The organism is Duganella paludis (assembly GCF_054461335.1).
In genome coordinates this window covers 1,475,586-1,532,234 of the sequence record NZ_CM136922.1, presented here as the reverse complement: position 1 = coordinate 1,532,234, position 56,649 = coordinate 1,475,586, and the positions used below count along the sequence as shown (strand labels likewise).

Sequence of the window (56,649 nt, the reverse complement as noted above, 5' to 3'; positions counted from 1 at the left end):
GGCCGACGATCTGGTTGCTGCCGAGCGCGGCGATGTCTTCGATCTCGATCGCCACCACCTGGTCGGTGGTGAGCGCGGCCAAGGTGGCCGTGGCCAGGCTGCGCACCTGCTGCGTGGTCAGCGCCACCACCTGGTTGGTGGTCAGGGCGCCGATCTGGGCACTGTTGAGGCCGGCGATCTGGTTGGTTTTCAGGGTGGCGATGCTGGCGATGCTGGCGATCTGGTCGGTCGTCAGGGCGCCGATCTGCCGGCTGTTCAGCGGCGCCAGCGTGACCAGCGCGGCCATCTGGTCGGTGGTCAGCGCGCGGATCTGCTGGGTGCCGAGGGCGGCGATGATCTGCGTGCTCAGGCCGGCGATCTGGCTCAGCATCAGGTTGCTGACCTGGTCGGTGGTGAGGCCGGCGATCTGTTTGGTGCTGAGGGCCTGCAGGTCGGCCAGCTCCATGGCGCGCAGCTGGTCGGTGTTGAGCGCGCCCAGCTGGTTGGTGGTGAGGGCGCGCGCCTGCTGGGTGGTCAGGGCGACGATCTCGTTGGTGGTGAGCACCGAGGCTTGGTCGGTGGTCAGCGAGGCGATCTGGGCCGTGGTCAGGGCCGCCAGCACGGTCAGCGGCAGCGAGATGATCTGGTCGGTGGTCAGGGCCGCGATGGACGCCGTCGAGAAGCTGGCCAGCGACGACAGGGCGCCCAGCTGGTCGCTGCTCAGCACGGATTTCTGGTCCGGCGTCAAGGCGGCGATTTCCTGGGTGGTCAGCGCCATGATCTGGTCGGTGCGCAGCGCCACCACCTGATCGGTGGTCAGCGCGGCGATCTGGCGCGTGCTCATGGCCACCAGGCCGCCGGCCGTGATGGCGCCGATCTGGTCGGTGGTCAGGGCCTGGATCGCGTTGGTGCCCAGCGCGCGCAGCTGCGCCACCAGCAAGCCGGCGATCTGGTCGGTGGTCAGCGCGGCGACCTGGTCGCCCAGCAGCGCGGCGATCTGGCGCGTGGTCAGCGAGCGCAGGTCGGCCAGGTTCAGGTGCGCGAGCTGGTCGGTGTTGAGCGCCTGCAACTGGCGCGTGCTCAGCGCGCTGAGGGTCAGCAGGGCGTCGAGCTGGGTGTCGTTCATGGCGCCGAGCTGGGACAGCGACAGCGCGGCGATTTCCTGCGTGGTCAGGGCGCGCAGCTGGCCGGTGCTCAGGGCTCCCAGCTGGTCGCTGGTGAGCACGGCGATCTGGCGCGTCGACAGCGAGGCCAGGTCGCCATTGCTGAGCGCGGCGATGCGGTCGGTGGCCAGGGCCACCAGCGCGCTGGTGCTCAGCGCGCGCAGCTGGACGGTGCCCAGCGCCACCATCTGGTCGCTGGTGATGGCGCCGGCCTGCTCGGCCGTCAGCACAGCCAGCTGGGCGGTGCTGAGGGCGGCGAAATCGGCGGTGCTCAGCCCGGCGACCTGGTCGGTCGTCAGGGCGGTGATCTGGCGCGTGGCCAGCGGCGCCAGTTGCAGCGCCTCCAGCTGGTCGCTGTTGAGCACGGCCAGTTGCTCGGCCGTCAGCGCACGCACGGCGGCCGTGCCCAAGGCCGCCAACTGGTCGGTGCGCAGCGCCACGATCTGGTCGGTGCTGAGGCGGGCGATCTGCGCGGTGCGCATGGCGCGGATGTCGCGCGTTTCAATCGCGGCGATGGCGTCGGTGCTGAGCACGGCGATGGCGCCGGTGCTGAGCGCGGCGATCTGCTCGCTGCTGAGGGCGATGATCTGGTCGGTGTTGAGCGATTGCAGCTGGTCGCTGGTGAAGGCGGCCAGCTGGCGCGTGGTCAGCGTGACCAGGTCGGCCGAGTTGATGGTGCCGATCTGGAGGCTGGTCAGGGCGCGGATCTGGCGCGTGGTCAGCACGGCCAGCGAGCGCAGGGCGTCGATCTGGTCGCTGTTGAGCACGGCGATCTGGTCGGTGGTCAGCGCGGTTTCCTGCGCGCTGCTGAGCGCGTACAGCTGCTCGGTCAGCAGGGCCATCACCTGGTCGGTGGTGAGCTTGTTGATCTGCTGCGTGTTCAGCACCGCGAAGTCGCGCGTTTCGATGGCGCGCAACTGGTCGGTGGTCAGGGCGGCGATGCCGTCCGAGCTGAGGCCGCGGAACTGGCCGCCGCCCAGGGCGACGATCTGGTCGGTGGTGAGGGCCTGCACCTGGTCCGAGTTGAGCACGCCGAGCTGGTTGCTGGCCAGCGAGGCCAGGTTGCGGCTCGACAGGGCGCTGATCTGCTGCGTGGTGAAGGCGGACAGTTGGCGGCTGGACATGCCGGCCAGGCTGCTCATGGCGTTCAGCTGGTCGCTGGTGAGCACCGAGATCTGGTCGGTGGTCAGGGCGCCGACCGCCGCCGTGCTGAGGGCGTTGAACTGGTCGGTGAGCAGGGCCGTCAGTTGGTCGGTCGACAGCCGCGCCACCTGGCTGGTGCGCAGGGCGGCGATGTCGCGCGTTTCGATCACGCGGATCTGGTCGGTGGTCAGCGTGTTGAGCATATTGGTGCTCAAGTCGGCGTACTGGGACACGGTCAGGCCGACGATCTGGTCGGTGGTCAGCGCCTGGATCTGGTCGTAGGTCAGCGCGGCCAGTTGGGCGTTGCTGAGGGCGACCAGGTCGCGGCTTTCCAGCGATACCAGCTGGTCGGTGGTCAGGGCGGCGATCTGCGCCGAGTTCAGCGGCGCCAGGGTTTTCAGCGCCGCGATCTGGTCGGTGGTCAGCGAGGCGATCTGGTCGACCGTCAGGCCCTGCTCGGCGGCGGTGCTGAGCGCGGCGAACTGGTCGGTCGTCAGGGCCAGCACCTGCTCGGTGCTCAGGGCGCGCACCTGGCTGGCGTTCAGCACGGCCACGTCGCGCGTTTCCAGCGCCTGCATTTGCAAGGTCGTCAGGGCGATCAGGGTGGCGGTGGTCAGGCTGGCCACCTGGGCGGTGCTCAGCGCCACCAGCTGGTCGCTGGTCAGCACTTGCACCTGGTCGGCGTTGAGCGTGGCCAGCTGGGCGCTGCTGAGGACGACGATGTCCTTGGTTTCCAGCGCCACGATCTGGTCGGTGGTGAGCCAGGCGACCTGGCCGGTGGTCAGCGGCAGCACGGTCTTGATGGCCACGATCTGGTCGGTGGTCAGCACGGCCAGCTGGTCCGGGCGCAGCGCCTGCGCTTCGTCGGTGGTCAGGGCATAGATCTGGTCGGTGGTCAGGGCCACCAGCTGCTCGTAGGTCAGGGCGCGGATCTGGGCCGTGCTCAGGACGCGGATGTCGCGCGTTTCGATGGCCTGGATTTGCGCCGTGTTCAGCTGGGCAAACACACTGGTGCTGAGGGTCTGCACCTGGCTGGTGCTCAGCAGGGCCACCTGGTCGGTGGTCAGGGCCTGGATCTGGTCCGGGGTCAGCGCGGCCAGCTGGGTGCTGGTCAGGGCCACCAGGTCGCGCGTTTCCAGCGTGACCAGCTGGTCGGTGGTGAGCGCGGCGAACTGCGCCGTGCTCAGGGTCAGCAGGGTTTTCAGGGCCGCCAGCTGGTCGCTGCTCAGCACGGCGACCTGGTCCGGCAGCAGGGACGGCAGCATGGTGCTCGACAGCGCGGCCAACTGGGCCGTGCTGAGGGCCTGCAGCTGCTCGTTGCTGAGCACGCGCAGCAGGTTGCTGCCGAGGGCGGGGATGTCGCGCGTCTCGATCGCCTGCACCTGGTCGCTGGTCATCTGGCTCAGCATGGTGGTGCTGAGGCTGGCGATCTGGGTGCTGCTCAGCAGGATCACCTGGTCGGTGGTCAGGGCCTGGACTTGCTCGGCCGTCAGTGCCGCCAGCTGGCTGCCGGTCAGCGCCACCAGGTCCTTGGTCTCGAGCCAGACCAGCTGGTCGGTGGTGAGCGCCTGGATTTGCGCACTGGTCAGCGGCAGCAGCGACTTCAGCGCGGCGATCTGGTCGGTGCTGAACACGGCCAGCTGTTCCGGACGCAGCGACGGCAGGATATTGGTCGACAGCATGAACAGTTGCGCCGTGGTCAGCGCGGTCAGTTGATCGTCGCTCAGGGTGCGCAGCTGGTTGCTGGTGAGGACCGCGACGTCGCGCGTTTCGATGGCCCGGATCTGGTCGGTGGTCAGCTGGCTGATCAGGTTGGTGCTCAGGGCCGCGACCTGCGTCGTGCTGAGCGCGACCACCTGGTCGGTGTTGAGCGCGACCGCCTGGTCGGCGTTGAGCGCGGCCAGTTGGGCCGTGCTCAGGGCGGCGATGGTGCGTGTCGCCAGCGAGGTGACGTGGTCGGTGCTCAGGCCGCCGATCTGGGCCGAGTTGAGCGGCGCCAGCGAGGTCAGGGCCAGCACCTGGTCGGTGCTCAGCACGTTGATCTGGTCGGCGCGCAGGGCGGCGATTTCATTGCTGCGCAGGGCGTGGGCCTGGTCGGTGCTGAGGCCGGCCAGCTGGTCGTAACCGAGCGCGCGGATTTGCTGGCTGGTCAGCCAGACCAGGTCGCGCGTTTCGATGGCCGCGAACTGGTCGCTGCTCAGGCTGATCAGCGAATTGGTGGCCAGCGCGCTGACTTGCAAGGTGCTCAGCTGGGCGATCTGGTCGGTGCTGACGGAAAACAGCTGGCCGGCGCTCAGCGCGTTGATCTGGTGGGTGCCGATCTGCTGCAGCTGGTTCGACACCAGCGAGGCCACCTGGTCGCTGGTGAGCGCGCCGATGGCGGCGGTGCTGATGGCGCGCAGCTGCTGCGAGCTCATGCTGGTGAGCTGGTCGGTGGTCAGGTTGACGATCTGGTCCGAGCTGATGCTGCCGACCTGGGTAATCTGCAGCGCGCGCACGTCGCGGGTTTCCAGCGCGGCAAGCTGGGTCGGCGCCAGCAGGTTCAGCTGGCGCGTGGTCAGCGCGGTCATGTGCTGGGTGGTCAGCGCCACCAGCTGGTCGGTGGTCAGGGTCAGCAGCTGGTCGCTGGTCAGCGCGGTGATGTTGGCCGGCTTGAAGGCGGGAATCGCATCGGTGGTCAGGCCGAGGACGCCGTCCAGGCTCAGGTTGGAAATTTGCAGGGTCGACAAGGCACGCACGTTGGCCGTGGACAGCACGCCGATCTGGTCGGACGAGAACGCCCGCATGTCCTCCGTCGTCAAGGTGACGATCTGGGCGGTCGTCCACGAGACGATGTGGTCAGTGGTATAGGTCGGTATGTTCGTGCTCATGCAGGCTTCTCCAGGCAAGCTTCCATGATACGCGGGTTATTGCCTCATGGAAACCAAAAATCACGTTGCGGCTATTGCATTTCCCTATGGTCGCAGGCCTGGAGGTCGAACCGGCAAGCTTTCCGGTTTGACTACGGGCGGTCGTTGCGACCAGGTGCGCGGCATCAGCCGCGCGCGTTCAATGCCGTCCAAAAACAGGTTCTGCATCGGTGCGCCGAGGTAGGGCAGGGTCATGGCGATCACCAGCAGCCCCACGCCCAACGTAATCGGAAAACCGATGCCAAATAAATTCAACTGCGGCGCGGCGCGGGTCAGGATGCCGAGCGCCACGTTGGTAATCAACAAGGCCGCCACGATCGGCAGCGACAGCTGCACGCCGGTGGCGAAAATCCGTCCGCCCCAGTCGGCCAGCTGCTTGAAGCCGCCGCCGTAGATGGGGATGCTCGACACCGGCAGGGTCGAGAAACTCTCCACCAGCGCCGACAGCAGCACCAGATGCGCATTCACGGCCAGAAACGCCATGGTCGCCACCAGCGACAAAAACTGGCTGATGGCGGACGACCGGCCCTGGGTGTTCGGATCGAAAAACGTCGCAAACCCCAGGCCCATGGTCAGGCTGGAAATCTCGCCGGCCATTTCCACCGCCGCAAAAATGATGCGGATGCTGAAACCCATGGCCAAACCGATCAGCATTTCCTGCGCCAAGATCAGCAATCCCGCCATCGATAATGGATCGGTGGCCGGCCAGGCCGGCACCGCCGGCGCCACGATCAGCGCCAGGCCGACGCCGAGGCTCACCTTGACGCTGGCCGGCACCGCCTTGTTGCCGAACAACGGCGAGGCGGCCAGCAGCGCCAGGATGCGCGTGAGCGGCCACAGCAGGCTGGTGATCCATATATTGATATCGGCAGCGGAGACGGTCAGCATAAGGGTCTGTTACATTTCCGTCCGGCACTTTTTTGAATTGTAGACGAACTTTTTATGAATTCGGAAACTGTTACAATTTGATAAAACATTGACGCGTCAACCCACCAGCAGCGGGATGCCGGTGAACACCTCGCGCATGTAGTCGAGCATGATCGACAGCATCCACGGGCCGGCCACCACCAGCGCGACAAAAATGCCGACCAGTTTGGGGATGAAGGACAGCGTCTGTTCATTGATCTGGGTGGCGGCCTGGAAAATACTCACCACCAGGCCGATGAGCAGCGCCACCAGCAGCATGGGGGCGGCGATCATCAGGGTTACCTCCATGGCATGTTTGCCCATGGTCATCACGCTTTCGGGCGTCATAGCGGCCTCCTAGTAGAAGCTTTGGGCAAGCGAGCCGAGCAGCAACTGCCAGCCGTCCACCAGCACAAACAGCATCAGCTTGAACGGCAGCGAAATCACGGCCGGCGACATCATCATCATCCCCATCGACATAAGTACAGAGGCGACCACCATGTCGATAATCAGAAATGGAATGAAGATGGCAAAGCCGATCTGGAACGCGGTTTTCAACTCGCTGGTGACAAACGCCGGCACCAGAATGCGCAGCGGCACGTCTTCCGGCCCCTGCAGGGCAGGGCTGCGCGACAGTTTGACGAACAGCGCCAGGTCGGCTTCGCGGGTTTGCTTGAGCATGAAAGTTTTTAATGGGGCCGCGCCCTTGTCGAGCGCCTCGCTCATGTTGAGCTTGTTTTCCTGCAGCGGCAGGTAGGCTTCGTTGTAGATCTTGTCGAAGGTCGGGCCCATGACGAACAGGGTCAGGAACAGGGCCAGGCCGACGATGACCTGGTTGGGCGGCGCCGATTGCGTGCCCAGCGCCTGGCGCAGCAGCGACAGGACGATGATGATGCGGGTGAAACTGGTCATCAGCAACAGCGCGGCCGGGATGAAGGTCAGCGCCGTCATCAGCAGCATGGTCTGGATCGGCAGCGAGTAATTGGTGCCGCCGCCCGGCGCCGGCGAGGAAGTCAGTGCCGGGATGCCGATGTTGGATTGCGCCGCCACCACCAGGGGCAGGGCCAGCAGTCCCAGCATCAGCAGGGATTTGCCCTTATTTGCCATTGCGCTTGTCTATCGTTTGTTTGAACCATTCGGCGAAGTTGGCGGTCGGCACGCTGGCCTGTTGCACCGGTTCGCTGTTTTCCTGGCGCGGCATGGTGGCCAGCGCGTTCATGCGGCCGGGCGAGGCGCCCACCACGATCCATTGTTCGCCCACTTCCACCACCAGGATGCGCTCGCGCGTGCCGACGCTGAGGCTGCCGACCAGCTTGATGTTGCTGTTGCCGCCGCCGAAGTTCTTCGGGCCGAAGCGCTTGGTCAGCCAGGCCAGGCCCAGCATCAGGCCGATCACGAACAGCAGGGCCAGCGCCGTTTGCAGCAGGCTGCCGCCGGTGGACGGCGCGCTCGCTTGCGGCGTCGGGATGGTCATGGTCATGGCGTTCGGCTGGGCCGGCGCCACGGCCGCCGGCGCCGCAGGCGTGGCCGGCGCGGCGGAGGTATCGGTCGCGGCGGCCGGACCGGTCGTCGGTGCGGCGCTAGCGTCGGCGGGGGCGGGGGCGGCTGGCGTGGCGGCCGGGGCGCCGGTGGCGGCCTGGGCCGCGCCGATGGTGCCCGAGACGCTGCGCTGGGCCATTGCAGGCGCGGCGGCCAGGGCCGCCGCGAGGATCAGGGTTGAAATCAGGCTATGCTTCATTTATTGAGTTTTCGGATACGTTCGGACGGCGTGATGATGTCGGTCAGGCGGATACCAAACTTGTCATTCACCACCACCACCTCGCCCTGGGCGATCAGGCAGCCGTTCACCAGCACGTCCATCGGCTCGCCGGCCAGGCCGTCCAGTTCCACCACCGAGCCCTGCGCCAGTTGCAGCAGGTTCTTGATGGCGATCTTGGTGCGTCCCAGTTCCACCGTCAGCTGGACCGGAATATCGAGGATGAAGTCGATATCGTTATGTGTCTCGGTCTTGCTGGGGGTGCTGGAAAAGTCCTTGAATACGGCGGCGCTGGCCGCCTGCGCGGCTTGCTGTTTTTCCAGCGCGGCGGCTTCGGCCTGCGCCTGTTCGGCGATCGCCGCACCCCATGGATCGTCATCGTCCAGCGCTTGATCGTCTTGATTGTCCGACATGTTTCTCTCCGGTGTTATTTAAGATTATCGGTGTTGGCCAGCAGTTTCTCGACCTTGAGCGCGTATTGGCCGTTCATCACGCCGTAGCTGCAATCCATCACCGGTACGCCGTCGACGGTGGCCGAAATGAATTCCGGGATCGTCAGCGGGATGATGTCGCCCACCCGCATGTTCAGGATCTCGTCGAAATTGACCTTGGCCGTGCCCAGCGACGCCACCACTTCCACTTCGGCGATCTGGATCTGTTGCGTCATCAGGCGGATCCAGCGCTTGTCCACTTCCAGCGCCTCGCCCTGCAGGCTGGAGGTCAGCGAATCGCGGATCGGCTCGATCATCGAGTACGGCATGCAGAAGTGGATCTGGCCCGACACCGAGCCCAGCTCCACCGTGAAGGTCGACGCCACCACCACCTCGTTGGGCGTGGCGATGTTGGCGAACTGCGTATTCATTTCCGAGCGAATATATTCGAACTCGACCGGGTAGACCGGTTCCCACGATTTGGTGTAGGCCTCGAACACGATGTCGAGGATGCGCAGGATGATGCGCTGCTCGGTCTGGGTAAAGTCGCGGCCTTCGACGCGGGTGTGGAAACGACCGTCGCCGCCGAACAGATTGTCCACCAGCAGGAACACCAGGCCCGGATCGAACACCATCAGGGCCGTGCCGCGCAGCGGCTTCATGTGCACCAGGTTGAGGTTGGTCGGCACCACCAGGTTGCGGATGAACTCGGAATACTTGGACACCCGCACCGAGCCGACCGAGACCTCGGCGCTGCGGCGCAGGAAGTTGAACAGGCCGACGCGCAGCAGGCGGGCGAAACGTTCATTGATAATTTCCAGCGTCGGCATACGGCCGCGCACGATACGTTCCTGGGTGGCCAGGTTGTACGTGCGGACGCCGGCGACGTCCTCTTGCGTCGCAACGTCGTCCTGGTCGCCGTTGACACCCTTCAGAAGGGCATCGACTTCTTCCTGGGAGAGAAAATTATCAGCCATGATTCGCTTATTTTCTGCGTTGTTACTGAATGATGAAGGACGTGAACAGCACGTCTTCGATTTCCTGCTGCGGGCCGCGGTCTTCGAACGGCTCCCGCAGCTGGGCAATGATTTCCTTGGCCAGCTGGACCTTGCCTTCCGGCGTGTTGATGTCGGCCGCGCGCTTGCTCGACAGCAGCAACAGCATGCGGCTGCGCACCTTGGCCATGTTCTCCTTGACCACGGTCTGCTCTTCCAGGCCGCCCACCTGCAAGGTGAACGCCACCTGCAGGTACTGGTCGCCGCCGGCTTCGCCCGGCTGCAGGTTGACCGTGAACGGCTCCACCGGCACGTACTCGGGCTTGGTGGCCGCCTTCTTCGATTTCTTTTTCTTCGGCGCCTCGTCATGCTCTTCCGCATCGGCCTGGCCGTGCATGAAATACCATGCCGCACCGGCGCCGCCGCCGCCCAGGACGAGCACCAGGGCGAGGATAATGATGATCAGTTTCTTGCTGCCGCCGCCCGTAGGCGCTTCAACTTTCTGATCGGCTTTCATTTTTGGGTTCGCTTTCAAAATTGCCCTTCATCCTGCGGTGTGGATCATGCCGCCATTATGTCATTATCGGTTGTGCCTGCGCAGTTGCATCCGCCGAAAAGAGCGACCTTCCCGCTGCTGCTTAACGTTTCCGTAGTGTAACAGACAACAAAACCGGGAAGGCAGGGCGCCGATCCCGGTTGGTTTGCTGACGGTGCTTCCGGATCAGGCGAAAGTGTCGACCGCGCCCGCCGGCAGGCGCCGTACTGGCGGCGCGTTGCGTGCGGCCTCCGCCGCGCTGTTGTTATCGCGGCCATAACCGTTGCCGGAGCGTCCAGACCCGCCGTTGCCGCCACCGTTTTGCGCCGAGTTCGCTTGCTGGTTGTTGGCGCTGTTGTTCTGATCCGACATGCCGGCCGAGACTGTGGCGCTGCCGAGCTGGATGCCGGCCTCGCTCATCATCTCCTTGAGTTTCGGCAGGGCCGATTCCAGCGCCTGGCGTACTTCCGGCGCGGCCGAGCTGAAGGCGGCGGTGGCCTGGTCCTTGTTGATGCTCAGCACAACCTGCAGCGGGCCGAGGTCGGGCGGGTTCAGTTCCATGGTGGCGCTTTGCTCGCCGCCGGCAGCCATGAAGATGATCTTCTGGCCCAGTTGCTGGTCCCATTGCTGGGTGCCGACGCGGCTGCTGAGCTTGTCGGTGGGCACGGCGGTCGCGGCTTTCGCCAATTCCTGGGTGGCGTGGCTGGCGGTGGGCGCGACCGTGATGCTGGCTTCTTTCAGCGCGGCAGCAGCTTCGGGCGTGGCGGTGGCGCCGGCTTTCTGGGTGCTGGCCAGCTGGGCGGGATCGGCGGCCTGCTGCTGTTGCTGGGTTTGCGGCGCCTGCACTTGCGCGTCGCTGGCCGGGGCGGCCTTGGTTTCGATGCGGTTGAGGATGTCGGCACCGGCTTTCGGCGCGGCCTCGGCCACGGCGCCGGTGCCGGCGGCTTCGGCCGCAGGCTGGGATGGCACTGCGGCCTGGCTGGCGGCTGGCGCGGCGGCCGGCAGCACCGGCTCCAGGCTACCGGCTTCGGTCTTGCCTGCGGCGGCGGCTTGTGCTGCGGCAGCGGCGGCTGCCGTGGCGTCGGCGGCGGTCTGGGCGGCCGAGCCGGCCTTGCCCAGGGCGGTCTTGAAGGCGGCGGCTGCGGCGGCCTGGTCTTGTGCGGCTTGCAGCGCGGCGGTATCGGCATCGTTGGCTGTCGCGCCGCTGGTGGTGGACGCGGCGGCGGCTGCGGCGGCCAAGGTGGCTGCATCGGCGCTGGCGTCGGCGCCCGCATCGGTGGCTGCGCCTTTTCCGGCGGCGGCGCCCGCTGCGGCTGCAATGGCGGCTTGCGCGGCCTGGGCTGCGGCAGAGGCGGCAGCTGCGTCGGCGCTGCTGCTGGCGGCGGTGCCGGCGCTGGCGATGGCGGCAACGCCGGTATCGGTGGTGCTGGCCGGCGTGCTGGCCGGCGCGGCCGGCTGGTTAAGGGCGGCCACCAAGGCCAGCATGTCGGCTACCGGATCGACGGTTTGCGCCGCTTGCGCATCGTTGCTAGCGGCATTGGCGTTATTGGCCTCGCCGCCGCCGGCGTTATCGCCGTCGCTGGTGGCCGTTTTGGCCGGCGCTGTTGCGCCATCGGCGTTGGCTACGGCGGTGGATGGCGCGCTGGCTTCGGTGTCGTTGTTGGGGGCTTCCGCCTGTTTGGCGGGGGCGGCCTGCGCCGGCTTGGGGCCGGAAGCGCGCGACGCGGCAGGGCGCTCGGCTGCGCGGGTCGGCTGGGTCGAGCGGCCGGTGTTCTCGCCGCCTTGGGCCTGGCGATGATCCATTTCGCGCGACAGCGCTTGCTTGAAGGCGTTGTTGTCGCCGCCGGCGCCGAGGTTGAGGTTGACTTTGGGCGCGGCCACTGCATTGGCGTTCAGCGTGGGAATTTGGAGATTCGGGGTTTGCATGTTTCGCGCTCTCTAGATGTCATCGTTTGTAGTACGCCTGCCTGGCTGCGTGTTCGTCCATCTGCTTCTGGTCGCGCTTGTTTTCCAGCTTGAGCGCGGCGGCGTCCGCCCGGTCGTTCAGGGTGGAGTAGGACATGCGCTTGCGCTCGCTGGCCTGCCACGCCGCCTTCTCCTGCGTGCAGCGGTGCTCGGCGTGCTTGATCATGTCCAGCTGTCCCCGCACCGCCGTTTCCAGCTTATCAATGAACGCCACGAAATTGCGGTAGGCCATGGGCGTAATGCCCGCCGCCTGCGCCGCTTCGAAACGCTTGAAGTATTCGTCCTGGTAGCCGACCAGCATCTGATGCTTTTGCTTGGCGTCTTCCACAGCCTTCAGGGCAACGCCCAGCCGTTTGGCGGCGTCGTCCGTTTCGCGCCGCGCCAGGTCCATCAAGGTTTCTAATTGCGCTTTGGAAGCCATGGTGAGTCAATTATAGGTGGCGTATTAACACGTCAATCAGTCGAATAGAGAGGTAAGTTGGCCCAAGCTCTCGCCCATGGTCACCCGTTCGGTGATCTGTTGCTGCAAGAAGTGCTCGATGCGGTCATGCAATTGGATGGCCTGGTCCAGCACCGGGTCGGTGCCGGCGGCATAGGCGCCCACGCTGATCAGGTCGCGGCTGCGCTCGAAGCGCGAAAACAGCTGCTTGAGCTGGCGCGCCTTGGTCTGGTGCTCGTGCGAGGTGATCGAGTGCATGGCGCGGCTGATCGATTGCTCGATGTCGATGGCCGGGTAGTGGCCGGCTTCGGCCAGGCGGCGGTTGAGTACGATGTGGCCGTCCAGAATCGCGCGCGCCGAGTCGGCGATCGGGTCCTGCTGGTCGTCGCCCTCGGTCAGTACGGTGTAGAAGGCGGTGATCGAGCCGCCGCCCATTTCGCCGTTGCCGGCGCGTTCGACCAGGATCGGCAGCTTGGCGAACACCGACGGCGGATAGCCCTTGGTGGCCGGCGGTTCGCCGATGGCCAGGGCGATTTCGCGCTGCGCCATGGCGTAGCGGGTCAGCGAGTCCATGATCAGCAGCACGTTCTGGCCCTGGTCGCGGAAGTGCTCGGCGATGGCGGTGGCGTAGGCCGCGCCTTGCAGGCGCATCAGCGGCGGCGTGTCGGCCGGGGCCGCCACCACGACGGAGCGCGCCAGGCCCTCCTCGCCCAGGATCTGTTCGATGAATTCCTTGACCTCGCGGCCCCGTTCGCCGATCAGGCCGACCACGATGATGTCGGCTTCGGTGTAGCGCGCCATCATGCCCAGCAACACCGACTTGCCGACGCCGGAACCGGCGAACAGGCCCATGCGCTGGCCGCGTCCCACGGTCAGCATGGCGTTGATCGAGCGCACGCCGACGTCCAGGGTTTCGGTGATCGGCGCGCGGCCCAGCGGATTGGCGGGGCGGGTGTTGATCGGCGCGCTGTCGCTGGTGTTGAGCGGGCCGAGGCCGTCGAGCGGGCGGCCGGCGCCGTCCAGCACGCGGCCCAGCAGTTCGGGGCCGACCGGCAGGTGGCGCGCGCGGTCGCTCGGGCGGCGGCGCGGATGGCTCACGCTGCCCGGCTTGGGGATCGCCGGCTCGACCGGGAACACGCGGGTGCCGGGCACCACGCCTTCGACGTCGGACTGCGGCATCAGGAACAGCTTGTCGCCCTCGAAACCGACCACTTCGGCTTCGATCTTGCCGCCGGCCGGCAGCGGCACGGTGCAGGCGGCGCCCACGGCCAGGCGCAGGCCGACCGCCTCCATCACCAGCCCGGCCACGCGCGTGACGCGGCCCGAGACCTGCATCGGCTCGACAAAGCTGACGACTTCGGCGCAATCTTTCAGATAGGATTTCCAGCGCCCGGCGTGGGTGGCGGCGGTGCTTGCAGGCGCATCAGGGGCAAGGGGGGCTGCAGGGGAGGCGACGGCGTCCATGATCTCAGGCCAGCCAGTCCGCTTCTTTGCCCAGCGCATTGCTCAGGCGTTGCCAGCGCGCGGCGGCGGTGGCGTCGATCTGGTTGCTGGCGGTATCGACCTTGCAGCCGCCACGGCCGACGTTGACGTCTTCCACCACGCGCCAGCCGCCCTTGTCCAGTTCCTCGCCGATGCCGGCGCGCACGGTGGCGGCGTCGTCCGGGTGCAGCACCAGCAGCGCCGGCTGCTGCAGCACCGGCAGGTATTCGATGGCGTCGCGCACGATCGGCAGGATCAGCTCCGGCTTGACCTGCAGCGCGTTCTTCAGCATACCCTTGGCCAGTTGCAGGGCCAGCTCCAGCACTTCGTTGGCGATCAGCTGGTCGGCGTCCTGCAGCGCGCTGCTGAAGCTGTCGGCCAGCGCGCGCACGTGTTGCAACTCTTCCTTGGAGGCCAGCTTGCCGGCCTCGATGGCGTCGGCGTGGCCGGCCGCATGGCCCTCTTCATAGCCGTCCTGGCGGGCGTCCTCGCGGATTTGTTCGAGTTCCTCGACGGTCGGATAGGCGACCGGCGGCGGCAGCGGCGGGCCCATGGACATCTGTTCCTGCTGGGCCTGCAAAGCTTCCTCGATGCGCTGCTCGGCTTCCAGGCGCGCGTTCTCGGCGTCGACGTCGCGTTGCTCGGCTTCGCGCAGGGCGATCGAGCTCGGCCGTTCGTCGCCGAACGAGGTCATTTCCCAGCGCTGAAACGCCGGCTGCTGTTCTTTGGAGTGAATCGCCATGATTAAACGAAGGAATCCTCACCTTTACCGCCAAGCACGATCTGGCCTTCGTCGGCCAGACGGCGCACGATTTGCAGGATTTGCTTTTGCTGCGTTTCCACTTCCGACAGGCGCACAGGGCCTTTCGACTCCAGATCCTCGCGCATCATTTCCGAAGCGCGCGCCGACATGTTCTTGAAGATCTTGTCGCGCAGCTCCTGCGACGCGCCTTTCAGCGCAACGATCAGCATTTCCGACTGCACCTCGCGCAACAGCAGCTGGATGCCGCGGTCGTCGATATCGATCAGGTTGTCGAACACGAACATCTCGTCCATGATCTTTTGCGCCATGTCGTTGTCGTAGTTCTTGATGTTGTCCATCACCGAGCTTTCCTGCTCGCCGCTCATGAAGTTGAGGATCTCGGCGGCGGCGCGCACGCCGCCCAGGGTGGACTTCTTGATGTTTTCGTTGCCCGACAGCAGCTTGGTCAGCACGTCGTTCAGCTCGCGCAGCGCGGCCGGCTGCACGCCGTCCAGGGTGGCGATGCGCAGCACCACGTCGTTGCGCAGGCGGTCGGTGAAGTTGCCAAGAATTTCGCAGGCCTGGTCGCGTTCCAGGTGGACCAGGATGGTGGCGATGATCTGCGGGTGTTCGTTGCGGATCAGCTCGGCCACGGATTGCGAATCCATCCACTTCAGCGATTCGATGCCGGACGCGTCCTTGCCGCCCAGAATGCGCGACAGCAGCACCGAGGCCTTGTCGTCGCCCAGCGCCTTGGTCAGCACCTGGCGGATGTACTCGTCGGAATCGAGGCCGACGGTGGAGGCGGCCGCCACCATGTCGCGGAAATTGTCGAGCGTGCCGACCACTTCCTCGTGCGGCACGTTCTTCATGGTGGCCATGGCCGCGCCCAGCTTCAGCACTTCGCGCGGGCCGAGGAATTTCATCACCTCGGCGGCCTCGGTTTCGCCCATCGCCAGCATCAGGATGGCGGCTTTTTGCAGTCCGGTGTTCTCAGTCATTTGCGCCTATCCATTCCTTAATCACGTTGGCCACAATGCGTGGGTCTTCGACCGCCAGTTTCTTGGCCATGGCCAGGTTCTCGCGATAGCCGCGGGCGGTGTTCTCTTCCATCTTGCGCAGTTCTTCTTCGGCGATGAGGGCCTCGTCCGGACCTTCTTCCACCGGCTCTTCCGGCACTTCCGGTTCCGGTTCCGGCGCGTTGATCTCGTCGATCTTCTTGAACACCGGGCGCATCATAGGACGCACGATGCGCAGCACGATGTACAGCAGGATCAGGGCGGTAATCAGGAACTTCGCCAAATCCTTGGCCATCGGCAAGTTGGCAGGATCTTTCCACCATTCCGGCGGCGCCTCGTAAGGCTTGTCGACGCCGTCGAAAGGCGAATTGGCAACGCTGACGGCGTCGCCGCGATCCTGGTTGTAGCCCATGGCCTGACGCACCAGATCGTTAATCTTGGTCATCTCTTCAGGAGTATAGGCTTTTACCGTGACTTTGCCGTCCTTATCGACAGTGCGCTTGTAGTTGACCACCACCGCCACGGTCAGGCGGCGCAGGCCGCCCATGCCGCGTTGCTCGTAGCGCACGGTCTTGTCGACTTCATAATTGGTGGTCGATTCCTTGTGGGTCGGGCTGGCGGCGGCGCCGGCCGGCAGCGTGCCCGGCACGGTGCCCGGCGGCGGCGCGTTGGGGCCGTTGGCCTGGGCGGTCTGGTTCAGCGGCGCGGTGGCGGTGCCCGGCGGCTGGTTCGACAGCGCGCCCGGAATCCCGCCCGGATTGGTGTTGGCGCCGCCGCCCGAGGTTTCGCTGCTCTGCTGGCTGCGGATGGCGGAGGCGGCCGGCGGCGAGTTCGGCTTGTAGTTCTCGGTGGCTTGCTCGATCTGGGCGAAGTCGACATCGGCCACGGCTTCGGCGCGCACATTGCCGTCGCCGACGATGGGGACGACGATCGATTCGACCTGGCGGATCACCTGCGCCTGCAGGTCCTTGACGTATTTCAGCTGCTGCTCGTCGAGCTTGGCGTTGAGGCCGCCGGCGCCGTTTTTGTTTTGATCGGAAATCAGGTTGCCTGCCTGGTCGACCACGGTGACGTTGGCCGGCAGCAGTTCCGGCACGCTGGAGGCGACCAGGTGGACGATGGCGCCGGTTTGCTGCTGGTCGAGCTTGCGGTTCGGGTGCAGGGTGACGATCACCGAGGCGGTCGGCTTTTGCTGGTCGCGCACGAACACGGACGGTTTCGGCAGCGCCAGGTGGACGCGGGCGTTCTCGACCGGGGCCAGCGACATGACCGAGCGCGCCAGTTCGCCTTCCAGGGCGCGCTGGTAATTGACCTGTTCCAGGAACTGGGACACGCCCAGCTTCTGGTTCTCCATCAGCTCGAAGCCGACGTTGCCGCCTTTCGGCAAGCCTTGCGCCGCCAGTTTCAGGCGGATGTCGTGGACTTGTTCGGCCGGCACCAGGATGGCGCCGCCGTTATCGGCGAACTTGTGCTTGACCTGCAGCTTGTCCAGCTCGGCCGTGATGGCGCCGCCGTCGCGGTCGGTAAAGTTGGAGAACAGCACCGCGTATTCGGGCGGCTTGTTCCACAGGTAGAGGCCGATCAGGATGGCGATGATGGCCGCCGCGCCGGCGGCGCGCAGGAAATTGCGCCCCATCGGCGTCTGGATGAAGGGCAGCTTCTCGGCGCCGTCGTCGGCTGCGCCGGCTACTGTGTCGTTGTCGATTTCTTCCGCTACGGCCATGATGGTTGGGTCCCGAATAAGGGTTCTTGAAGGAATACGGCCATTATTGCTTGTAATCTGGAAATCCAATAGCGGGAACAGAGCACCGTTTACGGTCCTGCTCGATGCAGGCCTATGGTGTTGCGCTTGGTATTCTGTCACCACTGATAAAGCCGTGCGTAATTGTAACGCCACGGTTGCTTGTCTCGCGGGAATTTATTTCACGAAAGCAATAATAAGGAGTGAGGAATGAGAACAGGTGGAATTGACAGCAGTCAGATCCAGGCCATGATCGCGCAATTAAAAGCGCACGCGACCAAGCCCAACCTGACGCCGCCGGTGATCCAGACGGAAGCGCCGGCGGCGCCGAAGGCGCAGTTTTCGGACGCCTTGAAGAAGTCGCTGGACGCGGTCAACGCCAGCCAGGTGGAAGCGGACGGCATGAGCAAGCGCTTCGCCATGGGCGACGACAGCGTCAGCCTGTCGGACGTGATGATCGCGCAGCAAAAAGCCAGCATCAACTTCCAGGGCGCGATCCAGGTGCGCAACAAGCTGGTCTCGGCCTACCACGAGATCATGAATATGCAAGTCTAAAACCCGGGGTCAGGTCCTCCATTGCTACACGGGCTCTGCCGTAGCGATCGCTACGGCAGAGCCCGTGTAGCAATGGAGGACCTGACCCCGGTTTTAGCTCAGGCCGGCGATGCGGGCGTTGCGCTCGCGTTCCAGCTTGGTGATGTAGCGCTGGACGTAGGCCAGGTTGCCGCGCGAGATGCCGACGAATTCGCAGCCCAGGCGGCGGTTGGTTTTGTTGTTGAGCAGCGTCAGGTCTAGCGAGTTGCGCACCTGTAGCGAGGTGGTGACCTGGCCGATCTCCGGCAGGTCGATGCGGCATTCCGCGTAGTTTTTCCCCACCGCCTCGCCCAAAATCATTTTGTTGTCGAGGATGGCGATGCCGCCGCAGCTGATGTCGGCCAGCGGGAAGGTGGTCGGGCCGCCCAGTTCGGCCGGCAGCGCGATCTGCACCCGCACCGGGTTGCTCACCGGCGTGGAAATCCGGTAGTACTCGCGCCGCTGCAGACGGATCAGCGTCGGCGGAATGGCGATCATGAACGCCGGGTTGCCCTCGTAGACGGCCGGCTCGATCTGGTCGGCCGCGAACAGGATGCGGACCTTGTCCAGCGTGGTTTCAAACGACAGCCGGCGCGAGGCCAGGATGCGCTTGTTCTGCTCCTGGTCGATCGAACAGTCCAGGTAGACCACGTTGGCCGCTTCATCCACGTCCAGGATGGAGGTGACGCAGACGTCGGACTCGCCCTGGATCAACATGCGGATCAACTGGTTTTTTTCGCCGATACCGCGCAGCAGGGAAAAGATTTCCCGTTTTGATTCGACTTCAAAATCGTGCCAGTTTTCCAATTCCGCATCCTGAAAGTGTGGGTACATCGCGTGTGGCTCGATTCAAATCTCGGTCAATGGGATGCTGCTGTCCGGCGCCGGGGGCAAGGGCTGTCCAGACTTTTGCGCTGCTTCAATATGATATAGCCACGCTAACAGTTCCGCAATTGTACGATAGAGAATCGGTGGGATTTGTTGGTCAAGATCAACTTCCATGAGCAGCGAGACAAGTTCCTTGGACTCGTGGATGGCCACCCCCGCCTCCTGCGCCACGTGGATGATCTGTTCGGCCACCAGGCCCCGGCCCTTGGCCACCACCTTGGGCGCCGGCTTGCCGGTGTCGTAGGCCAGGGCCACCGCCTGTTGCAGCGGCCGGCGCGGCGCTTCATCCTTCATTACCGTCCTCCTGGCTGATGGTCAGCGAGGATAGTTGCGCCCCGGCGGCGGCCATCGCGCTTTCCAGCTGGCCGGCCCAGGCGCGCAGGGTGGTGGCGCCGCCGTCGGTGTCGGTCTGCACCTGGATGTGGACCTGGTCGCCGACCAGCGTCACCGCCGCCGACACCGCGCCCAGCAATGGCAGGCGGAAACGCACGCCGCTGCGCCAGATCTGCTCCGGCTCGCCTTCCGCCTGGCCGCCGTCCTTGCCGCCTTCGCGCTGGTCGCGCCGCACTTCCCATTGCATCTGCTGGCCCGGCCACGCCTGGCCCTGCCACAGCACGCGGTGTTGCTCCTGCGTGTGCAATTGCTGGTTGATCATTTGCGCCGCGCTCAGGTCGGGACCGTTGCCGGCCGCGCGTGCGGCCGTTTCGCCGCCTTGCTGGAGCAGGCGCTGCATTTGCGGCTCGCGCATCAGCTCGGTGAGCGGGCGCTCGCCCTTGACCCATTCCGCCACGTGCGATTCGTAGAACAGGCCGCTTTTGGAGATGGTGTCCTGCAGCTTTTGCGCCAGCACGTCGGTGTCCGGCGCCGAGTTGCCGAACAGCGCGGTCTTGCCGATCAGCGCGGTTTGCGCCGCCTGGCCCGCCTGCGCCGTGCCGAGGATGGTGGTCAGCACGCGCGCCGCGCTGCTGAGCGTGGCCTGCGGCGTGTTGGCGCTCAGTTCCGGCAGTTCGCTGGCCGGTGTCAGCGGCGCTTTGCCGAGCAGGGTGGCGCCCAGGCTTTGCGGTTTGACGGCGTCGGCGGGGAGGGCGCCGCCGGCGGCCAGCGCGGCGGCGGCCTGGCCTGCCAGCTGCGGCTGGGCGGCAGCGGCCGGCGTGGCGAGTGTGGCGGCTGGGTTCGGCGTGGCCGTGCCGGCGACGGCGGGCCGGCCGGCTTGTGCGGCGGCGTTGGCGGGGGTGCCGCGCGCGTCCGGCGTGGCGGCCATCTCGGGCGTGTCGGCGGCGGCCTGTGCTCCGGATCCGGGCGCCGCGCCCGCTGCGGCAGGCGCGGCGCCGGCCGGCAAGCCGGGACGGGCCGCCGTGCCGGGCGTGCCGGCGGCGCCAGGATTGGCGTTGGCGGGATTGGGAACGGCGGGTTTGAGCTGGCCCGGCGCCGCCTCGCCCTCGGCGGCCGGCTGGGCGTCGGCGCCGGCCGACACGGTGGGTTGGCCGGGCAGGCCCGGCGTGGCGCCGGCGGCCGGCTTGCCGCCGCCGGGCACGTAGACCGCCGGGCCTTGCGACGGCAGGCTGGCGGCCGGCTCGCCGCCCTCGGTGGCGCCGCCATCGGTGTACAACAGGGTGGGCGTGGCGCCCGGCTGGCTAGTGCCGAGCTGGAAGGTGGGACGCGGCTGGGCGCTGAGCACGGTGAGCGGCACGCTGGTGCCGACCTGGGTGTCGCCCGGCAGCATCAGCCGCACGGCGTTGTCGGCCACCTTGACCAGGTAGCTGCCATCCTTGAGCTTGGACATCACCTCGGCCGGCACGGTCTGGCCGACCAGGCTTTGCACGGCGCGCTGGAAGGCCGCCTGGCGGCCGTCGCCGATGCCGACGCCCGCACCGGCCCCGTCGGCCGGCTTGACCGGCGTCACCAGGGCGTCCAGGCGCGGCAGCATGGCGCGCGCCCGCTTTAAACGCTGCCGTAGGCGTTGACGACGCGCCGTTCGGCGCCGGTCGAATTGATCAGTTTGGACAGTTGCGCCATCCACGGCATGGTCAGGTCGCGGATCTGGCGGTCGGCGTTGAGCATCTGGCGGATCAGTTCGATCTTGCGTTCGCGGGCGGCGCCGCTCATCGGCTGCTGCGGTTCTTGCTCGCGCAGCACCTGGACGTGGGCGGCGCAGCGCTGCTCCAGTAGGACCAGGGCGTCCCAGTCGGAACGGGTGGCGGCCTGCACCATTTGTTCGGTCAGGTCGGCCATCGCGGCGTACACGGATAAAACATCTTGAATCGTCATCATAAATCAGGCGCTCGCGAGGTTGGGGGTAGGGTGCATGCCGGTGGCGGCAGGGGTGTCGGCGATCGCGTTCCAGGCGTCGCGCAACTCGGTCAGCAAACGCTGCACTTCTTCAATGATGCCGGCGTCGTTGTTGATGTTGGCCGTCAGCAGGCGCGCGCTCATGTACTCGTACAGGGCGTCCAGCCCTTCGGCGATCTCGCCGCCGGCCTTCTTGTCGAGCGCGGCGCGCAGGCCGCTGTCGATGATCATGATGGCCTTGGAGATGGATTTGCCCTTCTCGCCGATGTTGCCACTGCGCATGCCGCTCAAGGCCGCGTTCAGCGCGACCAGCGCGCCGTCGAACAGCATGACGATCAGCTTGTGGGGACTGGCGGCGACCACGCCGGTTTCCATGCCAACCTTGGCATAGGCGTTGACGCCGGTTTGTCGAGATCCGAACATACTTTATCTCCTGTTAGTGCGTTGGCGGTCAGGCCTTGGCCATGGCTGCGAACTGCTGCGTCAAGAATGACGCGGTGGTGTTCATACTGGCGATCGAGGTGTCGAGCGCCGAATATTGCGCGCGGTAGCGCGCTTCAATATCGGTCAGGCGCGCGCTGAAGGCGTCGCGCTGCTTGGTGATGTCCTTGACCGTGTTGTTCAGCCCGGTGGTGCGGCTGGTGATGGCGCCGCCGCTGCCCAGGTAGCCCGCCGCCAGGGTGTTGAGCTGGTAGGCGTAGCCCTGCGAAAAACCGAAGGTGCCGCGCGAGCCGATGGTGTCGCCGGCGACGGTCAGCTTCAAGCCTTCGATCGGCGCGCCGGCGGCGCCGGTCAGGGTTTGGCCGTCGCCGGTGGCGGTGTAGCCGCCGATGGTGCCGGCCACGTCCACGCCATCGACCGAGGCGCCGCCGCCAAACACGGCCGCTACCGCCGTGCCGGTGGCGCCGCCGACGTGGATGTTGGACTTGGCGCCGTAGCGCGTCGAGGTCAGCGACAGCTTGCCGTCGTCGCCGACGGTGGCGCTGACGGTGGCGCCGGCGGTGGAAAACGCGCTCACGCCGTTGATCGCCGATTGCAGCATGGTGGCCAGCTGGCTCGGGTTGTAGTTGCCGGCGGGCAGGGAAATCGTGGCCGTGTTGGCCAGCGTGGCCGGCTTGGTGTCGTTCAGCGTCACGGTCCAGGTGGTGTCGTTGTCGATGGTGGTTTCGGCCGGCAGCACCAGGTCGCCCGCCAGCGTGCCCTTGGAGGCCAGCTGGGTGATGTTGAGGCGGTAGTCGCCGGCCAGCGTTTTGCCGGTCGAGCTGACGAACTTGATGTCGGGGTCGGTGCCGCGCCCGACCGCCGCGAACAGGCCCGGGATGTCGTTGAAGTTGTTGTTGATGGCCGTGGTCAGCTTGCTGTTGTCGAGCGTGAGCGTGCCATCCTTCTGGAACGAGATGCCGATCTGCGACAGGCTGGTCAGCGAGGTGCCCTGCAGGCCGGTGATCGAGGTCGACAGGTTGCGCCGGATCGACGACTGCAGGTTGCGCAGGGTCGAGTCGCCCAGCAGCGGGCCGCCGGTCTTGGTCTCGGTGTTGTAGCCGCCGAGCGCGCCGATTTGTGTGTTGAGGTCGTTGTAGGCCTTGATGAAGCCGTTCACCGCGCCGGTCAGCGAGCTGCTGTCGGTGGCCACGGTCAGGGTGCTGGTGCCGGCCTTGAGGGCGCTGATGGTCACGCCCGGCACGGCGCCGCTGATGTTGGCGCCGGCGCTGGTGACGGCGATGCCGTTGACGGTGGCCTTGGTGTCGGCGGCCGAGGCTTTTTGCGCCAGGTTCTGGGTGCCGCCCGGATCGTAGCCCATCAGGGCCACCAGGTCCGGATCGGCCGGATTGCCGCCGCTGCCCGACAGCGTGATCTTCATGGTCGAGGTGGCGCCGGTCGAGGTCGAGGTCAGGATCAGGTGGTTGGGCGTGGCGTTGTTGCCGGTGCTGCCGTCCGAGACGATGCTGGCGGTGACGCCGAAACCGCCCTTGTTGATGGCCGCGACGATGCCCTGCAGGGTGTTGTTGGAGCTGTCGATGACGATGTTGCCGCTGGTGCGGCTGGCGTCGGCGGCGAAGCTGGCGTCCAGGTAGGCGCCGCCGGTGCCGGCGCTCAGGCCGGCGCCGGCCGGATTGGTGCCGGCCACGGTGATCGGGCTGCCGTCGTTCGACACCAGCGAAATGGCGCCGATGGCGGTGGTGCTGGAGCCGTTGTTGGCGCCGCCGCTGTTGCCGATGCCGCCGGTGACGGCGCCGGTGACGGTCTCGCTGACGGCGATGTTGTTGCCGTCGGCATTCTTGAACTGCAGGTCGCCGCCGGCGGCGGTGCCGCTGACGGTGATGTTGGCCTCGGCCAGCGCGCGGGTGACGGCGGTGTCGCCGCTCAGGGCGGCGTCCAGCGAGGCGGCCGTGACGCCGGCGCCGCCGGCCACGCCGCTCGGCTGCACGGCGATGTCGACGCCGCCCACCGACAGCGTGTAGCTGCCGCCGCCGTTGGTGTCGATGTCGCCGAAGGTCGAGGCGCCGGCGCTGCCGAACAGGGTGGCGCTGGTGGCGGTGGTGGCGGCCTTGGCCGACACGCCGGTGGTGCTGCTCTTGGCGTTGATGGCGTCGGCCAGCAGGCGCGCGCTGCGCGTGCTGCCGTCGGTGGCGATGGCGGTGTTGTTGATGGTGAGCGAGCCCGGCGTCAGGCCGCTGGTGTTCAGGCTGGCGCCGAGCTGGGTGCCGGTCAGGCCGAAGGTGCCGCCGCTGACGGTGCCGAGCGAGAAATTGATCGTGGTCTTGCCGCCCAGGCCGATCGCAGCCGTGGTGCTCTTGTAGCCGCCCGAGGCCAGCGTCTGCGCCTGCGCCACCTGGGTGATGTTGACGCGGTAGCTGCCGGGCAGGGCGTCGCCGGTGGCGGTAGCGGTCATCACGCTGGTGTCGCTCGGGGTGGCGGTGCGGGTCTGGAAGCTGGACAGCGAGGTCAGGCTCGACAGCGACGACTGGAACGTGCCCAGCGCGCCCGACAGGTTGCCAAAGGCGGACACCTGGGCCAGGTAACTGGCCGACTTTTTGTCGAAATCCGCCAGCGGCGCGGACTCGACCGCCATCAGCTTGCTGACGATGGTGGTGACGTCGATGCCGGAACCGATGCCGGGAGAAGAGAGGCCCACGATGTGCTCCTAAGTAAAACAATAATATAAGACAATATCGGCAGAATCAAACCGGACTTGAGAGGGGAGATTACCTGCCAGTTCGCATGAAGCTGATCTTAGCGGCAATGTTGACACGATGACTGCGCGGCGATCGGCAGCGGACACGGAGGCAGGCTCCCGGTGACAGGATGCCATGGATGAGGAAAAAGCGGCGCGCGCTGGGCGCGGCCGCTTCAGGCGGTTTGCTGGATCAGCAGACCGGTGCTGGATTTCGAGGCCAGCGATTTGGCGATTTCCAGCGCTTCGGGCGTGGGAATCTGGCGCAACACTTCCTTGGTGGTCTGGTCGACCACCTTGACCACGGTGCGCTTGCTGTCGCTGTCGATGGAAAACTCCAGGCCTTGCGACTTGGCCTGCGACGACTGGTTCAGCTGGGACACGGCTTCGCTGACCTGTTCCAGCGACGGCGCGGCCGACGGCGCCTTGACGGCGGCGGCGGTTTCGACGGCGGTGGCCGGCGCGCGCGCGGCGCCCTGGGCGACGGCGGCCTCGGAACTCACCGGCGCCCGGTCTACGCTGCGGCCGGCGGCGGTGGCCGAGCTGATGGTATCGATAGTCATGATGCTTCCTTTACGAAAAATCCCCGACTGATGAAATCAGCCGGGGAACCTGGTTAAAGCGGCGTTTCGGGCGCCGTCTTATCCCCGGATTTTAGCCACGCAGCAGCGACAGCACGCCGTTCGGCAGCGAGTTGGCCTGGGCCAAGATCGCGGTACCGGCTTGTTGCAGGATCTGGCCGCGGGTCAGGCTGGCGGTTTCCGCGGCGAAGTCGGTGTCCTGGATACGGCTACGCGAGGCCGACAAGTTCTCGGTGGCGGTGTTCAGGTTCGAGATGGTCGAGGCGAAACGGTTCTGGATCGCACCGAGCGAAGCGCGGTTGCTGTTGATCTGGTTCAGCGCCGAGTCGATGGTCTTCAGTGCGGCATTCGAACCGGAGACGGTGCTGACATCCAGTTTGGCGACCGATTGCAGGGCGCTGGCCTGGGTGGCGGCGACGATCGCGGTGCCGGTGCTGCTGACCGAGAAACCGGTGTCCGACGAGAAGTCCAGATGACCACCCACGGTCACGCTGGAGCCCACACCGGCGGTGACCACCGGCGTGGCGCCGGTGTTGTCGACGGTGTCGGCGGTGCCGCCGGCGCCCAAGGCTACGCCAGTGGCGAGCTTGGCGGCGGTGGTGCCCGATGCCGGCTTGTCGGCGCCGCGCAGGAAGGCGCCGCTCAGTGCGTCGTCCGCTGCGGTGTTGGTGTTCTGGATCTGGATGTCGTCGCCGTTGCCGTTGGCCAGCACGATTTCCTTGGCGGTGCCGGCCGAGTTGGTCTTGATCGAAGCGCTGATGCCGGTGGTGCCGCTCTGCGCGTTGATCGCCTGTGCCAGCGACGAGATGTCGCCGCCCTTGACCTGGGCCGAAATGGTGACGGCGCTCGACTCTTTGTCGTTGGCCACCGAGTTGTTGCCGCGCAGGGTGAACTGGTAGGAACCGTCTTTCAGGCCGGTGGTCGGCGTGGCTGGATCGGAACCGGACAGGGTGGCGGTGGTGCTGGCCGAAGCCTTGACGCCGCTGGTGCCGTACTGGCCGTTGACGGCCGCTGCGATGGCCTTGGCGCTGTCGCTGGTTTTTACCGAGACGTTGGTGGTGACGCCGGAGCCCGAGCTCAGGGTCAGGGTTTCATCGGCAGCGATGTTGTTCTTGTTGCCGGTGATGGCTTCCGAAATCACGGTGCCACCGAAGGCCGAGGTCGCGGTGTTGTTGCCGAGGTCGGTTGCTTTGGCCGAGCCTACGCCGATGTTGATGGTCTGGCCGGAATTGGCGCCGACCTGGAACTGCGCCGAGGTCAGCGAGCCGTCCAGGACGTTCTGGCCGTTGAACTGGGTGGTGTTGGCAACGCGGTCCAGCTCTTGCGACAGGGCCGACACCTCGTTCTGGATCGATTTGCGGTCCGAATCGGAGTTCGTGCCGTTGGCGGACTGGACTGCCAGTTCGCGGATACGCTGCAGCAGGTCGCCGGCGGTGCTCAAGCCGCCCTCGGCCGTTTGCGCCAGCGAGATACCATCGTTGGCGTTACGCGCAGCCGTGGTATTGCCGCGAATTTGCGACGTGAAACGCTCGGAAATGGCCAGACCGGCGGCATCGTCCTTGGCGCTGTTGATGCGCAGACCGGACGACAGGCGTTGCAGCGAGGTCGACAGGCTAGATTGCGAGGTGGTCAGATTGCGTTGCGAATTCAGCGATGCAATATTGGTATTGATGACTGCTGCCATGATGATTCTCCAGACTTATACTTCGATTTGGGCGATGTGCTCATTTCACTTTGGTCTGTCCCCACGTTCCGAGACAATCAAACCGCTGTTGAAGCTGGTAACGGGTTCCCTCACGGAAAGTTTAGGGCGGCGCGGCGGGAAAATTTTTGCTGCGGGGCCTAAAGTTCGCAATGCATGAGCGTCTAAACGACGCCTGAAAAGGAAACTTTAGGGTAAAAATAAATTTATTTCACGCGAAAAAAAGCCCGGCGCAAGGGCCGGGCGGGGTAGAGACAGGGGGGCGGGGCTTTATTCGGCCACCACCACCCGGTTCTTGCCGGTCTGCTTGGCGGTGTACATGGCCTTGTCGGCGCGCTTGACCAACTCGGTCTGCTCTTCGTTGGGACGGCGCAGCGCCACCCCGGCCGAGAAGGTGATCAGCACTTTCTCGTTGTCGTGCAGGAAGAAGTGCTTGGTCAGCTCGCGCTGCAGGCGGGTCATGGTGGACGCGGCCGCCTCGACCGTGGTTTCCGGCATCAGGATCAGGAATTCCTCGCCGCCGAAGCGGGCGATCACGTCCATCGAGCGCAGGGTTTCCTTGACGATCTTGACCAGGTGCTTGAGCGCGGCGTCGCCGGCGATGTGGCCGTAGGTGTCGTTGAGCTTCTTAAAATCGTCCAGGTCCAGCACCGAGATGCACAGCGGCGTGCCGCGCCGGTCGGAACGGGCGGTTTCGCGTTCGAACACGTCGTCCAGGCCACGGCGGTTGAGGCTGCCGGTCAGCTGGTCCTCGCGCACCAGCTCGCTCAAATGCTGCAGCTTGGCTTCGAGCGTGTGGATGCGCGCCTCGGCGTCCTGCACTTCCTGCTTGGCCAGCATCATCTTGTCGCGCGCCTTCAGGGCCTCGCTCTGCACCAGGCGGGTTTCCTTGAGCACCTCGTCGAGGATGCTGTTGAGCTCGGAGATATTGTCGGCCTTGCTGATCTTGTCGGAATAGCCGCCGATCTTTTCGTGGAAGTCGCCGGTCGAAGCCGCCACCTGGCCGAGGCGGTCGATAAAGGTCATCATCATGTTCTTGACGGTGAGCTTGACGTCCGACAGGCTGTGCTTGAGCTGGCCCTGTTTATAGATGACTTCCTTGAGGCTGCGCGTGGCTTCCTCCAGCGCGCGCACGTCGAGCGGGCCGGCGATCAGGTTTTGCACGGCGTCGATCTGGCCGCGCAGCCAGCTGTCGTCATCGAGCAGCTCGCCGACGTTTTCCAGCAGCAGCTTGAACAGGCGCAGCAGCAATTCCTGCTGTTCGCCGCTGTCGCCGCCGCGCACTTCGATCTGGTAGCACAGCTGTTTCAGGCGCACGGCGATCTCGGCCAGCGCCTCCTCGCTGTGCGCGGCCTTGGTGGCCACGCCCAGCGATTCGGCCTCGGCCACCAGCACCGGGGCGCCGGCCAGCAGCGAGGCGACGGCGAAGGTCAGGGTGCGGCTCAGCAGGTCGCGCAGGGTGCGGGTCTGTTCGCTTTCCTCGCCGGCCAGGCCGGCCACTTCGATGCCCTTCTTGGGCGCGACGAAATGTTTTTCCACCAGCTGCGACAGCGCGCGCGCATAGCCGTCCCAATCGCGCGACTTGACGGCGCGGTTGAAGCGGCGGCCGAACTCGGCCAGGTCGCCGGTGTTTTCGGTGAGGCGGGTGGCGAACTGGCTGAGCACCGATTCCGGTCCGGGGTCGGCGCTGCCCAGCGGCGCGGCCGGGGTTGCCGGGGCGGCGGCCGGCTGCGACGGGACGCCGGCGATTTCGTTATAAATGTCGCGGTAGGCCTCCGGCGTCGGCGCAATGCGGCGCACCGCCAGGCGACGGAACGCCTCGCGGGCGATTTCGGCCGGATTCTGCTCGGGAGTGGGTGGTTTGCTGGACATAGTGACGCGCGGGCCTCTTAATGGATTTACCGATGACGCCTATGATAAGCGCCCCGTTCCGACGGCATTGCCCGGATAAGGGGGCGGAAGGTGGCTTTCATCTCAGCATTAACCATGTGATTTTCGGCAACACCACGACGCCGATCATCTTATTATCTTACTCGCGCTTATTCAATGAGTTGATTTTTTATCGCGTAGTGCGTCAGTTCGGCGCTGTTTTTCAGCTTCATCTTCACCAGCAGGCGGGCGCGGTACTCGCTCACCGTCTTCACCGACAGCGACAGTTCCTTGGCGATCACGCCCACCGTCTTGCCGGAGGCGATCATGGTCAGGGTCTGGTATTCGCGGTCGGACAGGGTTTCGTGCGGCGGCGCCTCGTGGTCGTCGTTGACGTGGTTGGCCAGCTCCTGCGCCAGCGCGGCGCTGATGTACTTGAGGCCGGCGGCCACCTGGCGGATCGCCGTCACCAGCTCCTTGGGTGCGCTCTGCTTGGTCAGGTAGCCGGCCGCGCCGGCCTTGAGCGAGCGGATCGCGTACTGGTCCTCGCGGTGCATCGACAGCATCAGCACCGCCAGCTCCGGCTTTTCCTTCTTGACCTGCTTGAGCACCTCGATGCCGTTGCGGTCCGGCAGCGTGATATCGAGCAGCATCACCTGGCAGCCCGATTTGCGGAACAATTTGATGGCGTCCAGGCCGTTTTCGGCCTCGCCGGCGACGACGATGTCGCGCGTCTCGGCCAGGATTTGTTTCAAGCCTTCCCGCACGATGGCGTGGTCGTCGGCGATGAAGACCTTGATGATGGCTTTTTCTGTCATTATTTCAAAGTGGAAATCTTTTCTTCCGCTATTGTAGCCCCAGCGGCCGCCGCGATGAGGTCCTCGCGTGCGGTATCGCGTTTAATTTTGATGGCCACCACGGTGCCGCCGCCGCTGGCGTGGCTCAGCGCCAACGTACCGCCCAGCGCGCGCGCGCGTTCCGCCATGCCGCGCAGGCCGAAGGAATCGGGCTTGGCGCGGTCGGCGGGGCGGATGCCGCCGCCGTTGTCGCTGATTTTCAGGCTGACGTGATGGCGCTGTTGCGCCAGCTTGACCGTGACCTTGCTGGCGTGCGCGTGCTTGGCGATATTGGTCAGCGCCTCCTGGGCGATGCGGAACAGGGCGGTGGCCTGGTCGTTGTCGAGGCCGATGTCGCGCTGGTTGCTGCTGAAGCAGCTGTCGATGCCGGTCTGCTTGCCGAATTCGCCGACCTGCCATTCGAGCGCGGCCACCAGGCCCAGGTCCAGCAGCGCCGGCCGCAGGTCGAGCGAAATGCGGTGGATGGCGTCGATGGTGCGGTCGACCAGGGCGTCCACATACTCGGTTTTCTCGCGCAGGGCCGGCTCGGCGTTGCTGTTTTCCAGGCGCGCCGCCAGCATGGCCACGGCCATCTTGATGGCGGTCAGGTTGCCGCCGAGCTCATCATGAATTTCGCGCGCGATGCGGGTGCGCTCCTGTTCCTTGACGCGGTCGGTGTGGGCGCTCAGCTCGGCCAGGCGCGCGCGCGAATGGCGCACTTCCAGCTGTTCCAGCTTGCTGTCGGTGATATTGGTCATGATGCCGTCCCAGCGCACGGCGCCGCCGGCCAGCGCGTGCGGCGTGCAGCGCAGGTTGATCCATTTGACGTCCTTCCAGGCATCGACCCAGATGCGGCCCTCCCAGTTCCAGCTCCACAGCGCCGAGGCCGAGGCCCGCATGGCGTCCAGGTAGGACTGGCGGTCGTCTTCGAGGATCAGGCCGAGGAAGCGTTGCGGCTGGGCGTGCAGCTCGGCGGCCGGCAGCCCGAGCAGGGCCTGGCAGCCATCGCTGAGATAGGGAAAGCTGACCTGGCCGTCGGCGTGCAGCACGAACTGGAACACCAGGCCGGGCGTGTTGGAGACGATGGCGGCAAAACGCGCGCGCACCTGTTCCAGTTCGGCCAGCAGGGACAGATCGGTGTGGGAAGGGGAAGCTGCGCTCATCGTGTCATTTTATCTGGTGCGCCAGCGGGCGCGGAAGCGTTTCAGCAGGCGGCGGAAACGGGCCAGCCAGCTGCCCGGCCGGGGCACGGCATGTTGACGCCAGTGGCGAAACGCCTTGGCCAGCGCGCTGGCCCGGCGCCAGGCGCGGGTGGCGCGCAGCCGTTCGATCCAGCGTTCCTTGAGCGCCAAGAACCAGCCCAGCAGGGCGGCGAACCAGGTGATGGTGAGCAGCACCGGCCGCGTCAGCAAATACAGGCGGGCGACGGCGGCCGCACCGCCCAGCTTGGCCAGCAGGATCACGCCCAGGCCGAGGAATGGGTAGCCATTCGCCATCGCCCACAGGGCCAGCAGCTTGACCGGAAACAGCAACGTGGCCGGCAGCACGAACAGCACCAGCGCGGCCTTGGGGCCGAGGCGGCAAATCCACGCCTCCAGCCGGTGCAGCGGCGGCCAGCGGGACAGGCGGTTCATCAGGCGCGTGCCGAGGTCCCACAACCAGTCTTCCAGCAACAGCAGCAGCGCGGCCAGATAGACCAGCGGCGTCAACAGCCAGCGTTGAAAGCGATGGAATAATTTCATGGTTGTTCCTTGGACAGCATGATACGTGAAAGCCGTTACAATAGCCCGTATGAATAAAGCCTTTGTCAAAGAAAGCGACCAGGACGATGACGACGAAGCCGCAGCGCTGGCGTTGGCGATCCCGGCCGGCTCCAAGAACTATATCCGCCCGGAAGGCTACCAGCGCATCCGGGAGGAACTGCTGCAGCTGATCGACGTCGAGCGGCCGGAAGTGGTGCGCATCGTGCACTGGGCCGCCTCCAACGGCGACCGTTCGGAAAACGGCGACTACATCTACGGCAAGCGGCGCCTGCGCGAGATCGACCGCCGCATCCGCTTTCTCACCAAGCGCATGGATTCGGCCTGCATCGTCGATCCCAGCGCGCACTATGGCAGCGACCAGGTGTTCTTTGGCGCCACCGTGACCTACAGCAACCAGGACGGCGAGGAGCGCACCATCACCATCGTCGGCATCGACGAGCTTGATCCCTTGAACGGCAAGATCAGCTGGGTGGCGCCGGTGGCGCGCGCGCTGACCAAGGCGCGCGAGGGCGACACCATCACCTTCCAGGCGCCACACGGCGTGGAAGAACTGGACATCCTGGAGGTGCGTTATCCTGCGCCGGTGGCCGAATAAGTTTCTGTTTGGCCTGCTGGCGCTGCTGGGCTGGCAGGGTGCGGCGTGCGCGGTCGATGTCTACGTCATCGACATGAACTCCAGCAAATCCAGTTATAGCGACAGCCATACCCAACGCTTGGTGACGGCGGCGCTGGAGGCCTCCAGCGCCAAATACGGCGCCTATGAATTCAAGGTGGCGCCGCTGCGCATGGAGCGCGACCGCCTGCTGCAGGAAATGCTCAAGGGCGAATTGGTCAACCTGAGCGGGCAGGTGACGTCGCGTGAATGGGAGCAGAAGCTGATTCCGATCCGGATTCCGATCGACAAGGGGATATCGTGCTACCGCATCGCGCTGATCGACGGCCGGCATCAGGACCTGTTCAGCGCGGTGCGGTCGGTCGAGCAGCTGAAGGCCATGACGCTGGGCTCCGGGCGGCAATGGAGCCTGACGGCGACCTACAAGCAGGCCGGGTTCAATGTGGTGGAGGGCACCACTTCGGCGGGGCTGCACAGCATGTTGGCTGCGGGCCGCTTCCAATACTTCCCGCGCGCCATCGATGAAGCGATTTACGAGCAGGCCGCGTATGTGCCGAATTTTCCGGCCTTGAGCGTGGAGCGCAGCCTGGCGCTGTACGTGCCGTCGCCGCGCTACTTCTTCATGGGCGCCGGCCAGAAGCGGTTGGCGCAGCGGCTCGAGTACGGCATGCAATTGCTGATCGCCGATGGCCGCTTCGACCAGATCTTCCACGAATTCTACGACGGCCTGATCGACCAGGCGGGCCTGCGCAAGCGCCGCATCTTCCGGGTGGACAATCCGTTGCTATCGCCGCAGACGCCGCTGTCCAACAAGGCGTACTGGTACGAACCCGTCCACAAATAAACCGGGGTCAGTTCTGCCAATCGTACACGGGCTCTGCCGTAATGCCCATTACGGCAGAGCCCGTGTACGATTGGCAGAACTGACCCCGGGTTAGCTGCGCTCGCGCAAAATGCGGTTGACGCCGGCCACGCGGCGCACGTTGCGCAGCAAGCCCGCCAGATGCACGCGGTCTTTCACCTGCACCGTGAAGCGCAGCTGGTGCAGCACGTGTTCCTTGTCCTCATCCATGCCCACGTAGGTGATGTTGGCGTCCGACTCGCCGATCTCCGCCGCCACGCGCGCCAGGATGCCTTTCTCGTTGTTGATCAGCAGCTTGATGCGGCTGTCGAAACGACGGTTCAATTCCGCGCCCCACTTGACCGCGATCCAGCGGTCCGGCTCCTTGGCCTTCTGACGCTTGGCGTGCATGCAATCCGCCGTGTGCACCAGCAGTCCCTGGTCGCGCCGCAGCTGGCCGATGATCGAGTCGCCCGGAATCGGCAAACAGCATGCCGCCAGCTGCACTGATACGCCTTCGCTGCCGCAAATGGTGACCGGGTCCAGCTCCGCCGCGCTGTTGTGGTCGATCGGCGCGCTGGCCGATTCGCCGCCGCGCAGGCCGAAGATGTGCCGCGCCACCAGCGCCGCCATGCGCTTGCCCACGCCGATGTCGGCATACAGTTCATCCAGCGACTTGGCGCTCGATTCCTTCAGCAACCGCTCGACCAGATGATCTTCCAGGTCCGGACTCACGCCCAGCGACGTCAGCGCAACCGCCAGCAACTGCTCGCCCAGCGCGATCGATTCCGGCAGGTTGATGGTGCGCAGGTGATGGCGGATCGCCGAACGCGCCTTGCCGGTGCGCACGAACGACAGCCAGCTCGGGCTCGGACGCGATGCCGAGTCGGTGACGATTTCCACGATGTCGCCGTTGCGCAGCTCCGTGCGCAGCGAGGCCGGTTCGTTGTTGATGGTGACCGATACCGTATGGTCGCCGATGCCGGTGTGGATCGCATACGCGAAGTCGATCGGCGTGGCGCCGCGCGGCAGCGCGATGATTTTCGATTTCGGCGTGAACACGTACACCGAATCCGGGAACAGGTCGACCTTGACGTGTTCCAGGAACTCGGCCGAGTCGCCGGTCTGCTGCTGGATGTCGAGCAGCGATTGCAGCCACGCGTGGGTGCGCTGCTGCAGGTCGGACATATTCGCTTCGCCGTTTTTATACAGCCAGTGCGCGGCCACGCCCGATTCGGCGGTGCGGTGCATTTCCTGCGTGCGGATCTGGAATTCCACCGGCGTGCCGTAAGGGCCGATCAAGGTGGTGTGCAGCGACTGGTAGCCATTCAGCTTGCGGATCGCGATGTAGTCCTTGAACTTGCCCGGCATCGGCTTGTACAGCGAGTGCAGGGTGCCCAGCGCCACATAGCAGTTGGGGAAGCTGTCGACCACCACGCGGAAGCCGTACACGTCCAGCACCTGCGAGAACGACAGGTGCTTGCTGCGCATTTTCTTGTAGATCCCGTACAGGGTCTTTTCGCGGCCGTACACCTCGGCCTCGATATGCGCCATGGTCAGCGTGCTTTTGACCGATTCCAGGATCTTCTTGACCACTTCGCGGCGGTTGCCGCGCGCCGCCTTCACGGCCTTGGCCAGGGTGCGGTAGCGCATCGGGTACAGGTGCGAGAACGACAGATCCTGCAATTCGCGGTAGATGTTGTTCAGGCCGAGGCGGTGCGCGATCGGCACGTACACTTCCATGGTCTCCTTGGAGATGCGGGCCTTGGCGGCCGGCTTCATCACTTCCATGGTGCGCATATTGTGCAGGCGGTCGGCCAGCTTGATCAGGATGACGCGCACGTCCGAGGCCATGGCCAGCAGCATCTTGCGGAAGTTTTCCGCCTGCGCTTCGATCTGGCTTTGGAACTCGATCTTTTCCAGCTTCGACAGGCCGTCCACCAGGTTGGCCACCGGGGCGCCGAAGCGTTCGATCAGCTCGTCCTTCTTGACGTCCTGGTCCTCCATCACATCGTGCAGCAGCGCGGCCATGATGGCTTGCGCGTCGAGCTTCCAGTCGGCGCAGATTTCGGCCACGGCGATCGGATGCGAGATGTAAGGCTCGCCCGATTTGCGCAGTTGGCCGAGGTGCATTTCGTCCGAAAAGCGATACGCTTCCTTGACCTTTTTCAGGTCGGCGGCGTTCATGTATTCGGCCAGTTTTTCGGACAGGTGAGACACCGACGCGACACCGGCCATCAGGGCGGGAGGCGTGGCCAGGGGCGACGTAGAAATCACAGGGGGAGCAGGAGGTGAGGCGGGTGGTGCGGAAACAGTGGCGGTGCTATCGCTAGCTGCGGACACAGGCATGACTGCAGCCGGCTTTTGAGCCGGCTTCTTGGCCCGGACGGGCTTTTCAATCAATGTAGGATCTGCAGGGATCAGATTCATACGTTCGCGTTCCGTCTCGATGAGAATGTTTTGCTACGACCATCATACCGCATCATTCACATTGTTCGGGAACGCGGGCCCAACTTACATTGGGACCTTTTTCAACATTTCCAGACCTACTTTGCCGGCGGCGATTTCACGCAGGGCGACCACGGTAGGCTTGTCCTTGGCTTCCACCTTCGGGGTGTGGCCTTGCAGCAGTTGGCGTGCGCGGTAGGTCGCGGCCAGGGTCAGCTGGAAACGGTTAGGAATGCTCTTCAGACAATCTTCAATAGTAATGCGGGCCATCTTAACTCCTAATAATCTTGTGTATTTATTCAGCGTGGATGCCCAACTGGGCAAAGAGCGAGGTGTTGCGTGCCGCTTGTTGCGCAAACCGGCAACGGGCCGCTCGGACTATCGCTGTCAATTCCGACAAAGCGACGTCGAATTCTTCGTTGATAATAGCATACTCGAACTCAGGAGCGTGGGCGATTTCGCCGCCCGCCGCCAGCAGGCGCTTGGTGATCACCTGCGGTTCATCGGTGGCGCGCTTGTTCAGGCGTTCCTCCAGCGCGGCGATCGACGGCGGCAGGATGAAAATCCCGGCCGCTTGCGGGAACAGCTTCTTGACCTGGCGCGCGCCCTGCCAATCGATTTCCAGCAGCACGTCGGTGCCGGTCTTCATTTGCTCTTCCACCATCAGGCGCGAGGTGCCGTAGTAGTTGCCGTGCACTTCGGCCCACTCCAGGAATTCGCCGTCCTTGGCGCGCGCGACGAAGTCTTCGGCGCTGGTGAAGTAGTACTGTACGCCGTGGGTTTCGCCCGGACGCGGCGCGCGCGTGGTGGTCGATATCGACAGCTTGATGGTCGGTTCCTGCGCCAGCAGCGCGTTCACCAGCGTGGACTTGCCGGCGCCGGAAGGCGCGGCCACCACAAACAAGCTGCCCGAGAATCCGTTGGATGAGCTCATATTGATCTTTCAAAATCGTCAGCGGGCGATCGAATGCGTCGCCCAAAGACGTATTTTACCAAGAGCAACGGCCCGGGTTCAATTTACAGCAGCGCGATGAATTGCTGCGCTGCGGCGGGCGCGCGTTCCTTGGCGCCGTTGATGAAGTAGACGTAGACCTTGCCGGACTTGGCGTCCTGCTGCCACTGCTGCGCCTGCGCGGCCCATTGCTTCAGCGCCGGCTTGGTGTAGCCGGTTTCGATGTCGCTGCGTGCATCCATCAGGCGCGCGTAGACGAACTCGCCGGTGACGTCGGTAAAGTTGGGGAATTTAGGCGAGTCGGTGATGACGGTGGCGACCTTGTGCTTGCGCGCCAGCTTCAGGTAGTCGTCGCACAGGAAGCTGTCGTGGCGGGCGTCCAGCACGTGCTGCAGTTTGCGCGTGCCGAGTTTGGCGGGCAGCAGCTTGAAGAAGGCGGCGATGTCGTCGGCGTCGAATTGTTTGGTGGCGGCCAGCTGCCACAGGATGGGGCCGAGTTTGTCGCCCAGTTCGGTGAGGCCGCTGTCCATGAAACGTTCGATCGATTCGCCGGCTTCGGCCAGCACCTTGCGGTTGGTGGCGTAGCGCGTGGCCTTCACCGAGAACACGAAATCGTCGGGTGTTTTGGCGGCCCAGCTGGCGAAGTGTTCGGGTTTTGCAGTGCGGTAGAAGGTGCCGTTGATTTCGATGCTGGTGACCTGGGTGCTGGCGTATTCAAGCTGCTTCTTGACCGGCACCTCTTTGGGATAGAAGGTCTCGCGCCAAGGGGCGAAGTCCCAGCCGCCAATTCCCGCCCTGATCTGCGCCATCTTGCGTCTCCTGATAGTATCGCCATTTTTGTCCACACAAGGATATACCATGAAAGATCTGATCGTCGTCGCCACCATCACCGCGAAGGAAGGCAATGAAGTCCTGGTGCGCGAGGCGCTGGAACGCGTCGTGCCGCCGAGCCGCGCCGAAGCCGGCTGCATCCGCTACGACCTGCACGTCGACCTGGGCAACCACGCCAGCTTCGTCATGCTCGAAGCGTGGCGCGACGAAGCCGCTCTGGCCGAACACGAAGCGACGCCGCATTTCCTGGAACTGGTGAAAGCCGTCGGCGGCAAGGCCGATATCCAGATCCTCAAGCTGAACCAGGTGCTGTAAGGAACCCTGGCCTTCCTGATTCGGGAATTTGGCGCTGCTTTGTCTTTTGTCATGCGACGGAGCGTGCCATGACGGCAGACTGGGCGGATGCCGAACACCGTTCAACCCGCCCGTTACGACCTGCCGTGGAAAGCAGCTTTAACGCACGCTTTCCACCCCTTCATGGACTTTTACTTTCCCGATTTCAGCGCGCACGTTGATTGGACGCAGCGCCCGCGTTTCCGGGACAAGGAATTGGCGGGGATTGTCATCGGCACCGTCCCGGACGCGATGGTGGCCGACAAGCTGGTTGAACTACGTCTGCGCGACGGCTCCGAGCACCGGGTACTGGTCCACATCGAAATCCAGGCGCAGCGCGATGCAGCGTTGGCGCGGCGCGTGCACGACTACAACTACCACATCGGCAAGACATACGGCCAGCCGGTGGCCAGCCTGGTGCTGCTGGCTGATGCCGATCCCAACTGGCGTCCGAGCAGTTTCCATCAGCAGGTGCCGGGCACGGCCAGGGGATTCACGTTCACGACCGCCAAGCTGCTCGATTACGCCGCCGACACCGATGCACTGGAAGCCTCGCACCATCCGTTTGCCTGGGTGACGCTGGTCCACCTGCGCACGCAGCAAGCCCATCATGATCCGGATGTGCTGTACGCGGCCAAGCTGCACTTGACAGGGTTATTGTTCAAGCATCGCTGGAAACGCAGGCGCATAATTGTATTATTCAACGTGATCAACTGGATGATGGCCTTGCCTGAGCCGCATCAGCGACGCTACTGGCAGGCTGCTCTTCGCTTGGAAAAGGAGCATGAAATGAAATTGCTCAACCCATTGGAACAAATGTTATTCGACGATTACCGGGAGAAAGGCCGGCGCGAGGGTCTGGAGCAGGGCCTTGAAAAAGGACTTGAACAAGGACGTGAACAAGGACTGGCGCAGGGACGCGCAGAGGGGGCGGCCGCGCTGTTGGAACGATTGTTGACACAGCGTTTCGGGCCGTTGCCGAAAACCGTCCTCAGCAAGCTGAAAAAGGCCAGTGTCGCGGAAGTGGAAGCCTGGGGTGATGCGCTAGCGGCCGCTGAATCTCTGAAGGAGGTTTTTGGCGCGACACAATCATCGGTGAAGCGCCTGAAAAAAATGCCGCTCAGTCTAAACTGAACGGCATTCCATGGTTAGTCCGGCGTAAAAGCCTTGGATGCTGCAAGGGTGTCCAGGGCTTCGCGCAGCAGTTGAATCTTGCCGTCTTTGGCGACCAGCCGGCCGGCGTAGGTTTGTTTGTAGAGCTTGCCGGTGGAGAGCACTTTCGCTTCCACGCTGTATTCGCCGAAGGCCTGGTCCGGGGTCTCGATCAGCAGCTGCACGTTGTGGAAACGGAAATCCGGCACGTTTTTCAGCAGGCCGGCAATAAAGGCCTCGATGGCCACCGGACCGACCGCGCGCACCTGCGGTCCCAGCGAAGGCAGCTCCAGCACTCCGTCCTCGGCAAACAAGGCCGCAGCGGCGGCAGGGTCCTGGATGTTGTCGAGGTAGGCGGTCAGCAGTTGGCTAGCGGTTTTCATGGTGTTTCCTTTCAAAAGCAGTTGGAGTGACACCACTGTACCGCTATGCCATTGTTAGATAAATCGGCTAAAGACGAATGCGTTATACACCTATGTGAATAATCTGGGCGTAAAAAAAGGAGCCGAAGCTCCTTGGTTTATTCCAGGTTCTGCACTTGTTCGCGCATCTGCTCGATCAGCAGCTTGAGCTCCATCGAGGCGTCGGCCAGTTCCTTGACCGAGGCCTTGGCGCCCAGCGTGTTGGCTTCGCGGTTCAGTTCCTGCATCATGAAGTCCAGGCGCTTGCCGACCTGGCCGCCTTTTTTCAGGATGTGGCGGGTCTCGGTCAGGTGCGCCGACAGGCGGCCCAGTTCCTCGGCCACGTCGATGCGGATGCCGTACAGGATCACTTCCTGGCGGATGCGCTCCAGCGCGTCCTGGCGCGACAGCGCCGAATTCGAACCCTGGCACGCCAGCCCCAGCGCGTCCTGCATGCGCTCGACCGCTTTTTGCTGGAACGCCGCCACCACTTGCGGAATCAGCGGCGTGATGCGCTTGACGATGGCTTCCATCGATTCGATGCGCGAGATCAGCATGGCTTCCAGCGCCGCGCCTTCGCGCTGGCGGCTGACCACGAAGGCTTCCACGGTGCGCGCGGTGAGGGCGGCCACGTCGGCCTGCAGCGACTCCTGGCCGATCTGCGCTTCCTCGATCACGCCGGGCCAGCGCAGTAATTCAGCTACTGACATCGTTTGCACGCCGGGGAATAAACCGCTGACTTCACCTTGCAGTCGTTGTAATTCAGTCAATAATGGCAGATTCAGGGCCTGGGTGCCGGCGGTGGCCGCCTTGCGGCCGAAGCTCAGGCGCAGCTCGACTTTGCCGCGCGTGATGGCGGCCATGATCGCCGAGCGTAAATCGGGTTCTAGCGCACGCAAATCGTCGTTTATTCGGAACTGTAAGTCCAAAAACCGCGAGTTCACACTCTTGATCTCGATGGTCAGTGTGCCCGCCGCACTTTCACTGGTGGCGACCGCGTAGCCCGTCATGCTGGAAATGCTCAATGGATATCCCCGATTTAATCTTTACAAAACAGTGATTTATCCACACAATCCGGTTGTCGAGGCGAGGAACCTTATGGCTGCACAAAACAATGCCCCCCTACCAGATGGCCTGGAAATTGCTGGATATCGCATTGTAAAGAAAATTGCGTCCGGTGGGTTCAGTATTGTTTACCTTGCATACGATAGCGAGGGCGTGGCTGTCGCAATCAAGGAATATTTGCCCAGTTCTTTGGCGCTGCGCCAGGAAGGCGAGCTGGTGCCAGCCGTCTCCAAGGCGCATCTTCCCGTGTTCCGCATCGGCCTCAAGTGCTTTTTCGAGGAGGGCCGGGCGCTGGCGCGCATCTCCCATCCGAATGTTGTAAGTGTGCTCAACTTCTTCCGCGCGCACGAAACCGTGTACATGGTGATGGCCTACGAGTCCGGCCATTCGCTGCAGGAGCATATCCAGCGCCAGCGCGGCAAGGGAGTTAAAGTAGGCGAACTTTTCATCCGCACGATTTTCACGCAGGCGGTGAAAGGCCTGCGCGAAGTCCACGCCAACAAGCTGCTGCACCTGGACCTGAAGCCGGCCAATATCTACCTGCGCACCGACGGCACGCCGATGCTGCTGGACTTCGGCGCCGCGCGACAGACCATCAACACCGACATGCCGACGCTGACGCCGATGTACACGCCCGGCTTTGCGCCGCCCGAGCTGTACGCCAAGACTGGCATGGGACCGTGGACCGATATCTATAGCATCGGCGCCTCGATGTTCGCCTGCATGGTTGGCTCGCCGCCGCAGCCGGCCGACCAGCGCAAGGCCGACGATAAAATGGCCGGCCATTTCGACAAGTTGGAAGGGCAGTATTCGCCGGAGCTGGTGCATCTGGTGCGCTGGTGCTTGCAGCTCGATCCGCTGGAGCGGCCGCAAAGCCTGTTCGCCTTGCAGAAGGTGCTGCAGGCCGGCGCGCCACCCGCAGCATCGGCAACGGCGGCGCCTTCGCCAACCATGATGGACAAGCTGCGCGGCCTGGTGGGCCGCTTGAACGGCACCGCCGCCCGCCCCAAGGCCGGCCCGGATACGCTGGTCTGAATCGACAAGGACTGAACCATGCAATTCTCCGTGTACCAGGAAAGCCACATCGGCGGCCGCAAGGTCAATCAGGACCGCATGGGCTACAGCTTCACCCGCGAGGCCTTGCTGCTGGTGCTGGCCGACGGCATGGGCGGTCACCTGCGCGGCGAGATCGCCGCCAGCGTCGCGCTGCAAACCATCTCCACGCTGTTCCAGCAACAGGCGCAGCCCTATGTGAAGAAGCCGCAGCGCTTTCTGGAAGAGGCGCTGCTGGCGGCGCACACCGACATCCACCAGTACCGCCATACGCACCAACTGGCGGAAACGCCGCGCACCACCATCGTCGCCTGCCTGATCCAGCACAACACCGCCACCTGGGCCCACTGCGGCGACTCGCGCCTGTACTGGACGCGCGACGGCCATATCCTCGGCCGCACGCGCGACCATTCGCACGTGGAGAGCCTGATCGCCAAAGGCCTGGCGCAGCCGTCCGAGCGCGCCACCCACCCGGACCGCAACAAGCTGTGGAACTGCCTCGGCGCCGATTCCGCGCCGCGCGTGGAAGTGGGCGGCGGCGCAGGGCTGCTGCCGGGCGATATGGTGCTGTTGTGTTCCGACGGTTTGTGGTCTATGCTGCCGGACGATGAAATTCTGCACCGCCTGCACGCGCAAACCGTGGTGCGCGCCGTGCCGGAAATGCTGCAGGCCGCGCTGCATGCGGCGGGCGACGGCAGCGACAACGTGACCGCGCTGGCGATCACGTGGCAGGGCGGTTCGGTGACGGACGGCATGGACCCGCTGACGGTCACCATGATCTCGACCGAAGCGCTGCCGGAAACCCTGCTCGCCACGACGATCCGCGACACCGCGCCGCCGCAAGCCGCGCCGTCCGACGCCGACGGCGTTGACGCCTTCGACGACGACGAAATTGAAAAAGCCATCGCGGAGATTCGCGGCGCCATCGAAAAATCCTCCCAAATTCTTAAATAGGAACTGTATGACTTCTGTAATCCGTCCAAGCGGCCGCGCCGTCGATGCGCTGCGCACCCTGCGTCTGACCCGCGACTACACCAAGCACGCCGAAGGCTCGGTGCTGATCGAATGCGGCGACACCAAGGTGATCTGCACCGCCAGCATCGAAGACAAGGTGCCTGGCTTCCTGAAGGGGAAAGGCCAGGGCTGGCTGACCGCCGAATACGGCATGCTGCCGCGCTCCACCCACAGCCGCATGGACCGCGAAGCGGCGCGCGGCAAGCAGTCCGGCCGCACGCAGGAAATCCAGCGCCTGATCGGCCGCTCGCTGCGCGCAGCCTTCGACCTGGAAGCCTTCGGCGAGCGCACCCTGCATCTGGACTGCGACGTGATCCAGGCCGACGGCGGCACCCGCACCGCCTCGATCACCGGCGCCATGGTGGCCGCCTACGACGCCTTCTCCAAGCTGGTGGCGCGCGGCGCGATTCCGGCCATCCCGCTCAAGCACTTCGTGGCGGCGATTTCCGTCGGCGTGTATCAGGGCACGCCGGTGCTGGACCTCGACTACGTGGAAGACTCGGGCTGCGACACCGACATGAACGTGGTGATGACCGACGCCGGCCACTTCATCGAAGTGCAGGGCACAGCCGAAGGCGTGGCGTTCGACCGCGCCGGCATGGACCGTTTGCTGGACCTGGCGCAGGGCGGCATCGCCGACCTGGTCAAGCTGCAAAAGCAGGCGCTGGGCATCGCAGGGTAAAATACGGCATGACACAACGACTTATCCTCGCCTCCAACAACAAGGGCAAACTCAAGGAGTTCAACGAACTCCTCTCCACCGTGGGCTTTTCGGTCCACGCGCAGGGCGAATACGACGTGCCCGAAGCCGATGAACCTTTTCACACGTTTGTCGAAAATGCATTGCAGAAGGCGCGTCACGCGTCGCGCCTGACCGGCTTGCCGGCGTTGGCCGACGACTCGGGCGTGTGCGTCAATGCATTCGGCGGTGCGCCCGGCGTGCTGTCGGCGCGCTTCGCCGGCGAACCGAAATCGGACGCCCGCAACAACGAGAAAATGGTCGCCGAACTGGCCAAACATGAAGACAAGTCGGCGTACTATTACTGCGTGCTGGTGTTCGTGCGCCACGCCGACGACCCGCAACCGGTGATCGCCGACGGCCGCTGGAACGGCGTTATGATCGACACGCCGCGTGGCGAGGGCGGCTTCGGCTACGACCCGTACTTCTACATCCCGTCGCTGGGCAAGTGCGCCGCAGAGCTGAGCGCCGATGAAAAGAACGCCATGTCGCATCGCGGCCAGGCGCTGCGCGCATTGGTAGAGAAGCTGAAATGATCCCGATTAAAATCGTCGGCGCCAGCTCCAAGCCAGCGCGCGACATCAGTGAAACCGCAGGCGTGGCCGCCAAGTATTTGCAAGGCGGCGCCCTGAACCTGACGGCACTGCCGCCGCTGTCGCTGTACATCCACTTCCCGTGGTGCGTGCGCAAATGCCCCTACTGCGACTTCAATTCGCACGAAGCCAAGGAAGGCGGCGCCTTCCCCGAACAGGAATACCTGGACGCGGTGCGCACCGACCTGGAAATGGCGCTGCCGCTGATCTGGGGCCGCAAGATTTACACGATCTTCATCGGCGGCGGCACGCCGAGCCTGATGTCGGCCGCAGGGCTGGATCGCCTGCTGTCCGACGTGCGCACCTTGCTGCCGCTCGACAGCGACTGCGAGATCACGATGGAGGCCAATCCCGGCACCTTCGAGGCGGAGAAGTTCAAGTCCTATCGCGCCAGCGGCGTGAATCGTTTGTCGATCGGTATCCAGAGCTTCAACGAGCGTCATTTGAAAGCACTGGGCCGCATCCACGACGACAACGAAGCCAAGCGCGCGGTGGACATCGCGCTCGCCAACTTCGACAACTTCAACCTGGACCTGATGTACGCGCTGCCGTCGCAAACGCTGGAGGAAGCGCGCAACGACGTGGAAACGGCGATGGCCTTCAAGCCGCCGCACCTGTCGCTGTACCACCTGACGATGGAGCCAAACACGCTGTTCGCCAAGTATCCGCCGGCGCTGCCGGACGACGACGCCAGCGCCGACATGCAGGACATGATCGCCGAGCTGACGGCCGCCAACGGCTACAACCAGTACGAGATCTCGGCCTACGCCAAGGAAGGCCATCGCGCGCGCCATAACCTGAACTACTGGGAATTCGGCGACTACCTCGGCATCGGCGCCGGTGCGCACTCCAAGCTGTCGTTCCCGCACCGCATACTGCGCCAGGCGCGCTACAAGCAGCCCAAGGCCTATATGGAGCAGACCAGGCTCGGTGCGCCGGTGCAGGAGGAATACGAGATCGGGCGCGAGGACATGGGCTTCGAGTTCATGCTCAACACCCTGCGCCTGCACGGCGGTTTCGATCCCAACCTGTTCAGCGAGCGCACCGGCTTGAGCATCAACGCCATCGAGAAGCAGCTCAACGCGGCCGAGGCCAAGGGGCTGCTCTACCGCGACCACAAGGTCATCAAGCCGACCGAGTTGGGCCAGCGCTTCCTCAACGACCTGCAGGAGATGTTCCTGAAGGGTTAAAACTCTTCCCAGTCCTTGTCGCCGCCGACGGTGGCCGGCTTGCTGCCGGCGCTGGCCGTGGTGCGTCCGCCGTTGCCGGCGCTGGCGCCGGCCAGTTTCGGCGCTGGCTTGCGGGCTGCGGGGGCGGGTGCGGGGCGGGGCGCGGCCGGCAACTTGGCGCGCGGGGCGGGCGCGGACAGCGCGCCATGCACGCCCTCATTCCCCAGCTTGAACGACGACGCCACATCGGCCAGGCGCATGGCCTGTTCCTGCATGCTGGCCGCCGCCGCTGCCGCCTGTTCCACCAGCGCGGCATTCTGCTGCGTCACCTGATCCATCTGCGTGATCGCCGTGTTGACCTGGTCGATGCCTATGCTTTGTTCGCTGCTGGCCGAGGTGATCTCGCCCATGATATCGGTCACGCGGCGCACGCTGGCCACCACGTCGTTCATGGTGGTGCCGGCCTGCTGCACCAGCTTCTGGCCGATGTCGACCTGCTCGACCGAATTGCCGATCAACTCCTTGATCTCCTTGGCGGCGCCGGCCGAGCGCTGCGCCAGGTTGCGCACCTCGGACGCCACCACGGCGAAGCCGCGTCCCTGTTCACCGGCGCGCGCCGCCTCCACCGCCGCATTCAGCGCCAGGATATTGGTCTGGAAGGCGATGCCGTCGATGACGCTGATGATGTCGAAGATCTTGCGCGACGAATCGTTGATCGAGCCCATGGTGTCGACCACCTGGCCGACGATGGCGCCGCCTTTCTCCGCCACCTCGGACGCCGCATGCGCCAGTTGGTTGGCCTGCTTGGCGTTCTCAGCGTTCTGGCGCACGGTGGAGGTCAGCTCTTCCATCGAGGAGGCGGTTTCCTCCAGCGAGCTGGCTTGTTCCTCGGTGCGCTGCGACAGGTCCATATTCCCGGCGGCGATCTGGTTGGACGCGGTGGCGATGGTGCTGGTGCCGGTCTGCACCTCGCTCACCACCTGGCGCAGCGAATCGTTCATGCCGCGCAGCGCCGTCATCAGGTCGCCGATTTCGTCCTTGTTGTTGTGGGCGTCGAAGCGCGTGGTCAGGTCGCCGGTGGCGACCGTGGAGGCGATGTCCACCGCCGATTGCAGCGGCACCGTGATCGAGCGCGAGATGAACCACGCCGCCACCGAGCCGATGCCGACCATCAGCGCCGCCAGCAGCATCAGCAGCGCGTTGGCGCGGTCGTTGGCGGCGTCGATGGCGTGCGCGGTATCGTCGATGGCCTTGCGCTGCATGGTCAAGAAGCTCTTGATGCGGTTCTGGTAGGCGTCGGCGGCGGGCGTGAAGACGTCCTTGAACAGCTGCTCGCCCTTGGCGCCGTCGCCGGCCTTGCGGGCGTTCATGACGTCGGTCTTGGACTTCTGGTACTTGGCGCGCAGGTCTGTGATCTCTTCGAAAATCTTGCGTTCTTCATCAGACGACAGCAACTCCTTGATCTGGGCGATCAACTCGCCGCCGCGCTTGGTGCTGGCGGCGATGACGTCGGCAAAGGTCTCGGAGAGTTTTTCGTCGGTGCTGCGGGCGATCAGCGCGGTGCGGGCGATGGCCGAATAGGTCAGCACGTACCAGTCGGAGACCAGGCGCTCCTTGGCCAGCGGCTGCTCCATCATGGCGCGCGTGGCCTGGGCGTTGGCGCGGGCGTTGACCAGCGCCACGGAGGTGGCCAGGATGGCCAGCAGCAGCACGACGGCAAAGCCGATGGCGAGACGGGTACCGATGCGCAGTTGCGACAAGACATTCATGATCCTGACTCCTCTAGCTAGCGGGATTCAAGTATGCGCCTGTCCTGTGACGATACGACGACTTCGCGAACGACTGTTGCTTTTTCCAAACAGTCCGGCGGACGTCAGAAACTGGCGGTCTGTTTCAGGTCGGGTTTTTCGCACCAGCGGGCGAAGGCCTCGGCCATGCGCTCGCTCTCGCCAATGGCCTGCAGCCAGTCGCGGTTGCGACGGTCGTGGTTCTTGCCATAGACCTTGAAGTCCTTGCGGTCGGGCAGCTTGGCGTTGGGCAGGCGGGAGACGAAGTCCGGCGACGGCGACACCAGGATCATGTTCTCCAGCGCGTGGTCCTTGGCGCGGCGCCACGGCATCGACTTGTCGAGCCAACCGGGCACGATGTAGTCGTTGAAGTGCGGGTACAGCGCCAGGCCGGGATCGCGCTGGTAGGGCAGGTGCAGGTGGTAGTCGATCAAGCCGCCGTCCCAGTATGGGCCGTCGGGTGCGCCGGCGATGCCGGTGACCGCTTCCAGCACCAGCGGGATGGAGCCGGAGGCCAGCAGGGCGTCGCGCAGGTTGTCGGGCGAGAGGTTGACGAAATGGCCGGCGAAGGCGTCGAAGTCGTCGCGCAGCCAAGTGGCGTCGGCCTCCGGATGATGGAAGATCACGCGTTCCATCGAGGCGGCCAGGCGGCGGCGCGACAACGCGTTGCCGGCGGCGGCCATCAGGAAGCCGGCCATTTCGCGCCAGCGTGCGCTGTGGGCGTTGGCCAGCGGGCCGATGCCGCGCATGGTGATGATGGACACGTGGTGCTCGGGATGCCCGACCACTTCCTGCGCGCGGCCGTCGAGCAGCTCATCGAGCAGGGCGCGGCAGCTGCGCGAGATGTCCGCGGCGGTGACCTTGTCGGCGTAGCGCTGGCCGGCGTACAGGCGCGCCAGGCGCTTATGGGCTGCGACCGGATCGTCGAAGGCGGAAGCGGCCATGCGCCAGGCGCCGATGGAGGCGCCGATCAAACGGCGCTGACGTGGCGCGGTCGGGAAAAACTCGCCGAACATCCAGCAATCCAGGCCATGCAGGATCAGGCCCTTGGGACCGCCCGCAGCGGCGGGGACGACGGCGATATCGGCGGCCAGTACGCCTTCGGCGGCGATCCGCTGGCGCGCCCGCTGACCGAGACGGATGGTGATCGGTGAAGTCATGAGCTTTATTGTGCTTACTTGATGCCGCCCCCCAGGGCGCGATACAGGTCGATGGCGGTGGTGGTGCGCAGCAGGCGCGCTTGCACCAGCGTTTGCTGGGCGCTGAACAGTTCGCGCTGGGCGTCCAGCACGTCCAGCGCGTTGGCCACGCCGTTGTCGAAGCGCAGTTGCAGCAGCTTGAGACGGTCGGCCTGCGCGTCCTGCACGGCGCGCTGCGCGTTCACCTGTTCGCCCAGGTAGTCGCGCGCGGCCAGTGCGTCGGCTACTTCGCGGAACGCGGTCTGCACGGTTTTTTCGTAGTCGGCCACGGCCAGGTTCTTGCGCACTTCGGACAGCGTCAGGTTGGCGCGGTTGCGGCCGGCGTCGAAGATCGGCAGCGTCAGTTGCGGCGCGAACGACCAGCTGCCCGAGCCGCTGTCGAACAGGCCATGCAGCGACGGGCTGCTGCTGCCCAGCGCCGCCGTCAGGCTGATGCGCGGGAAGAAGGCGGCGCGCGCGGCGCCGATGCTGGCGTTGGCCGCTTTCAGGCGCTGCTCGGCGGCGCGGATGTCGGGACGACGCGCAAGCAGGTCGGAAGGCAGGCCTTCCGGCAGCGCGCTCAGGCTGTCGAGCTGCGCGTCGGTGGGCATGGCGCCGGCGGCGGGGCCTTGCGGCTGGCCGACCAGCAGCGTCAGCGCGTTCTGCGCCTGCGCGCGCTGACGGGCCAGCGTGAGCGCGGCGGCGCGCGCGGTTTCCATCAGCGTTTCATTGGAACGCAGGTCGAGCCGCGAGGAGGCGCCGGCTTCCGCGCGCTGTTGCGTGAGCCGGTAGCTGCGCGCACGCGCCTCGTAGGTCTGCTGCGCCAGCGCGTATTGCTCGGCGTAGGCGCGTTCGGTGTAGAAGGCCTGCGCCACTTGTGCCACCAGCGCGATCTGCGCCGCCTGGCGCGCTTCTTCGGTGGCCAGGTAGCTCGCTAGTGCGGCGTCGTTCAGGCTCTTTACGCGACCGAAGAAATCCAGCTCGAACGACGATACCGAAACGCCCACGTCGTAGCGCTGGCCTATGGTCGATTGCCCGCTGCCCGACAGAAAGGCCGGCGTCTTGGCGCGCGCGTCGCTGAAGCTGGCGTTGAGGTTGGGCAGGCGGTCGGCCGACTGGATGTTGTATTGCGCGCGCGCTTCGTTGATGCGCAGCACGGCGGTGCGCAGGTCGCGGTTGTTTTCCAGCGCGGCTGCGATCAGCTGCCGCAGCGCTTCGTCGCTGAAGTACTCGCGCCAGCCGGTATCGACGGGAGCTTTGGCGTTGGCTGGCAGCGGCAGGGCCACGCTGGTGCGCGATGCGGCACCTGCGCTGTCGGATGGATAGGATGGGGCCACCGGCGCGGCCGGGCGTTCGTAGGTCGGCGCCATCGAGCATGCCGACAGCAGACCCACACTGAACAACGCGGCAGTTTTAGTCAAAATTTTCATGTTTTTTATCATTCAGTTCATGCGCGGCCAGCTTGCGTTGCCGCTCGCTGCCTTTGAAGATGCGTCGCACCACTACAAAAAATACCGGCACCAGGAACACCGCCAGCACCGTGGCCGTGATCATGCCGCCCATGACGCCGGTGCCGATGGCGCGCTGGCTGGCCGATCCCGCGCCGGTGGCGATCACCAGCGGCAGCACGCCGAGGATGAAGGCCAGCGAGGTCATGATGATGGGACGGAAGCGCAGGTGCACCGCCTCCAGCGTCGATTCGATCAGGCCCTTGCCCTGGGCCTGCAGGTCTTTCGCAAACTCGATGATCAGGATCGCGTTCTTGGCCGACAGGCCGATGATGGCGATCAGGCCGACCTTGAAGTAGACGTCGTTCGGCAGCCCGCGCAGGTGCGCGCCGAGCAGCGCGCCCAGCACGCCCAGCGGCACCACCAACAGCACGGCCACCGGTATCGATTCGCTTTCATACAGCGCCGCCAGCACCAGGAAGGCAGCCAGCATCGACAGCGCGAACAGCATTGGCGCCTGCGAGCCGGAAGTTTTTTCCTCCAGCGACTGACCGGTCCATTCGATGCCGAAGCCGGGCGGCAGTTGTTCGGCCAAGCGTTCCAGTTCCGCCATCGCCTCGCCGGTGGAGCGGCCAGGGGCGGCGTCGCCGGTCAGCTTGATGGCCGGGTAGCCGTTGTAGCGCACCAGCTGCACCGGTCCCTGTATCCAGCGCGAGGACGCGAACGAGGAGAACGGCACCATGGCGCCGCCGGCGCTGCGCACGTTGAGCTGCATGATGTCCTGCGGCTGCAGCCGGCGCGGCGCGTCGGCCTGCACGATCACGCGCTGCTGGCGCCCGCTGCTGGTGAAGTCGTTGACGTAGGACGAGCCCAGCGCGGTCGACATCATGGAGTTGATGTCGGCGAAGGCCACGCCCAGCGCATTGGCTTTCTCGCGATCGATCAGCACCTGCAGCTGCGGTGCGTCTTCCAGGCCTTCCGGCCGCACGCCTTTCAGCACCTCGCTCTTGCCCGCCAGTTGCAGCAGTTGGTTGCGCGCCGCCACGAGAGCATCGTGGCCCTGCGCGCTGCGGTCCTGCAGGCGCGCGGTGATGCCAGTGGCGTTGCCCAGCTCACGGATCGGCGGAGGGCTGAGCGGGAAGATCACCGCATCCGGTATGCCGGACAATGCCTTGAACGCGCGCTGCGCAATCTCCTGCGCCGATTCGCCGGCGCCGCGTTCCTTCCAGTCCTTGAGCGGCACGAAGATCAGGCCCGCATTCTGGCCGCTGCCGGAGAACGAGAAGCCCGCCACCGCGATGGTGCGTGCCACCGACGGCTGCTTGCGGAAGTAGGCGTCGGCCTGTGCCAGCACCGCCTGCGTGCGCGACAGGGAAGCGCCCGGCGGCAGCTGCACGTTGGCGATCAGGTAGCCCTGGTCTTCGTTGGGCAGGAAGGACGACGGCAGCTTGACGTACAGCCAGCCCACCACGCCGCACAGCAGCGCAAACACCACCAGATAGCGGCCGGTGCGCTTGAGGATATTGGCGATCACGCGCTGGTAGCCCGTGGCGGTGACCGCGAACTTGCGGTTGAACCAGCCGAAGAAGCCTTTCTTCTCATGGTGATGGCCGGCCTGCACCGGCTTGAGCATGGTGGCGCACAGTGCCGGCGTCAGGGTCAGCGCCATCAGCGCCGAGAACAGCATGGCCGACACCATCGCCAGCGAGAACTGGCGGTAGATCGCACCGACCGCGCCGCCGAAGAAGGCCATCGGGATGAACACCGCCACCAGCACCAGCGTGATGCCGATGATGGCGCCGGTGATCTGCTCCATGGCCTTGCGCGTGGCGTCGCGCGGCGACAAGCCTTCCTCGCTCATGATGCGCTCGACGTTCTCCACCACCACGATGGCGTCGTCGACCAGGATGCCGATCGCCAGCACCATGCCGAACATGGTCAGCACGTTGATGGAGAAGCCGAACAGCTGCATCATGGCGAAGGTGCCCATCAGCGCCACCGGGACCACGATGGTCGGGATCAGCGTGTAGCGGATATTCTGCAGGAACACGTACATCACCAGGAACACCAGCAGCACCGCTTCGAGCAGGGTCTTGACCACTTCCTCGATCGAGATCTTGACGAACAGCGAGGTGTCGTAGGGGACTTCGTACTTCACGCCCGGCGGGAAGTACTTCGACAGCTGCTCCATCTTCTCGCGCACGGCGGTGGCGGTTTGCAGCGCGTTGCCGGTCAGCGAAAGTTGTACTGCCAGCGCGGCGAACGGCTGGCCGTTGAGGCGCGCGTTGGTGTTGAAGTTGGCGCCGCCCATTTCCACCCGCGCCACGTCCTTCAGGCGCACCACTGCGCCGTTGGGATTCGCGCGCAGCACGATGTTGCCGAACTCCGTGGTGGAGGTCAGCTGGCCAGACACCACGATCGGCGCCGAAAAGGTTTGCTGCGCGGGGCTGGGCAGGTCGCCCAGCGTGCCCGAGGTGACCTGCGCGTTCTGCGCGCGGATCGCGGCCGTGACGTCGGCCATGTTCAGTTTCAGGCCGATGAGTTTTTGCGGATCGACCCAGATGCGCATGGCGCGCTCGGTGCCGAACAACTGCGCCTGGCCGACGCCGGGGATGCGCTTGACTTCATTGACCACGTTGCGCGCCATGTAGTCGCCCAAGCCGGTCGGGTCGAGGCGGCCGTCGGTGGAGGTCAGGCCGACGAACATCAGGATGTTCGAGCGCGCCTTGTTCACTTGCACGCCTTGCTGCGTTACCGCCGCCGGCAGGCGCGATTCAATCCGCTTGATGCGGTTCTGCACATCGACCGCCGCCAGGTCCGGGTTGGTACCCGGCACAAAGGTGACGGTGACATTGACCGCGCCACTGGCCTCGCTTTGCGATTCGACGTATTGCAGGCCGTCGGCGCCGTTCATCTCCTGCTCGATGACGCTGGTGACGGCGTCGTCCAGCACCTGCGCGGTGGCGCCGGGATAGTTGGCCGTCACCACGATGGACGGCGGGGCGATGGTCGGATACTGCGACACCGGCAGCATGGTAATCGCCAGCATCCCGCCCAGCAGGATGAACAGGGCGATCACCCACGCGAATACCGGGCGGTCGATGAAGAACTTGGCCATGTGCGCTCCCGCTTACTTGGTAGGCACTGCTGCTGCGGCGGCGGGCGTGGCGCCCGCAGGGCCCTTCCACGGCTGCGGATTGACCGTGGCGCCGGGCTTTGCCTTCTGGAAGCCCTCGGCCACGATGCGTTCGCCGCCTTGCAAGCCGGCGCTGACCACCCAGTTGTTGCCGTCGTTGGCGGTGGCCGTCACCGGTTGCGACACCACCTTGTTGTCGGCGCCGACCACCAGCACGGTCGCGCCTTCGTTGGTGCGCACGATGGCTTGCTGCGGCACAGCGATGGCGGCCTGGCTCACGCCCTGTTCAAGCCGGGCGCGCACGTACATTCCGGGTAGCAGCACGCGATCCGGATTCGGGAAGGCCGCACGCATGGCGACCGAGCCGGTGCTCTCATCGACCGACACGTCCGAGAACAGCAGCTTGCCGGCGTGCGGGTAGGGTTGGCCGTCTTCCGTCACCAGCGTGACGCGCGCCTCGTTCTTGCCGCCGCCTTTGCCGGCCCGATCGAGCTTGCCGTCGGCCAGCGCGCGCTGCAGCTTCAGCACCTCGGTCGACGATTGGGTGATGGTGACGTAAATCGGGTCGAGCTGCTGCACGGTGGCCATCGGCGTTGCTTCGCCCTGGCCCACCAGTGCGCCCTCGGTCACCAGCGCGCGGCTGACGCGGCCGGAGATCGGCGCGGTGACGGTGGCATAGCCCAGCGTCAGGCCGGCGTTGGTGCGCGCCGCCTTGCTGGTGGCCAGGTCGGCCGCCGCCTGCTTCTGGGCGGTGAGGGCGTCGTCGTATTCCTGCTGGCTGACCGCCTGCGCCGCCAATAATGGTTTATACCGTTTTACCTTCAGGTCGGCCTGCGCCAGGTTGGCCTCGGCCTTGGCCACGGCCGCCTGCGCGCTGTCGAACGAGGCCTTGAACTGTGACGGGTCGATGCGGAACAGCACCTCGCCGGCCTTGACGTCGCCGCCTTCGCGGTACACCCGTTCCAGCACGATGCCGGCGGTCCGCGCACGCACCTGGGCGATGCGCGAGGCTTCGGTGCGGCCTGGCAGTTCGCTGTTGACGGTGAGGGCGGCGGGAGCGACGGTGATGACGGCAACGGTGGCGGGTGGCGGAGCGGAAGGGGCTGGAGCTTTGTCGCCGCAGGCGCTCAACAAGGTGATGCTGGCGGCAACAACGGCGGTGCAACGAGGAACGAATCTCATGGATGGTCTCGTGATCGGATTTTGTAGTTGATGCAACATTGTAATGCAAAAAAGGCAGGAGGGCGGACCGTGCCGCTCTCCTGCCTTTTATCGTGCAAGCTTGATTAAGGCTGATTCGATCAACGCATGCCGGAGATGATTTGCTTCAGCTTGCCGGTGTCGGCCACGAAGGCGCGGATGCCTTCGGCGGTCTTCTCGGTGGCCATCGCGTCTTCGTTCAGCATGAAGCGGAAAGTTGCTTCATCGACCGAGATCTTGCCGATGGATGCGCTACGGCCGCTGTCGGCGCTCAGCTTGCGTTCCAGCGGGGCGTTGGTGTCGGCCAGCTTTTGCAGCAGGTCCGGGCTGATGGTGAGCAGGTCGCAGCCGGCCAGTTCGATGATCTGGCTGGTGTTGCGGAAGCTCGCGCCCATCACTTCGGTGTTGTAGCCGAACTTGCGGTAGTAGTTGTAAATGCGCTTGACCGACTGCACGCCCGGATCTTCCGCGCCCTGGTAGTCGAGGCCGGTCGATTTCTTGTACCAGTCGTAGATACGGCCGACGAACGGCGAAATCAGCTTGGCGCCCGCTTCGGCGCAGGCGATGGCCTGCGGCAGCGAGAACAGCAGCGTCATATTGGTATGGATGCCTTCCTTTTCCAGGATCTCGGAGGCGCGGATGCCTTCCCAGGTCGAGGCCATCTTGATCAGCACGCGCTCGCGGTCGATGCCGTTCTTCTCGTACAGCTTGATCAGCTCGCGGCCCTTGGCCACCGAAGCGGTCGTGTTGAACGACAGCGCGGCGTCGATTTCGGTCGACACGCGGCCCGGGATCACGCGCAGGATCTGCTTGCCGAAGGCCACCAGCAGGTGGTCGATCACTTCGCCGGTGCTGGCGTCGAGGTTGTCGCGCACGGCTTTTTCCAGCAGCGGCTTGTACTCGTCCTTCTGCACGGCCTTGAGGATCAGCGACGGATTGGTGGTGGCGTCGCGCGGGGTGTATTGCTGGATGGCCTGGAAGTCGCCGGTGTCGGCAACCACGGTGGTGTACTGTTTTAGCTGTTCTAGTTGGTTCATAAGTGCTGCCAGTCTGATAAGGGAGTTGTTGTCGTGCTTATTTTACTCCGAAGCCGCCGCGATGAGCCGCCGGATTTCCGCCAGCAACACGTCGAAAGGCACCGGCTTGCGGTAGAAGCTGTCGTATGGCGGCAACGGTGCGCGCGGCAGGATGCCGGCGCTGGTCATGATGATAGGGATGGCGCACAGGGCGGGATCGGCGCGCCAGGCCACGCACATGTCGGCGCCGTTCATCACCGGCATCATGTAGTCGGACACCACGATGTCGGGCCGCTGGCGGCGCGCGGCGGCCAGCGCCTCGGCGCCGTTGCCGGCGGTGATCACGCGAAAGCCGCTGAACTCGAACAGCATGGTGTAGGCCGACAGCACGTCGAACTCGTCGTCGACAACGAGGATCAGCTTGCCGTCCGGCGCGCTGTCCATGGATGCGGGGTGTTCGCTCATGGCCGGCGCTAGGGCTGGCGCGCCGGCGCGGCCGAGGCCGATACCGGCTCGTCGATGCTCATACCGTAATCCGAAATGTGCAGCACGTGGTTGGCGGCGTCGTAGCCGTTCTCGCGCAGCTTGAGCACGCCGATCTGGCGCAGGTTCAAGCCTTTCACGTCGACGTAGCGCAGCAGGATGATGTTCTCGAACAGCATCGACGAGGCCACCTCGGTCTGCGACGGGCCGTGGCCGAAGTAGGGCAGTTCCTGCGTGAAGAAGGTGGTGACGTTGCGCACCCGCAGCTCGTTGACCAGCGCCGCCAGGAAGGAGTGCGAGCGGCCCTCGTGCAAAATCAATTGGCGCAGGCCGTCGATGCCGTCGACCAGCAGGCGCGACACCTTGCGCTCGGTGACGTTGCGCAGGATGCCGTGCGCCAGGCTGTCGACCAGCACTTCCAGCGGCGGATGCCAGATGATCTGCAACGTGCCGCTGTCGAAGTAGGGCCCCAGCTCGATGCCGATGCCGCGCGCTTTCTCCAGCAGGCGCTGCGGCGATTCGTAGAAACCGGTAATCAGGCAGTGCTCGCCGCGCTGTAGGCCTTCGTGGATGAAGTGCAGGCCCATCAGCGTCTTGCCGACGCCGGGGTTGCCCAGCAGGGCGGTGGTCGAGCCCTTGGCCACGCCGCCGTTGGTCAGGCGGTCCCAGCCGGGAATGCCGAAGCCGAGCCGCTCGCGCGAGGCCGACGGCATCGCCACCGACACCGTGCCCACCGCTTCCAGGCGCGGGTAGATCGCCACGCCGTCCTCGCCCACCTCGAACACGTGGCGGCCCAGCAGGTGCTTGCTGCCGCGCAGCTTGAACACCTTGATCTCGCGGATCAGCTGCATGCCGCTCTCGAACTGGCTCAGTTCGATCAAGCCGTCGACCAGGGTGTTTTCCGAGTCGGGCAGGTTGCCTTCGGTGGGCGACAGCAGGAAGGTGGTGCACTGCATGGTCGACACCAGCGAGTTCAGCGACAGCATGAATTCGGACAACGCCACGTCCGACGGCCGCGTTTCCCGCACGGTACGGAAGCCGTCGATGACCATGATATCGGGGCGCAGTTCGGCCAGGGTGGCGGCGATTGATTTCAGCAACTGGCGCAGGCCGCCCTTGAGCAGGTCGCTGTAGGCGCCGATGAACTGGATGTGTTCGCCGACCAGGTTTTCGTCGTAGAACGAGAAATTGCTGAGATGGTTGAGCATCTTGCCGTGGGTTTCGGCGATCAAGGTCAGGATCAGGACTTTCTTGCCCTGGTGCGCGTGCTGGAAGGCGATCTGGCAGGCCAGCGTGGTCTTGCCGCTGCCGGCCAGCCCCTGGATGAGATAGATGCTATGCGCGGGAAAACCGCCGCCGAGGATCTGGTCCAGGCCGGGAACGCTGGTGCTCAGCAGGGGGATGCGCTGTGAAGTACGTGTGTGCATGGCGCAAGGTTGTGTATGCGGCAAAGACGCACTTTATCACAAACACAATAGTCGAGCTTAGCCGATGAACGAATCGAATTGCAGGTCGAACTCTTGCAGGGCTTTCTGGGCGTTCTGCATTTTCTTGCGGAACTCGGGGCCGCGCTGCAGGGCCAAGCCGACCGCCAGCACGTCGATCACCACCAGATAGGCCAGGCGCGCCGAGATCGGCGTGTAGGGGTCGATGTTGAAGATCAGGTCGATCGGGATCAGCACCGTGGCCAGGTCGGCCAGCGGGGTGCCGGACGGCGCCAGCACGATCACTTCGGCGCCGCCGCGCTTGGCCAGCTTGACCGAACGCACCAGCGACGGGCTGTTGCCGCGTTGCGAGATGGCCACCAGCGCGTCGCCGGTGCGCAGCAGGGCGGCGGCGATGCTGTGGATGTGCGGGTCGGCGTAGGCCACGGTCGGCACGCCCGAGCGGAAGAACTTGTGCTGGGCGTCGGCCGCCACGATGCCGGACGTGCCTTGGCCATAGAATTCGATCTTGTTGGCTTTCGACAGGATGTCGAGCGCCTTCTGGATCGCTTCCGGATCGAGGTTGTTGCGCAGGTCCAGCAGGGTGTTGATGGAACGGCTGCAGATCTTGTTGACCAGGTCTGCCGCCAGGTCGTCCTGGGTCGGCTGCTCGTTCAGGCCGGGCAGGGCCAGCGCCAGACCCTGGGCCAGCTTGAGCTTGAACTCATGCCAGCCGTCGTAGCCCAGCGTGCGGCAGAATCGCACCACGGTCGGCTCGGACACTTGCGCACTCTTGGCCAACGCAGTGATGTTCTGGTTGACCGTCTGGGTCGGGTGTTCGAGCACGGCCAACGCCACCTTGCGCTCCGATTTGGAGAGCGAGTCGAGTTGG

51 protein-coding genes (2 of these 51 running past the window's edge) are annotated in these 56,649 nt (G+C 65.0%); 10 read left to right on the top strand and 41 right to left on the bottom strand.

Going from position 1 to position 56,649, the window contains the following annotated elements:
* The 14 genes from ACXZ1M_RS06890 to fliF all read right to left on the bottom strand — a co-directional run.
* Positions 1–5,155, bottom strand: the 5' portion of a protein-coding gene (locus tag ACXZ1M_RS06890; protein WP_459052445.1) for an iron-regulated protein frpC. The gene continues 4,733 nt to the left of window position 1, outside the view; the window shows 5,155 of its 9,888 coding nt (coding positions 1–5,155); the start codon lies at positions 5,153–5,155; the stop codon falls past the left edge of the window.
* Positions 5,156–5,239: 84 nt separating this feature from the next.
* The gene (gene fliR, locus ACXZ1M_RS06885; RefSeq protein WP_459052444.1) at positions 5,240–6,082 is read right to left on the bottom strand and encodes a flagellar biosynthetic protein FliR; all 843 of its coding nucleotides are present in this window, start codon (positions 6,080–6,082) and stop codon (positions 5,240–5,242) included.
* 96 nt (positions 6,083–6,178) lie between these two features.
* Positions 6,179–6,448 carry a flagellar biosynthesis protein FliQ gene (gene fliQ, locus ACXZ1M_RS06880; RefSeq protein ID WP_459052443.1) on the bottom strand — a complete coding sequence of 90 codons (270 nt, stop codon included), beginning with the start codon at positions 6,446–6,448 and terminating at the stop codon, positions 6,179–6,181.
* A 9-nt stretch (positions 6,449–6,457) separates the two neighbouring features.
* A complete protein-coding gene (gene fliP, locus ACXZ1M_RS06875; protein WP_459052442.1) occupies positions 6,458–7,207 on the bottom strand; it encodes a flagellar type III secretion system pore protein FliP in 750 nt (249 codons plus the stop codon).
* Positions 7,197–7,838, bottom strand: a complete 642-nt coding sequence (gene fliO / locus ACXZ1M_RS06870) for a flagellar biosynthetic protein FliO (RefSeq protein WP_459052441.1) — start codon at positions 7,836–7,838, stop codon at positions 7,197–7,199. The genes fliP and fliO overlap by 11 nt, the downstream gene beginning before the upstream one ends.
* Positions 7,835–8,269: a flagellar motor switch protein FliN gene (gene fliN / locus ACXZ1M_RS06865; protein WP_459052440.1), complete on the bottom strand. Its 435-nt coding sequence runs from the start codon at positions 8,267–8,269 to the stop codon at positions 7,835–7,837. Before fliN ends, fliO begins: the two co-directional genes overlap by 4 nt.
* Positions 8,270–8,283: 14 nt before the next feature.
* A complete protein-coding gene (gene fliM / locus ACXZ1M_RS06860) occupies positions 8,284–9,264 on the bottom strand; it encodes a flagellar motor switch protein FliM (protein ID WP_373988506.1) in 981 nt (326 codons plus the stop codon).
* 22 nt (positions 9,265–9,286) lie between these two features.
* On the bottom strand, positions 9,287–9,799 hold the full coding sequence (fliL, locus tag ACXZ1M_RS06855) for a flagellar basal body-associated protein FliL (protein WP_459052439.1): 513 nt from the start codon (positions 9,797–9,799) through the stop codon (positions 9,287–9,289).
* 204 nt (positions 9,800–10,003) lie between these two features.
* A complete protein-coding gene (locus ACXZ1M_RS06850; RefSeq protein WP_459052438.1) occupies positions 10,004–11,743 on the bottom strand; it encodes a flagellar hook-length control protein FliK in 1,740 nt (579 codons plus the stop codon).
* Between the two features lie 19 nt (positions 11,744–11,762).
* Positions 11,763–12,203, bottom strand: coding sequence for a flagellar export protein FliJ (gene fliJ / locus ACXZ1M_RS06845; protein ID WP_459052437.1), 441 nt, complete (start codon positions 12,201–12,203; stop codon positions 11,763–11,765).
* 36 nt (positions 12,204–12,239) lie between these two features.
* Complete coding sequence (gene fliI, locus ACXZ1M_RS06840) at positions 12,240–13,685, bottom strand: flagellar protein export ATPase FliI (RefSeq protein WP_459052436.1); 1,446 nt, start codon at positions 13,683–13,685, stop codon at positions 12,240–12,242.
* A gap of 4 nt (positions 13,686–13,689) precedes the next feature.
* Positions 13,690–14,445 (bottom strand): flagellar assembly protein FliH, encoded by a 756-nt coding sequence (locus ACXZ1M_RS06835; RefSeq protein WP_459052435.1) that lies wholly within the window; start codon positions 14,443–14,445, stop codon positions 13,690–13,692.
* A 2-nt stretch (positions 14,446–14,447) separates the two neighbouring features.
* Positions 14,448–15,446, bottom strand: coding sequence for a flagellar motor switch protein FliG (fliG, locus tag ACXZ1M_RS06830; RefSeq protein ID WP_110844722.1), 999 nt, complete (start codon positions 15,444–15,446; stop codon positions 14,448–14,450).
* Complete coding sequence (fliF, locus tag ACXZ1M_RS06825; RefSeq protein WP_459052434.1) at positions 15,439–17,187, bottom strand: flagellar basal-body MS-ring/collar protein FliF; 1,749 nt, start codon at positions 17,185–17,187, stop codon at positions 15,439–15,441. Before fliF ends, fliG begins: the two co-directional genes overlap by 8 nt.
* 228 nt (positions 17,188–17,415) lie before the next feature.
* On the opposite strand from fliF, the gene fliE reads away from it, so the two are divergent.
* On the top strand, positions 17,416–17,760 hold the full coding sequence (gene fliE, locus ACXZ1M_RS06820; RefSeq protein ID WP_459052433.1) for a flagellar hook-basal body complex protein FliE: 345 nt from the start codon (positions 17,416–17,418) through the stop codon (positions 17,758–17,760).
* A 93-nt stretch (positions 17,761–17,853) separates the two neighbouring features.
* Here the strand turns inward: fliE and ACXZ1M_RS06815 are convergent, their stop codons facing one another.
* The 12 genes from ACXZ1M_RS06815 to ACXZ1M_RS06760 form a co-directional block, all read right to left on the bottom strand.
* On the bottom strand, positions 17,854–18,612 hold the full coding sequence (locus ACXZ1M_RS06815; RefSeq protein WP_459052432.1) for a flagellar brake protein: 759 nt from the start codon (positions 18,610–18,612) through the stop codon (positions 17,854–17,856).
* A gap of 15 nt (positions 18,613–18,627) precedes the next feature.
* Positions 18,628–18,960: an EscU/YscU/HrcU family type III secretion system export apparatus switch protein gene (locus ACXZ1M_RS06810; protein WP_459052431.1), complete on the bottom strand. Its 333-nt coding sequence runs from the start codon at positions 18,958–18,960 to the stop codon at positions 18,628–18,630.
* Positions 18,950–20,593, bottom strand: a complete 1,644-nt coding sequence (gene fliK, locus ACXZ1M_RS06805) for a flagellar hook-length control protein FliK (RefSeq protein ID WP_459052430.1) — start codon at positions 20,591–20,593, stop codon at positions 18,950–18,952. Before fliK ends, ACXZ1M_RS06810 begins: the two co-directional genes overlap by 11 nt.
* Before the next feature lie 14 nt (positions 20,594–20,607).
* Complete coding sequence (locus ACXZ1M_RS06800; RefSeq protein WP_459052429.1) at positions 20,608–20,937, bottom strand: flagellar protein FliT; 330 nt, start codon at positions 20,935–20,937, stop codon at positions 20,608–20,610.
* A 3-nt stretch (positions 20,938–20,940) separates the two neighbouring features.
* Positions 20,941–21,378 (bottom strand): flagellar export chaperone FliS, encoded by a 438-nt coding sequence (gene fliS, locus ACXZ1M_RS06795; protein WP_459052428.1) that lies wholly within the window; start codon positions 21,376–21,378, stop codon positions 20,941–20,943.
* A 28-nt stretch (positions 21,379–21,406) separates the two neighbouring features.
* Positions 21,407–24,091: a flagellar filament capping protein FliD gene (fliD, locus tag ACXZ1M_RS06790; protein ID WP_459052427.1), complete on the bottom strand. Its 2,685-nt coding sequence runs from the start codon at positions 24,089–24,091 to the stop codon at positions 21,407–21,409.
* Between the two features lie 215 nt (positions 24,092–24,306).
* Positions 24,307–24,693: a flagellar protein FlaG gene (locus tag ACXZ1M_RS06785; RefSeq protein WP_459052426.1), complete on the bottom strand. Its 387-nt coding sequence runs from the start codon at positions 24,691–24,693 to the stop codon at positions 24,307–24,309.
* Between the two features lie 91 nt (positions 24,694–24,784).
* Positions 24,785–26,395 carry a flagellin N-terminal helical domain-containing protein gene (locus tag ACXZ1M_RS06780; protein WP_459052425.1) on the bottom strand — a complete coding sequence of 537 codons (1,611 nt, stop codon included), beginning with the start codon at positions 26,393–26,395 and terminating at the stop codon, positions 24,785–24,787.
* Between the two features lie 288 nt (positions 26,396–26,683).
* Positions 26,684–28,285, bottom strand: a complete 1,602-nt coding sequence (locus ACXZ1M_RS06775; RefSeq protein ID WP_459052424.1) for a GGDEF domain-containing protein — start codon at positions 28,283–28,285, stop codon at positions 26,684–26,686.
* Between the two features lie 167 nt (positions 28,286–28,452).
* Positions 28,453–29,100 carry a response regulator gene (locus ACXZ1M_RS06770; RefSeq protein ID WP_459052423.1) on the bottom strand — a complete coding sequence of 216 codons (648 nt, stop codon included), beginning with the start codon at positions 29,098–29,100 and terminating at the stop codon, positions 28,453–28,455.
* Positions 29,100–30,281 carry a sensor histidine kinase gene (locus ACXZ1M_RS06765; protein WP_459052422.1) on the bottom strand — a complete coding sequence of 394 codons (1,182 nt, stop codon included), beginning with the start codon at positions 30,279–30,281 and terminating at the stop codon, positions 29,100–29,102. Before ACXZ1M_RS06765 ends, ACXZ1M_RS06770 begins: the two co-directional genes overlap by 1 nt.
* 9 nt (positions 30,282–30,290) lie before the next feature.
* Entirely contained in the window at positions 30,291–30,860 is a 570-nt protein-coding gene (locus ACXZ1M_RS06760) for a hypothetical protein (RefSeq protein ID WP_459052421.1), read from the bottom strand.
* 49 nt (positions 30,861–30,909) lie between these two features.
* Between ACXZ1M_RS06760 and greB the strand changes: the two genes are divergently transcribed.
* Together greB and ACXZ1M_RS06750 are read left to right on the top strand one after the other, a co-directional pair.
* Positions 30,910–31,476 carry a transcription elongation factor GreB gene (gene greB / locus ACXZ1M_RS06755; RefSeq protein ID WP_459052420.1) on the top strand — a complete coding sequence of 189 codons (567 nt, stop codon included), beginning with the start codon at positions 30,910–30,912 and terminating at the stop codon, positions 31,474–31,476.
* 73 nt (positions 31,477–31,549) lie between these two features.
* Complete coding sequence (locus ACXZ1M_RS06750; protein ID WP_459052419.1) at positions 31,550–32,338, top strand: hypothetical protein; 789 nt, start codon at positions 31,550–31,552, stop codon at positions 32,336–32,338.
* A gap of 90 nt (positions 32,339–32,428) precedes the next feature.
* On the opposite strand, the gene ACXZ1M_RS06745 is transcribed toward ACXZ1M_RS06750, so the two are convergent.
* The 4 genes from ACXZ1M_RS06745 to ACXZ1M_RS06730 all read right to left on the bottom strand — a co-directional run bounded on the left by ACXZ1M_RS06745 (position 32,429) and on the right by ACXZ1M_RS06730 (position 36,544).
* Positions 32,429–34,684: a RelA/SpoT family protein gene (locus ACXZ1M_RS06745; protein WP_459052418.1), complete on the bottom strand. Its 2,256-nt coding sequence runs from the start codon at positions 34,682–34,684 to the stop codon at positions 32,429–32,431.
* 165 nt (positions 34,685–34,849) lie between these two features.
* Positions 34,850–35,053, bottom strand: a complete 204-nt coding sequence (gene rpoZ / locus ACXZ1M_RS06740; protein WP_154359737.1) for a DNA-directed RNA polymerase subunit omega — start codon at positions 35,051–35,053, stop codon at positions 34,850–34,852.
* A gap of 25 nt (positions 35,054–35,078) precedes the next feature.
* Complete coding sequence (gene gmk, locus ACXZ1M_RS06735; protein WP_459052417.1) at positions 35,079–35,717, bottom strand: guanylate kinase; 639 nt, start codon at positions 35,715–35,717, stop codon at positions 35,079–35,081.
* 83 nt (positions 35,718–35,800) lie between these two features.
* Positions 35,801–36,544 (bottom strand): DUF72 domain-containing protein, encoded by a 744-nt coding sequence (locus tag ACXZ1M_RS06730; protein ID WP_459052416.1) that lies wholly within the window; start codon positions 36,542–36,544, stop codon positions 35,801–35,803.
* A 49-nt stretch (positions 36,545–36,593) separates the two neighbouring features.
* Here ACXZ1M_RS06730 and ACXZ1M_RS06725 point away from each other — a divergent pair, with 49 nt between their 5' ends.
* Both ACXZ1M_RS06725 and ACXZ1M_RS06720 read left to right on the top strand, forming a co-directional pair.
* Entirely contained in the window at positions 36,594–36,881 is a 288-nt protein-coding gene (locus ACXZ1M_RS06725) for a putative quinol monooxygenase (protein ID WP_459052415.1), read from the top strand.
* A gap of 87 nt (positions 36,882–36,968) precedes the next feature.
* The gene (locus tag ACXZ1M_RS06720; RefSeq protein WP_459052414.1) at positions 36,969–38,033 is read left to right on the top strand and encodes a DUF4351 domain-containing protein; all 1,065 of its coding nucleotides are present in this window, start codon (positions 36,969–36,971) and stop codon (positions 38,031–38,033) included.
* 14 nt (positions 38,034–38,047) lie between these two features.
* On the opposite strand, the gene ACXZ1M_RS06715 is transcribed toward ACXZ1M_RS06720, so the two are convergent.
* Entirely contained in the window at positions 38,048–38,434 is a 387-nt protein-coding gene (locus ACXZ1M_RS06715; protein ID WP_459052413.1) for a nuclear transport factor 2 family protein, read from the bottom strand.
* A 137-nt stretch (positions 38,435–38,571) separates the two neighbouring features.
* Positions 38,572–39,462 (bottom strand): YicC/YloC family endoribonuclease, encoded by an 891-nt coding sequence (locus ACXZ1M_RS06710; RefSeq protein WP_459053980.1) that lies wholly within the window; start codon positions 39,460–39,462, stop codon positions 38,572–38,574.
* An 88-nt stretch (positions 39,463–39,550) separates the two neighbouring features.
* Between ACXZ1M_RS06710 and ACXZ1M_RS06705 the strand changes: the two genes are divergently transcribed.
* Genes ACXZ1M_RS06705 through hemW form a run of 5 tightly spaced genes read left to right on the top strand, consistent with a single transcriptional unit; the run spans position 39,551 to position 44,106 of the window.
* A complete protein-coding gene (locus ACXZ1M_RS06705; protein ID WP_459052412.1) occupies positions 39,551–40,552 on the top strand; it encodes a serine/threonine protein kinase in 1,002 nt (333 codons plus the stop codon).
* Between the two features lie 18 nt (positions 40,553–40,570).
* On the top strand, positions 40,571–41,524 hold the full coding sequence (locus ACXZ1M_RS06700) for a PP2C family protein-serine/threonine phosphatase (RefSeq protein ID WP_459052411.1): 954 nt from the start codon (positions 40,571–40,573) through the stop codon (positions 41,522–41,524).
* A 7-nt stretch (positions 41,525–41,531) separates the two neighbouring features.
* Positions 41,532–42,266, top strand: a complete 735-nt coding sequence (gene rph, locus ACXZ1M_RS06695; protein WP_459052410.1) for a ribonuclease PH — start codon at positions 41,532–41,534, stop codon at positions 42,264–42,266.
* A gap of 8 nt (positions 42,267–42,274) precedes the next feature.
* The gene (gene rdgB / locus ACXZ1M_RS06690; RefSeq protein WP_459052409.1) at positions 42,275–42,859 is read left to right on the top strand and encodes an RdgB/HAM1 family non-canonical purine NTP pyrophosphatase; all 585 of its coding nucleotides are present in this window, start codon (positions 42,275–42,277) and stop codon (positions 42,857–42,859) included.
* Entirely contained in the window at positions 42,856–44,106 is a 1,251-nt protein-coding gene (hemW, locus tag ACXZ1M_RS06685) for a radical SAM family heme chaperone HemW (RefSeq protein ID WP_459052408.1), read from the top strand. The genes rdgB and hemW overlap by 4 nt, the downstream gene beginning before the upstream one ends.
* On the opposite strand, the gene ACXZ1M_RS06680 is transcribed toward hemW, so the two are convergent.
* The 9 genes from ACXZ1M_RS06680 to ACXZ1M_RS06640 all read right to left on the bottom strand — a co-directional run.
* On the bottom strand, positions 44,103–45,854 hold the full coding sequence (locus ACXZ1M_RS06680; RefSeq protein WP_459052407.1) for a methyl-accepting chemotaxis protein: 1,752 nt from the start codon (positions 45,852–45,854) through the stop codon (positions 44,103–44,105). The two genes, hemW and ACXZ1M_RS06680, sit on opposite strands and share 4 nt — an antisense overlap.
* 104 nt (positions 45,855–45,958) lie before the next feature.
* Positions 45,959–47,032, bottom strand: a complete 1,074-nt coding sequence (locus ACXZ1M_RS06675; protein WP_459052406.1) for a patatin-like phospholipase domain-containing protein — start codon at positions 47,030–47,032, stop codon at positions 45,959–45,961.
* 14 nt (positions 47,033–47,046) lie between these two features.
* A complete protein-coding gene (locus ACXZ1M_RS06670) occupies positions 47,047–48,480 on the bottom strand; it encodes an efflux transporter outer membrane subunit (RefSeq protein WP_459052405.1) in 1,434 nt (477 codons plus the stop codon).
* On the bottom strand, positions 48,464–51,616 hold the full coding sequence (locus ACXZ1M_RS06665; protein WP_459052404.1) for an efflux RND transporter permease subunit: 3,153 nt from the start codon (positions 51,614–51,616) through the stop codon (positions 48,464–48,466). Before ACXZ1M_RS06665 ends, ACXZ1M_RS06670 begins: the two co-directional genes overlap by 17 nt.
* 12 nt (positions 51,617–51,628) lie before the next feature.
* The gene (locus tag ACXZ1M_RS06660; protein WP_459052403.1) at positions 51,629–52,816 is read right to left on the bottom strand and encodes an efflux RND transporter periplasmic adaptor subunit; all 1,188 of its coding nucleotides are present in this window, start codon (positions 52,814–52,816) and stop codon (positions 51,629–51,631) included.
* Positions 52,817–52,935: 119 nt separating this feature from the next.
* The gene (tal, locus tag ACXZ1M_RS06655; protein WP_459052402.1) at positions 52,936–53,871 is read right to left on the bottom strand and encodes a transaldolase; all 936 of its coding nucleotides are present in this window, start codon (positions 53,869–53,871) and stop codon (positions 52,936–52,938) included.
* A 42-nt stretch (positions 53,872–53,913) separates the two neighbouring features.
* Positions 53,914–54,315: a response regulator gene (locus ACXZ1M_RS06650; protein ID WP_459052401.1), complete on the bottom strand. Its 402-nt coding sequence runs from the start codon at positions 54,313–54,315 to the stop codon at positions 53,914–53,916.
* Between the two features lie 8 nt (positions 54,316–54,323).
* Positions 54,324–55,760 carry an ATPase domain-containing protein gene (locus ACXZ1M_RS06645; protein ID WP_459052400.1) on the bottom strand — a complete coding sequence of 479 codons (1,437 nt, stop codon included), beginning with the start codon at positions 55,758–55,760 and terminating at the stop codon, positions 54,324–54,326.
* Between the two features lie 57 nt (positions 55,761–55,817).
* Positions 55,818–56,649, bottom strand: the 3' portion of a protein-coding gene (locus tag ACXZ1M_RS06640) for an SIS domain-containing protein (RefSeq protein ID WP_459052399.1). The gene runs 23 nt beyond the window's last position; the window shows 832 of its 855 coding nt (coding positions 24–855); the start codon falls outside the window, past its right edge — the gene reads right to left on this strand; it ends in the stop codon at positions 55,818–55,820.

Coding starts and splice junctions, on each gene's coding strand:
- fliR (WP_459052444.1), bottom strand. CDS start 6,082: ATGCTGACCGTCTCCGCTGCCGATATCAATATATGGATCACCAGCCTG.
- fliQ (WP_459052443.1), bottom strand. CDS start 6,448: ATGACGCCCGAAAGCGTGATGACCATGGGCAAACATGCCATGGAGGTA.
- fliP (WP_459052442.1), bottom strand. CDS start 7,207: ATGGCAAATAAGGGCAAATCCCTGCTGATGCTGGGACTGCTGGCCCTG.
- fliO (WP_459052441.1), bottom strand. CDS start 7,838: ATGAAGCATAGCCTGATTTCAACCCTGATCCTCGCGGCGGCCCTGGCC.
- fliN (WP_459052440.1), bottom strand. CDS start 8,269: ATGTCGGACAATCAAGACGATCAAGCGCTGGACGATGACGATCCATGG.
- fliM (WP_373988506.1), bottom strand. CDS start 9,264: ATGGCTGATAATTTTCTCTCCCAGGAAGAAGTCGATGCCCTTCTGAAG.
- fliL (WP_459052439.1), bottom strand. CDS start 9,799: ATGAAAGCCGATCAGAAAGTTGAAGCGCCTACGGGCGGCGGCAGCAAG.
- ACXZ1M_RS06850 (WP_459052438.1), bottom strand. CDS start 11,743: ATGCAAACCCCGAATCTCCAAATTCCCACGCTGAACGCCAATGCAGTG.
- fliJ (WP_459052437.1), bottom strand. CDS start 12,203: ATGGCTTCCAAAGCGCAATTAGAAACCTTGATGGACCTGGCGCGGCGC.
- fliI (WP_459052436.1), bottom strand. CDS start 13,685: ATGGACGCCGTCGCCTCCCCTGCAGCCCCCCTTGCCCCTGATGCGCCT.
- ACXZ1M_RS06835 (WP_459052435.1), bottom strand. CDS start 14,445: ATGGCGATTCACTCCAAAGAACAGCAGCCGGCGTTTCAGCGCTGGGAA.
- fliG (WP_110844722.1), bottom strand. CDS start 15,446: ATGACTGAGAACACCGGACTGCAAAAAGCCGCCATCCTGATGCTGGCG.
- fliF (WP_459052434.1), bottom strand. CDS start 17,187: ATGGCCGTAGCGGAAGAAATCGACAACGACACAGTAGCCGGCGCAGCC.
- fliE (WP_459052433.1), top strand. CDS start 17,416: ATGAGAACAGGTGGAATTGACAGCAGTCAGATCCAGGCCATGATCGCG.
- ACXZ1M_RS06815 (WP_459052432.1), bottom strand. CDS start 18,612: ATGTACCCACACTTTCAGGATGCGGAATTGGAAAACTGGCACGATTTT.
- ACXZ1M_RS06810 (WP_459052431.1), bottom strand. CDS start 18,960: ATGAAGGATGAAGCGCCGCGCCGGCCGCTGCAACAGGCGGTGGCCCTG.
- fliK (WP_459052430.1), bottom strand. CDS start 20,593: ATGCTGCCGCGCCTGGACGCCCTGGTGACGCCGGTCAAGCCGGCCGAC.
- ACXZ1M_RS06800 (WP_459052429.1), bottom strand. CDS start 20,937: ATGATGACGATTCAAGATGTTTTATCCGTGTACGCCGCGATGGCCGAC.
- fliS (WP_459052428.1), bottom strand. CDS start 21,378: ATGTTCGGATCTCGACAAACCGGCGTCAACGCCTATGCCAAGGTTGGC.
- ACXZ1M_RS06785 (WP_459052426.1), bottom strand. CDS start 24,693: ATGACTATCGATACCATCAGCTCGGCCACCGCCGCCGGCCGCAGCGTA.
- ACXZ1M_RS06780 (WP_459052425.1), bottom strand. CDS start 26,395: ATGGCAGCAGTCATCAATACCAATATTGCATCGCTGAATTCGCAACGC.
- ACXZ1M_RS06775 (WP_459052424.1), bottom strand. CDS start 28,285: ATGTCCAGCAAACCACCCACTCCCGAGCAGAATCCGGCCGAAATCGCC.
- ACXZ1M_RS06770 (WP_459052423.1), bottom strand. CDS start 29,100: ATGACAGAAAAAGCCATCATCAAGGTCTTCATCGCCGACGACCACGCC.
- ACXZ1M_RS06765 (WP_459052422.1), bottom strand. CDS start 30,281: ATGAGCGCAGCTTCCCCTTCCCACACCGATCTGTCCCTGCTGGCCGAA.
- ACXZ1M_RS06760 (WP_459052421.1), bottom strand. CDS start 30,860: ATGAAATTATTCCATCGCTTTCAACGCTGGCTGTTGACGCCGCTGGTC.
- greB (WP_459052420.1), top strand. CDS start 30,910: ATGAATAAAGCCTTTGTCAAAGAAAGCGACCAGGACGATGACGACGAA.
- ACXZ1M_RS06750 (WP_459052419.1), top strand. CDS start 31,550: ATGAACTCCAGCAAATCCAGTTATAGCGACAGCCATACCCAACGCTTG.
- ACXZ1M_RS06745 (WP_459052418.1), bottom strand. CDS start 34,684: ATGCCTGTGTCCGCAGCTAGCGATAGCACCGCCACTGTTTCCGCACCA.
- rpoZ (WP_154359737.1), bottom strand. CDS start 35,053: ATGGCCCGCATTACTATTGAAGATTGTCTGAAGAGCATTCCTAACCGT.
- gmk (WP_459052417.1), bottom strand. CDS start 35,717: ATGAGCTCATCCAACGGATTCTCGGGCAGCTTGTTTGTGGTGGCCGCG.
- ACXZ1M_RS06730 (WP_459052416.1), bottom strand. CDS start 36,544: ATGGCGCAGATCAGGGCGGGAATTGGCGGCTGGGACTTCGCCCCTTGG.
- ACXZ1M_RS06725 (WP_459052415.1), top strand. CDS start 36,594: ATGAAAGATCTGATCGTCGTCGCCACCATCACCGCGAAGGAAGGCAAT.
- ACXZ1M_RS06720 (WP_459052414.1), top strand. CDS start 36,969: ATGCCGAACACCGTTCAACCCGCCCGTTACGACCTGCCGTGGAAAGCA.
- ACXZ1M_RS06715 (WP_459052413.1), bottom strand. CDS start 38,434: ATGAAAACCGCTAGCCAACTGCTGACCGCCTACCTCGACAACATCCAG.
- ACXZ1M_RS06710 (WP_459053980.1), bottom strand. CDS start 39,462: ATGACGGGCTACGCGGTCGCCACCAGTGAAAGTGCGGCGGGCACACTG.
- ACXZ1M_RS06705 (WP_459052412.1), top strand. CDS start 39,551: ATGGCTGCACAAAACAATGCCCCCCTACCAGATGGCCTGGAAATTGCT.
- ACXZ1M_RS06700 (WP_459052411.1), top strand. CDS start 40,571: ATGCAATTCTCCGTGTACCAGGAAAGCCACATCGGCGGCCGCAAGGTC.
- rph (WP_459052410.1), top strand. CDS start 41,532: ATGACTTCTGTAATCCGTCCAAGCGGCCGCGCCGTCGATGCGCTGCGC.
- rdgB (WP_459052409.1), top strand. CDS start 42,275: ATGACACAACGACTTATCCTCGCCTCCAACAACAAGGGCAAACTCAAG.
- hemW (WP_459052408.1), top strand. CDS start 42,856: ATGATCCCGATTAAAATCGTCGGCGCCAGCTCCAAGCCAGCGCGCGAC.
- ACXZ1M_RS06680 (WP_459052407.1), bottom strand. CDS start 45,854: ATGAATGTCTTGTCGCAACTGCGCATCGGTACCCGTCTCGCCATCGGC.
- ACXZ1M_RS06675 (WP_459052406.1), bottom strand. CDS start 47,032: ATGACTTCACCGATCACCATCCGTCTCGGTCAGCGGGCGCGCCAGCGG.
- ACXZ1M_RS06670 (WP_459052405.1), bottom strand. CDS start 48,480: ATGAAAATTTTGACTAAAACTGCCGCGTTGTTCAGTGTGGGTCTGCTG.
- ACXZ1M_RS06665 (WP_459052404.1), bottom strand. CDS start 51,616: ATGGCCAAGTTCTTCATCGACCGCCCGGTATTCGCGTGGGTGATCGCC.
- ACXZ1M_RS06660 (WP_459052403.1), bottom strand. CDS start 52,816: ATGAGATTCGTTCCTCGTTGCACCGCCGTTGTTGCCGCCAGCATCACC.
- tal (WP_459052402.1), bottom strand. CDS start 53,871: ATGAACCAACTAGAACAGCTAAAACAGTACACCACCGTGGTTGCCGAC.
- ACXZ1M_RS06650 (WP_459052401.1), bottom strand. CDS start 54,315: ATGAGCGAACACCCCGCATCCATGGACAGCGCGCCGGACGGCAAGCTG.
- ACXZ1M_RS06645 (WP_459052400.1), bottom strand. CDS start 55,760: ATGCACACACGTACTTCACAGCGCATCCCCCTGCTGAGCACCAGCGTT.